This is a genomic window from Cupriavidus basilensis, assembly GCF_008801925.2.
In the GTDB taxonomy this organism is placed as follows: domain Bacteria; phylum Pseudomonadota; class Gammaproteobacteria; order Burkholderiales; family Burkholderiaceae; genus Cupriavidus; species Cupriavidus basilensis.
Genome location: NZ_CP062803.1, coordinates 338,208 through 393,620, shown reverse-complemented (window position 1 = coordinate 393,620; position 55,413 = coordinate 338,208). Strand labels below are relative to the sequence as shown.

Here is a 55,413-nt window from a genome sequence, read left to right as displayed (position 1 = left end):
CCCGGCAAAAGCCTGCGGACTGGTGTATTCGTTCATCAGGTGCAGATCCGCGTAGAGCAGCACGTGGTCAGCATCGAGCGCGGCCACGGTGTGCGAATCCACCAGCTTGCGATAGTAGGTAAGGCCTGACATGGGACAGCCTGCTTGATATGCGTTGAAAAAATGCGCGGCAGAAAGCACCGCGCTTACTCGGGCGTGATGCCGGCCTGCTTGATCTGCGCGGCCCAGCGCTTGATTTCCTTGTGCAGCATGGAGTCGGCCTGGGACGGGCTCATGGTGAGCGGCTCGAAGCCTTCCTTGAGCAGGCGCGCCTTGATCTCCGGCGCGGCCAGTGCCTGGTTCAGCGTCTGGTTGAGCTTGGCGATCACGTCCTTGGGCGTGCCGGCCGGCGCGCTGACGATGAACCAGGTCTCGAAGGTGTAGTTGGGCAGGCCCGCCTCGGCAATGGTGGGCACATCGGGCAGCAGCGCAGAGCGCTTGGGCCCGGTCACCGCCAGCGCGCGCAGCTTGCCGGCCTGCACCTGCGGCAGCGCGGCGGAGAGCACCGGGAAGCTGAGCTGCACCTGGCCGGCAATGGTGTCGACCATGGCCGGGCCGCCGCCCTTGTATGGCACGTGCAGGATGGCCGTGCCGGACTCAGACTTGAACAGCTCCGCCGCCATATGGAAGGTACTGCCGGTGCCCGCCGAGCCAAAGCTCAGCTGCCCGGGGCGGCTCTTGGCCAGCGCAATCAGTTCCTTCACGTTCTTGGCCGGCAGGCCGTTGGTCACCACCAGCACATGCTGCGAGGTGCCCATGGTGCCAACCGACATCAGGTCGCGCTCGGTGTCGAACGGCAGCCTGGCGAAGAGCGAAGGATTCACCGCCAGCGCCACGTTGTTGATCGCCAGCGTATAGCCATCGGGCCTGGCCTTGGCCACCTGGTCCATGCCGATATTGCCCGAGGCGCCCGCGCGGTTGTCCGCCACCACGGGCTGGCCGAGTTGCCGGCCCCACGCTTCGGTGATCAGCCGCGCGGCGATGTCGACGCTGCCGCCCGGTGCGAACGGCACGATCAGGCGAATCGGGCGTGCGGGAAACGTCTCGGCTCGCGCCGCCGCTGGCGCAAGCGCAACGGACAAGGCGGCAGCACTCAAGGCGAGCGGTGTGCGGCAAATCCGGCAAATCCGGTAGATCCGGCGGGCGATGGCGGTAAAGCGGTTCATGTGGGGTCTCCTGGGTGGCAGGCTGGCTGCAAGGGAACGTCCTCGACGCCGCCGCGCTTATTGAGTTTTGAGATGCCAGTTTAACCATTGAACCTGTAGCTATAATTTCATCCAAAGACTTTCATTCAGTCTCCTAATTCACTAATTGGCCCGCGGGCCGCATCGTGGACAACTTCTCCGACCTCGCCTTCTTCGTCACCCTGGTCAAGCGCGGCAGCCTGGCCGGCGCGGCCCAGCAGTTCGGCATCACGCCGTCGGCCGCCAGCAAGCGGCTGACGGCGCTTGAGGCGCGGCTCGGCGTGCGCCTGCTCAACCGCACCACGCGCCGGCTGAGCGTGACGCAGGAGGGCGAGGCCTACCTGGCGCAGGGCGCGCGCATCCTGGCCGAGCTGGAGGAACTGGAGCAAGGGCTTGGCGGCAGCCGGGTGGCGCCGCGCGGGCTGCTGCGGGTCAACGCCACGCTGGGCTTCGGCAGGCGCCACGTGGCGCCGGCGGTGGGCGCCTTCCTGCTGGCCTGCCCGGAAGTGGAGGTGCAACTGGAACTCACCGACCGGCCGCTGAACCTGGCCGAGGCGGGCTTCGACGTGGGCATTCGCGTGGGCGATCTGCCCGATGCACGCCTCACCGCCCGGCCCATTGCCCACAACCGCCGTCTGCTATGCGCCGCGCCGCGCTACCTGGCCAGCCACGGCGAGCCGGCCTCGCCGCGCGAGCTGCAGCAGCACCGCTGCATCGTGATCCGGGAGAGCGACGCCACCTACGGCACCTGGCACCTGCGCTCGGCCAGCCGCCACGAAACCGTCAAGGTGCGCGGGCCGGCCAGCACCAACGATGGCGAAGTGGCCCTCGGCTGGGCCTTGCAGGGTCACGGCATATTGATGCGCTCGGAATGGGAGGTGGCGCCGATGCTCCGCTCGGGGCGGCTGCGCCAGGTGCTGACCGACTGGGAGACGCCGCCAGCCGATGTGTTCGCCGTATTCCTCACGCGCGACCACCTCACGGCCAAGGTGCGCGCGTTCGTGGACTTTCTGGCGGAGCACTTCGCGGCCCACCGGATAGCGGGCGCGCCCTATAGTGGCTGGTAGCCCGGTGAGGCCATGCCGCGCACGAACACCAGCACCAGCCTGTCGATCATCGGCGGCGCGCTGAGCCAGGGGTAGTGCTCCACCGCGCCCTGGTTGACATAGGGCGGCACTGCATAGGCACCGCCATGCAAAAGCAGCCAGCTCACATCTCATCCACCGCCGTGGTCGCCGTCACCACACCCGCCTCTTTCTCCATCGAGAACCGATCCCGCGTGGTGACGTAGAAGCTGGCACCGAATCGCCCCACCGGAAAGTAGTTCTGCAGCCGCACCCGCCAGGCCTGCGTATCGATCAGCTCGTCGCGCGCATGCAGCCGCAGCACGCGGCCTATGAAAATCTGCCGGCTGGTCGTCTCCAGCGTTTCCCACAGGGTGCACTCGAACGCCACCGGCGCCTGGGCAATTCGCGGCGGCGCCACCGCGCTCGATGGCAGCGATGTCAACCCCACGCGCGCGAGCTCGCTCTGCTCCGGCGGCAAGCGCTCGCCGCAGCCATGCATCTGCTCCGCCATCGCTTCATCGCACAGGTGCACGACAAACTCGCCGGTGCGCACGATATTGGCCGCGGTGTCCTTGAGCGCGCCGTCGTGCAGGCGGTTGATGCTGATCATCACGATGGGTGGCTCCTCGCCCAGCATGTTGAACATCGAGAACGGCGCGGCATTGACGGTGCCGTCTTCCGACAGCGTGGTGACCAGTGCGATCGGCCGCGGCACGATCAGGCTGGCCATCAGCTTGTAGCGCTGGTATTCGGTGATGGCCTCGAAATCGATTTCCATGCTTGTTTCCCCTGATTCGGCCTTACTCCCCGGCCAGGCCCAGCATCTGCGCGAGGCTCTTCTCGCCCTGCATGCGGGACGTTTCGATGCGCTGCTCCAGCTCGCGCAGGTGCGACTCCATCCGTTCGACCGCGCCGGCGGCGTCGCGCCGCTCGATGCAGTCCACGATGGCGGTGTGTTCGTCGTGCTCGCAGGGCGCGTGGCCCGGCGGCTCGTACAGGCCGACGATCAGCGAGCAGCGCGAGACCAGTTCAGTAAGGTAGCGCTGCAGCACCGGGTTGCGCGCAAGCGCGGCGATGCGCAGGTGAAAGCCGCTTGCCAGCCGCGCCCATGAGGGCTGGTCGAAGCGGTGCATGGCCTCGTGCTCGGCGGCCAGTTGCTGGCGCAGCTCGCGCAGGTCGGCGGGCGTTGCGCGTGCCACGGCGAGTTCCACCAGCACGCGCTCCATGGCGCGGCGCGCTTCGAATATCTGGCTGGTCTCGGCCGGCGTGGGCTCGGCGATGACCGCGCCCTTGTTGGGGCGCAGGTCGACGATGCCATCGTGCGCCAGTTTCTCCAGCACGCGCCGCACGACCGCGCGGCCTACGCCAAACAACTGGCACAGCTCCGGCTCTGGCAGCTTGGTGCCGGGCGTGAGCCGGTGGTTGAGCACGCCATCGAAGATGGACTGGTAGATGCGCGCATCAGCGTCGCCGCCGGGGTCCGCGCCAGCGTCCTTCGAGGTTGCGGCAACGGGCACGGCGTCGGGCTTCTGTCTGACGGCTTTTGGCTTGACTGCTTTCGGCTGGGCGGTACGGGGCGATGCGGTGCGAGGCATGACGTCGGTCGGGGACATGGAGCGCATGATGTTAGCGCGAAGCAGCGGCCAGCGGCGCCACCTGGTCGAGGTGATCGCAGATTGCGCCGGGCGTGGTGAACCACACCTTGCCCTGGCGGCGGCTGCAGGCGATATGCGCCAGCGCGCGGCGCAGGTGGCGCAGGCGATATGGCTGGCCCACCAGGTAGGGATGCAAGGCAATGCCCATCACCAGCGGTTGCGGATGGTGCGCGTGGCAGGCCTGCGCCAGCATTTCGTCGAACTGGTCGATGATCATGTCGGCGAAAGCGCTGCCGTCCAGATGACGGCCCACGATCATCGGGATGTCGTTGAGCTCCTGCGGATAGGGAATCGACCATAGCGGGCCGCCGCGCGTTGCCATGCGCACCGGGCGGTCGTCGTGGCACCAGTTGAGCGTGTAGCGGTAGCCGGTCTCGGCCAGCAGGTCGGGCGTGAGCGCGGTCTCGGCGATCCAGGGCGACAGCCAGCCCGATGGCGCGGTGCCCGCGTGCGCGGCGATGCGCTCGCGGCAATGCAGCAGCAACGCGCGCTCGCCGGCTTCGTCCAGGTCGCTCTGCCGGCGTGCGTTGGTGTGGCCGTGCCCGATCAGTTCATCCCCGCGTGCCAGGCAAGCGCTGACCACCTCGGGGCAATGATCGTAGAGCGCGGTGTTGATCAGCACGCCGGCCGGCAGCGCCAGCTGATCGAACAATTCCAGGCAGCGCCACACGCCCACGCGGTTGCCGTACTCGCGCCAGCTGTAGTTGAGCACGTCGGGCTGGGGCGCGACCGGACCGAGGTTGGCGCCCAGCCCCTCCCCAAAAGCGAAGTGCTCGATATTGAAGCCAAGGTAGACCGCAAGGTTGGCGCCGCCGGGCCAGCGATAGGTGTCCACATCGGTGATCGGCCGGTAGCCAAAGCGCCCATGCGTGCGCAGCGGCCCGTACTCGGGGCCGGGCGCCGCACCGTGGGGGCCGCCGGGTGCCTGGGCGGCGGAAGGGGTCGGGTTATGCGTCATCTTCTGGATTGCCTCAATGCGTCTTGCCAATGCAGGGGAGCCCCCGGGCGCCGGCCATGCCCCGCTTTGGCGCCATCCGGGGGCATCTGGCGGTATCCGGCACCGACATCGTGCAGGCATGGCACCGGGTTGATCGTATGCAAACTGTTATGCAGATCGTTCGCAAAAAGCAGGCCATATCGCAGACACGTTGATTTATCTATCGCCGAACCATTTCCGGATGGTTTGTCGACGTATGGCATGGCTCTTGCAAGCAGGACACCACGCATCGCCGACCCTTCCCTCTTGCCGCATTCCTTTCCGGAGAACCGCCATGTCCACCGTCTCACGCCGCGCCCTGCTCGCTGCCATCGCCGCCGCCTGCGCCCTGCCGGCCCTGCCCGCGCTGGCCGCCGACACCATCAAGATCGGCCTGGTCACCGCGTTGTCCGGCCAGTCGGCCCGCGCCGGCGAGTCGCTCACGCGGGGCATGACCATCGCCATCGACGAGATCAACGCCAAGGGTGGCCTGCTGGGCGGGCGCAAGCTGGAGTTGGTGCGGCGCGACGATGAAGGCAATCCCGCCAAGGGCGTGCTGGCCGCGCGCGAGCTGATCTACAAGGAGAAGGTGGCGGTACTGTTCGGCGGGCTGGACACGCCGGTGTCGATGGCCATCGTGCCGGTCGCCAACCAGGAGAAAGTGCCGTTCATGGGCCCGTGGGCAGCGGGCACGCCGATCACGCGCAATGGCGCCAACCCCAACTACGCCTTCCGCGTCTCGGCAGTCGATGAGGTCGTGGACAAGGCCATGCTGCAGTACGCGCAGAAGAGCTTCAATGCCAGCAAGCCGGGCCTGATCCTCGTCAACAACCCCTGGGGCGAATCGAACGAGAAGGGCATCGTGGCGGCGCTGTCCGCCAAGGGCATGAAGCCCGCTGGCATCGAGAAGTTCGAGGCCAATGACGTGGACGTGGTGCCGCAGCTCGGACGGCTGAAAGCGGCCGGCGCCGACGTGCTGTTCATGGTCGGCAACGTGGGGCCGTCGGCGCAGGTGGTCAAGTCGCTGGACCGCATGGGCTGGAAGGTGCCGGTGGTATCGCACTGGGGCCCCGCCGGCGGACGCTTCACCGAGCTGGCCGGACCCAATGCCCGGAACGTGCACTTCGTGCAGACGTATAGCTTCTTCGGCGCGCCTTCGCCGGTCAGCACGCGCGTGGTGACGGAACTCAAGGCGAAGTACAGCGACATCAAGGGCCCGGACGACATCACGCCGGCCGTGGGCGTGGCCAATGCCTACGATGCCACGCAGCTTGCTGCGCTGGCCATCGCGCGCGCCGGCTCGACCAAGGGCGACGCGGTACGCGAGGGCTTCTACAAGATCGACCGCTATGAAGGCCTGATCAAGACGTATGTGAAGCCGTTTTCGCCTGAGTCGCACGACGCGCTCAACGAGAACGACTACGTGTGGGCGCAGTTCATCGACAACCGGATCGTGCCGGTGGCGAAGTAAGCGGCCATTCCAACAAGATGCTGGCGTCGCAACAAGGACTCACCATGTTATGGATCTCCGCCCTGATCAGCGGCCTCGGCCTGGGCAGCATGTACGGCCTGATGGCGCTCGGCTTTCACATTACCTACGCGGTCTCGGCCACAGTGAACTTCGCGCAGGGCAGCTCGATGATGCTGGGCGCGGTGCTGACCTACACCTTCGCCCAGACGCTGGGCTGGCCGATGCCGCTGGCGGTGGTACTGGCGCTGGCGCTGTGCGCGCTGTACGGGCTGGCGGTGGAGTTCCTGGCGGTGCGCCCGTTTGCCAGCCGCGGCTCCAACGCCTGGCTGATGGCCACGGTGGCGCTGGGGATCGTGCTCGATAACGTGGTGATGCTGACCTTCGGCACCGAGCCGCGCAGCCTGCCCTCGCCGCTTGCCACCTCCGCGATGCAGCTCGGCGACACGGGCCTCGGGGTGTATCCGCTGCAGTTGCTGATCCCGGTGATCGGGCTTGCGCTGGCCGGCGTGCTGCACCTGGTGCTGCGCCGCTCGCGCTGGGGCGTGGCGATGCTGGCGGTGGTGCAGAACCGCGACGCCGCGCGGCTGATGGGCATTCCGATCCGGCGCCTGGTAGCGGCGGCGTTCGCGCTGTCCACGCTGCTGGCCGGCATCGCCGGCGTGCTGATCGCGCCGCTGTTCAACGTGCAGTCCGACATGGGCACGGTGTTTGGCCTCAAGGCCTTCGCCGTTGCCATCCTGGGCGGGCTCGGCAGCGCCTGGGGCGTGATGGTGGCGGGCCTGATCTTTGGCGTGGCGGAGGCGCTGGTGACGGCCTCGCTCGGCTCCGGCTACACCCAGATCATCACCTTCTCCCTGGTGATCCTGCTGCTGGCCATGCGGCCGGACGGCTTGTTCGGGCGCGCGGAGGTGCGCAAGGTATGAACGATTCCACGCTGACATCCACACGCGGTGGCGCGCCGCGCGCAGCCTCACCGCACGCCGCGCCTGCGAGCGCGCGCTCGCCGCTGCTGGGCCTGGGCACGCCGCTGCAGGTCAGCGCGATGGCGCTGGCCCTCATCGTGGCCGGTGCCGCGGCGCTGCTGGTCAACGGCTACTTCGTCTTCGTCATCGCCGGGGTGGCCATGCTGGCGATCTGCGGCGTGGGCCTGAACCTGCTGCTGGGGCTGACGGGACAGATCTCGTTCGGCCACGTGGCCTTCTATGCCATTGGCGCGTACACCGTGGCCATCCTCACCGGGCAGGCCGGCTGGAGCTTCTGGGCGGCGTGGCCGGTGGGCGCGTTGATCGCATGCGTCACCGGCGCCCTGCTGGCGCTGCCGGCGTTGCGCGTGAAGGGGCCCGGCCTGGCGATGGTGACCATCGCCTTCGGCTTTATCGTGGAGCACGGCGCGGTCGAGTGGCGCGCGCTCACCGGCGGGCAGAACGGCCTGATGGGCATCGCCCAGCCTTCGCTGCCGGGCGTGGATGGCGGCGAGCGCGCGCTCGCGCTGATTGCGCTGGCGGTGCTGGCGATCGCCCTCGCGGCCTATGCGCGGATTTCGCGCGGCGCCTGGGGCGCGGCCATGCGCGCGGTGCGCGACAGCGAGACCGCGGCGGCGTCCATCGGCATCGATCCTCTCGTGGTCAAGACCGTGGGCTTTGCATTCTCGGCCGCGCTCGCCGGCCTGGCCGGCGGCCTGTTCGCGCCGCTGCAGGGCATGGTCACGCCGGGCATGTTCTCCTTCCTGCAATCGATCCTGTTCGTGCTGGTGGTCATGATCGGCGGCGCGGGCACGGTGGCCGGGCCGGTACTGGGCGCGGTGGTGGTGGGGGTCTTGCCGGAGCTGCTGTCGAGCCTGGAGAACCTGCGCTTGCTGTTCTTCGGCGGCCTGCTGTTGCTGGTGCTGTGGGTTGCGCCGGGTGGCATCGCCGGTGTGGCCGGCCAGCTATGGCAACGTGCCCGTGCGCAGGATCGTGCCCCGGGGGAAGAGGCCAATGCCAGCTTGCCCGCCCTGCCCGCCGCCCGGCGGCGCGGGCTTTCCGCGCAGGGCTTGTCCATGGTGTTCGGCGGCGTGCGCGCGGTCGACGACCTCTCCTTCGACCTGCCCGCCGGCGCGGTGACCAGCCTGATCGGCCCCAACGGCGCGGGCAAATCCACCGTGCTCAATCTGTTGTCCGGCTACTACCGCCCGCGCGCCGGCGGCCGCAGCCTGGGCCAGGCCGCGCTGCCCGCGCGCGGCCCCTGCCATAGCGCGCGCAACGGCATCGCCCGCACCTACCAGACCTCGCAGCTGTTCGCCGGCATGAGCGCGGCCGACAACGTGGCCATCGCCTTGCGGCGCGGGCGGCTTGGCGCGCTGCTGGGCATCGCGGGCTTCACCGCGCCGGCGGTGCGCCAGCAAGCGCTGGACCTGCTTGGCGCATGCGGCTATGCCGGCGATCCGCACGCCTGCGCGGCCGACCTGGCGCACGTGGACCGGCGCCTGGTGGAAATTGCGCGCGCGCTGGCCACCCGCCCCGCGGTGCTGCTGCTCGATGAGCCGGCCGCCGGGCTGTCGCGCGAGGACAAGGCGCGCCTGGGTGCGTTGCTGCGCAGGATTGCCGACAGCGGCATTGCGGTGGGGCTGGTCGAGCACGATATGTCGCTGGTGATGGACGTGTCGGACGGCATTGTCGTCATCGATGCCGGCCAGCATCTGGCGGCTGGCACGCCGGCGGCCATCCGCAGCGATCCGCACGTGCGCCGCGCCTACCTGGGCGAGGCCACGGTGCTGTCCGGGCAGGATAACGCCCAGGCGGCCCGCCCGCGCAAGTTGCCGTCCGACGCGCTGCGCGAAGTGCTGGGTGCGAATGCGCTCAGCGCGGGCTACGGCGCGGCGCCGGTGCTGCACGACGTGGCGCTGCAGGTCCGCGAAGGTGAAATGGTGGCGCTGCTGGGCGCCAACGGCGCAGGCAAGTCCACCTTGATGCGCGCGTTGTCTGGCCTGCACCGCCCCGTGCAGGGCGGCATCACCTTCGACGGCGTGGACCTGGCGCGGCTGGATGCCGAGCGCATCGCGGCCATGGGCGTGGTGCTGGTGCCGGAGGGCCGGCAGGTGTTCCCCGAGCTATCCGTGCTCGACAACCTGCGGCTGGGTGCGTTTGCGTCCGGTCCGCTGTCCCATATGGAAATGGTCAAGCGGGTCGAGGCCATGCTGACCCGCTTTCCGCGGCTGCGCGAGCGCCAGCATCAGCGTGCCGGCCTGCTCTCCGGTGGCGAGCAGCAGATGCTGGCAATCGGGCGCGCGCTGATGTCGAACCCGCGCGTGTTGCTGCTCGACGAACCATCGCTGGGCCTGGCGCCCAAGGTGATCGCGGAGCTGTTCGCCTCGCTGGACCAGCTGCGTGAGGCCTCGATCAGCATCTTGCTGGTGGACCAGATGGCCGCGCTGGCACTGGCGCTGGCCGATCGCGGCTATGTGATGGAGGAAGGCCGCGTCGTGGCCAGCGGGCCGGCGGACGAACTGGCGCGGGATCCGGCGCTGGCGCAGGCGTACCTGGGCGGGCACTGAACCCGGCGGCGAACCGCTCAGCCCGCCGGCTGCGCCTCGCCGTCGAACAGATGCAGGAAGCGATCGAGGATCAGCAGGTGATCCTCGAACATCTGCCCTTCCAGCGCCAGCAGCTCCCGCTGCGGCACCCAGCGCACCGCGGCCGCGTCATCGGCGGCGGCCACGGCCGGCAGCGCATCGAGCGGCAGGTCAAAGAAGAAAGCGTGGGTCAGCGTGCGCCCGCGCTGGCTGCGCTCGGGATGATCGAACAGCGCCTGGTCGCGCAAGGATTGCTGCAACGCCGCCTTGGGCAGCCCGAAGCGCGTCTCCTCGTCAAGCTCGCGCAGCACCGCGTCGGCCACGCGCTCATGCTGGTCCAGGAAACCGCCGGGCAACGCCCAGGCGCCGCGCCCGGGCTGTCCGCCGCGGCGGATCAGCAGCACCTGGCCGCAGCAGCGCACCACCGCATCCACGGTCACGAAGACCGGCGGATACGGCGCGGCGGCCCAGCGGCGGCTGTGGTCCTGCAGGAAGCGGTACTCGGCCAGCAAGGCCGCAAACGCTTCGCGCCCGGCGAACGCGCGCAGGAAGGCGGCCACCGGCTCCGGCAGCACGCTCTGCAGCCCCTCCAGCCCGCCTTGCTGCTCGAACCATTGCTGGCGCACGTCGGCGGCATTGAGCTGCCCGAAGCTGGGCTGCTGCACCAGCTCCCAGCCGGGGAAGTCATTGAGGTAGCCCGAAGAGGCATCCTTGAAATGCCCGAACAGGCCAACGCGCGGCGTGCCTTGCGCGCAAGCATCGATGGCCGCGCCCGCCACGGCGCGCACCGCCGCTGTCCAGCGCGCGCTTTCGTAGTAGTCGCGCACCACCACAAAGCGCAGGTCGGCAACGCGCGCGGCGTCCCATGCCGCGACAGCGCCCTCGATCATCTGGCGGCGCTCATCCGCCGAAAACGGATTCTTGACGGTGCGGGCGCCGCCGGCGGAACCCAGCACCACGATCACCGTGGCGGCCTGCGCCAGCGCCTGGCGCAGCATGGCGAAGTGGCCGTTGTGGAAGGGTTCGAAACGGCCGATATAGACGAGGCAATCGAAGGGGACAGCGCTCGCCGGCCGGGCCGGGCCAGTCTGGTTCGTCGGGTAGATCATTTCAGCTCGCAACACATGCATAGCGGCAGCGCGCCTTCTTGCTGCCGGAACTCGCGCGACGCGCGCACTTCCGGCGGCAGGCGATCCGCCGAAATCAGCGAGAAGCCGTAGCGGGCAAAGTAGCTGGGGCAACTGGCGCTCAGCAGCACGGCGCGCGTGCAGCCGTTGGCGCGGGCGCGCATGAGCAGGGCGGAAACCAGATGGGTGGCGATGCCGCGATCGCGATAAGGCGGCAATACCGCGACCGAGCGCACGACCACGGTGTCGCCATAGCCTTCGGCGCCGGCACAACCGACAATGCCGCCGTCGAGCACCGCAATATGGAACAACGCCAGCGAGGGATCGGGATCGTCGCTGGCGAGGCCACAGGCTTCAAGGACTTCCGCGATTGCCGGCCAATCGGCCGGTTGTGCGGCGCGGATACGCAGATCTCTTGTCATTGCAAATATCTCCCCGCCACGCACGATGGCGGAGGTTGTCATGGATGGACTGCGCTGAGTTCACACTACATGATTCGGGCGACTTGTTCCAGCGGGGAAAACGGCATAAGCGACGCCTTATCCACCGAATGAATCAGGCGAGGCCGAGGCAAAATCGCCTGGCGAGAAAGGGGAAGAACGATGGGACAGAACAAAGGGAAAGGAGCGCGAAGCATCGCGGCGCCCGGCCGCATGGCGCGATCGCCCTGGCCATGACCGGAAACCTGGAGGCGGGGGAACGGAATTGAACCGCCGTGTACGGCTTTGCAGGCCGTCGCATAACCACTCTGCCACCCCGCCGCTGCCGGGACGCCGCGCTTTGGCGTCCGCTTACAGTGCGGGGCGCAGTTTAGCCGGAAATGAAAATCTCTGCACGGGGCGCGCAGCGGCGCCCGCACGCTTGCCGAAGGCCGCGGCGATCAGCGCGAAAGAATGGACATGGTGATCCGGGAGACGCAGACCATCTTGCCTTCTTCGTTGCGGATCTCGATGGCCCACACATGGGTGGTGCGGCCGATATGCACCGGCGTGGCGGTGCCGGTAACAAAGCCCGTGCGCGCCGCGCGCACATGGTTGGCATTGATGTCGAGCCCGACACAATACTGGGTCTCGCTATCCAGGCACAGGCTGGCGGCGCAACTGCCCAGCGTCTCCGCCAGCAGCACCGAAGCGCCGCCGTGCAGGATGCCATGCGGCTGCACGGTGCGGCGGTCCACCGGCATGCGTGCACTGAGCGAAGCCTCGCCGATCTCGGTGAACTCGATGCCCAGTTGCTCGACAGCGGTGTCCTTGTGGCGGGCCTGAAGGTCTTTCAGGGAGGGGGATGATTTCCACAGCATGCACGGTCTCCGATTGGTTTGTGCTGCATTCTAAAGGCAGTCGTGCGCAGACGTTCGCGGGCGGCGCGTACCCGGCAAATTCGGGTCGGCCACGCTTGGGCCATCGATGTGCCGGGCCCCTCTGTGCAACGGCGCCACAAACTCTTGCCAGGTAACGCATTCCGGTGATCGCAGGTCGCGGTTAAGCGTTAAACTGACATGCGCAGCATGGGTAACATGCACCTAAAATCACTTTAATGCGCGAGATAGCCAGACACGGCAGCGCTGGCGGCGTTCGATCACCAGATCGCTCAATTCGGTCCGAGTTTCAACCAGAGTTCCATGACGTCGTTTACGTATGACGCAGTTCTAGCGGCGGAGCCCCCTGAATGGCCATCCTCCGACCGGAACCCACTGTTATCCGCCGGGGGATCGGCGCGGGATGCCTGGGCATTGCTCGAGGCTTCGGGCGCGCTCGCCCTGCAGATCGATGTCGCGGGCCATATCATCCTGGCAACCGAAGCCTCGGCGCAGCTACTTGCCTACCCCCGGGAATACCTTCTCAAATCCTCGATCCTGGATGTCGTCTCGTTCGAGCAGCGCGAGCAGCTTGCCGAGCTGCTGCGTGCCTGCGAGCAGGAAGCGCCTTGCAAGACCGGCCGCATCCGCTTCTCGGGCGGCGTCGGCGAAAGCCGCTGGCTGGACCTGCGTGTGTGCCGCCATGCCGACGAGGACGGCAGCCCGAGCTTGCTGCTGTTTGGCTACGACGTGACCGACTGGGTCGACAACGAAGAACGACTCATCGAGGCGTCCTTTCGCGACCCGCTCACCGGCGTAGGCAACCGTGCCATGGTGCGCGAACGCATTGCCGGGTACTTCACCGAAGATGGCAGGGGAAAGGCGCCATTTGCGCTTGCCCTGATGGACCTCGACGGGTTCAAGAAGGTCAACGACTCGCTGGGCCATGAATTTGGCGACGCCTTGCTCAAGCAAGTCAGCGTGCGGCTGCTCGGGGCGGTTCGCCCGACGGACATGGTCGCGCGGCTGGGCGGCGATGAGTTCGTGCTGCTGCTCGACGGTATCGCCTCGGAAGCCGCCGCCATCGGCATCGTGGAGAAGGTGATCCATGTCTGCAGGCAGCCTTTTCACCTGGCCGGTTGCCAGATCCGCGTCACCACCAGCCTGGGGCTCACCTTTGGCGCGCTGGCCCATCAGTCCGAGTCGCAATTGCTCAAGCGTGCGGACCTGGCCATGTATGACGCCAAGGCGCAGGGCAAGAATCGATACTGTGTCTACACGCCGGAGCTGGAGCATCGGCTGGACGAGCAGTTCCGGATCGAACAGAACATGTTCGAGGCCGTCCAGAACGGCGAGTTCCTGCTTCACTACCAGCCGATCGTGTGGCCCGGCTCCGGCAAGGTCTGCGCGGTCGAGGCACTGATGCGGTGGCAACACCCGACGGGGTCCGTCCCGCCGGCCGTGTTTATCCCGGTTGCGGAGCATAACGGCCTCATCAACCATCTCGGGGCGTGGGCGCTGCGCTGCGCCTGTGCGCAGCTGGCAAGCTGGGACGCGCTCGGGCTGGACGTGGGATACATATCGGTCAATGTCTCTCCGGTCCAGTTCAGGCACCCCGGCTTCGCGGACAGCGTCAGGCGGGCCATCAAGGATTCCGGCATCAGCTCGCACCGGCTGGTCCTGGAGATCACGGAAGGCGCGCTGATGACCGACCCGGAGGCGGCGCAGGACTTGCTGACGGAGTTGCGCGCACTGGGCGTGCGGTTCGCGGTCGACGACTTCGGCACGGGGTACTCGAGCTTGTCCTACCTGCGCCGCTTCCCGCTCTCGGCACTGAAGATCGACCAGAGCTTTGTGGCCGACATGATGGACTCCCCGCATGCGCGGACCATCGTGTTTGCCGTGTTGTCGCTCGCGCGGGAACTCGGGCTGGTGGCCATCGCCGAAGGCGTGGAGTCGGACGAGCAAAGCCAGCTGCTGGCCGAGCAAGGCTGTGAGCTGGTGCAGGGCTGGCGCTATGCGAAGGCAATGAGCCCGGCCCGGTTCGTGGACCAGGCGCAAGCCGGCACGCTGCAGCTTGGCAGTGCCCAAGTGTTCTCGAAGTAGACGCCGTCATGTCAAACCCTTCAAGCAACACATTCTTCGAGACACTCTGGAGCCGCATGGCGCAGCAAGGGGATTTCCCCACGCTGCAGTTCTGCATCGACAACGTTTTCAAGACACTGAACAGCGACACCAGCGTCGGCGAAATGGCTGCGGGCGTGCTGTCCGATTTCAGCTTGTCGCAGAAGGTCATACGCCTGGCCAACTCCGCCATGTATCGCTCGTTCGGGGGCGAAGTCACGACGGTGTCGCGCGCCATCCTGGTCCTGGGAGTCGAAGCGATCAGCCACCTCACGCTCGGGGTCCAGTTGCTGGATTATTTCTCCGGGGTGGCCATCAACCGGCCACAAGCGTCCACTGAACTGAAGCAGGCCCTGATCGCCGGCGAGTTCACGCGCGCGCTCAGCAACGCCCAAGGCATCAGGCAGGGGGAAGAAGCCGTGGTGTGCACGTTGATGCACCACATGAGCCGCCTGCTTCTGGTCTTCTACTTCGCCGAGGAGTGGGAACAGATCCAGGCCCTGTGCAAGGGTGACTCCGAGAAGGAAAGCGAAGCGTGCCAGCAAGTGCTGGGCGTCACCCTCGAAGACATCGCGGCAGCGGCGGCGATCAAATGGAGGCTGCCCAGCCTGATCGCGACGTCGATGCGCTGCCAGCGTTTCGACGCGGATTCGGTGCTGGAATCCCACGCCGACTGGTTGGGCGCGATTGCCAACATCTCCTCCCGCGCCGCCACGCTGGTGGCCAGGGACGCGCCGCAGGAAGAGGTCCAGGCCTTGCTGCTGGATCACGCCGAAGCACTGGGCCTGCAAGCCGGTGTGGTGGAAAGCGCAGTCCGGCAGGCTCTGGCGCTGAACGTTTCCATGACCAATGCGGAGTCGCCCGAAGCGGCCGAGGCCACCCCGGCACTGAATGCCGGCAAGCCGAAGGATGCCCTCAAGCGCCTTCAGCAAAGCCTGCAGGAAGTCAAGCGCGAGGGCGGCGAGTTGCCGGTCTCCGAGCTGGCGCCGCTGGTGCTCGAATCGGCCATGCAGGCGCTGAACTTCTCGCATTGCTTCCTCATGCTGCTCAACCCGATGGCGAAGCGTTTTGGCGCACGGGTAGGATTTGGCGAGGGCATGCGCGAGAAGATGGAGGCGCTATCCTTCGAAGAAGGCTTCGTTCCCGATATCTTTCACTTTGCCGCCATCGGCAACAAGCCGCTGCTGCTCGAAGACTCCTTCGGCAAAGAGGTGGCGCACCGCGTGCCCCGCTGGTATCGGGAACAGATGCCCGATGCCCGCTCCATCCTGCTGGCGCCCGTGATGATCAAGAATCGCTGCGTCGCCATGATCTGCGGAGACTGGGGCTCGACGGCCTGCACGGGCGGGCTGTCGGATGGGGAGATGGAAGCCATCGGCCTGCTGACGCGGGAGATCTCGGCGAGTTTCCTCAGGTCTGCCGAGCACAGGTAGGCGCGGTGCTGGCTGCAGGCATTGTTAACCCCGGATTGGATAATGAGGATGAGGATGAGTTTTTCGGAAATTTCGCTGGAGCAGCTGGATAGCCTTTCGGCGCAGGACGCCGACGCCCTGCCCTTCGGCACCATCGGCTTTGCGTCGACGGGCATCGTCGAGCGTTACAACGCCACCGAGTCGCGGCTCGCGGGATTGTCCCCGGAGCGGGTGCTCGGCCGGCATTTCTTTGCCGAAGTGGCCATCTGCATGAACAATTTCATGGTGGCCCAGCGCTTCGAGGACGCCGACTTGCTGGACGAAACCATCGACTATGTACTCACCCTGCGCATGCGCCCCACGCCGGTCAAGCTGCGCCTGCTCAAGGATCCCGGCCGCGATCGGCGCTATGTGCTGATCCAGCGATAGGCGCGCCATGGCAATGGCACATCCTGGGCAGAGCCGGGACGACCTGGCCGCTCTCGCGGCCGAGAACGAGGAGTTGCTGACCTTCCTCTATATGTCTCCGGCAGGCATCCTGCGCATCGACGCATCCGGCAACGTGGCGATGGCAAACCCCAAGGCAGCCCAGGTGTTGATGCCCATCTCGCGCACGGGCAGCCTGGACAATCTCTTCACCGTGTTCGAAGACCTGGCGCCTGAGCTAAGGAGCATGGCGGCCACGTTCGCGCATGAGCGCGGCTATATCTGCGAGAACCACCGCATCTTCCTGCCCACGCGCAAGCAGCACGAGCCCAATGTCCTGTCCTGCTCCATGCTGCGCGTCGCCCAGGACTGCACGATGGTGGTGCTCACTGACATATCGAAGGTAGTGGCACAGGAGCGCAGCCTCAAGCAGACCGAATCCTGGCTCGCCGCGGTCTATTCGGCGGTGAATGATTTCGCCTTCTTCTCCCTGGACGCCACCGGCCGGATCGACAGCTGGAACCAGTCCGGCCAGCGTCAAACCGGCTTCGAACTGCAGGACGTGGAAGGCGCCACGCTGCGCCTGTTCTGCCATCCGGACAGCGACTTCCCCGCGCGGGTCGACGAGCAGCTCCGGCTCACGCGCGAAAGCGGCTGGCATTTGGAAGAGCTATGGTGCGTCACCCGTGACGGCCGGCGTTACTGGGGCCAGTTGCTGGTGGCGGCGCTGGAGGAGATCGACGGCAAGGTTTCCGGCTACTCGGTCGTGCTGCGCGATGTCACGGAACGCAAGCTCAGCGTCGACAAGGTCAAGGAGCTGCTCACCAGGGACCACCTGACGGGGGCCGCCAACCGCGGGCATTTCTTCGACGTCGGCGAGGCGGAAGTGGTGCGTGCCCGGCGCCTGCGGCAGCCCTTGTCGGTCGTCATGCTGGACGCCGACCATTTCAAGGCCATCAACGACAGCCTCGGCCACGCGGCGGGCGACCATGTCCTCAAGGAACTGGTGGCCTGCTGCCAGGGCGTGCTGCGCGCCATCGATATCATTGCCCGGCTGGGCGGGGAGGAGTTTGCCCTGCTGCTGCCGTCGACCGATGCGGATGGCGCCAGGGCGACGGCGCAGCGCATCCGGCAAGCGGTGGAGCAGCACGTGTTCCACTTCAATGGCATGGACATCCGCTGCACGGTAAGTCTGGGTTGCGCCACGATATCTGGCGCCGGGGGCACGCTGGACGATGTGCTGGCAGCGGCCGACAAGGCCCTTTACCAGGCAAAGGCCGCGGGCAGGAACTGCGTGACGAGCCAGGACTGATCTAGTCCGAGCCCTGCGCCGGGCCGGCGGCAGCTGCCCCGGCCGCCGCGGCCCTCGCCTTCGCCCGGTTCCACGCATTGCCAATCGCAAGCCCGGCGGAGGTCGGGACGTACATGCTGGAGTCCTCGGTCGTGCTGCCGTCGTACTGCAGCAAGCCTGAATCCATCATCTTGCGGATCTGCCAGCGGTGAACGATTTCGTCGTTGCCTTGCGCGCCAGGGTCCACCAGTACGACGCTTGGCAAGAGCCTGCCCCAGGGATCGCGAGCGATGCGCAGGATCGCCCCGTTGGCCACTCTTCCCAATAGCTCGCTCTGCCTCATTCTTGCTCCACGCTACTTATGCTTCTGACGCTTTTTTCCGGGTGTGGCGGGCATTGAGGTTTCCCGCGCGGCGCACGGCACCTTTAAGCCGACCGGCCAGCCCCGTGACGGGTGGGTGAGCATACAAAAATCCTTGCCGGCAAAGCTCACAAATACTCACAAATACGCACAAACTCTCGCGAGCACGCAACAAGCTCAAAACCGCTCACCGCCGGCCTCCCGGCGCTATCCCTCAGCCTGGTCCAGCCAGCGCTGCACCAGCAGGTAGCCGACGCCACGCACCGTGCGGATCGCCGGGCCATGCGGCCAAGCCTGCGAGAGCTTGCCGCGCAACCGGCTGATGGCGACATCGAGCCGGTGCTCGTCGAAGTCAAGGTAGTTGCCACCCAGCGCTTCCACCAATTGGCGGCGGCCGGCGGGATCGGGCGCTCTGCGCCGCAAGGCCCTTAGCAGCTGGCCTTCCACGCGCGTGAGCGGGAGCGGGTTGCCATCTGGCGTGATGGCCATGAGACGGCGCGCATCGAGGCACCAGGCCGGCGCGGGCGCGCCGGCAGCCGGCGGCAATGGAGCGTCGGGCGTCACGGGGTCAAGGCGGCGCAGCAGGTTGGCGATCACCAGCAGCAGCTCTTCCGTGCGCGCCGGCTTGACGAGATAGGCATCGGCGCCGCCGCGCAGCCCGGCGAGCCGGTGGTGGGCCATGCCGCGCGCGGTCAGCATGACGATGCCCAGGTCTGGCCGGGTCCGGCGCAGGCGCTCGCAGATGGACAGCCCATCCTCATCCGGAAGGCCCAGGTCCAGTATCAGCAGCCGGCACGGCTGGCTGGCCAGGTGCGCGTCCAGCGCGGCTGCATCGGCCAGGCTTGCGACGGCATAGCCGGCGTGGGTCAAGTGAAAGGCCAGCTCCATGCGCAGCCGCTCGTTGTCCTCGACCAGCGCAATGGGAATCCTCCTGGCCCTCCCTTCGGGCATCGCGGTAGGGGCGCCATCGGAAGCAGTGAGGGCGGCAAGCGCGGCGGTGACAGTCATGCGGCCTCCGGCAGCCACGCCACGAAGCAGGCCCCTTCGCGCCAACCCGGATCGCAGCGCAGGGTCCCGCCATGCAGCTCCATGATCTTGCGCGCCAGCGGCAGGCCCAACCCGAGGCCGGGCTGGTCGGCAATTTCGCCGAGCCGGCGGAATTTCTCGAAGATCACGTCTTCCTTGCCCAAGGGTATGCCGGGCCCCTGGTCGCGAATGCGCCAGGCCACGCCGCGCACGCCCTCGCGCATGCCAGCGGCGATGTCGATCAGGATGCGGCTCGCCGGGTAGGCGTACTTGAGCGCGTTGTCGAGCAGGTTGAGCAAGGCGAAATGCAGCAGGCGGACATCCCCATCGAGCTGCGGCAACCCGGCCCCGGCCTCCAGGGATACCCGGGCCGCCGCTTGCGGCTCCAGCGACGCGAGCACGTCCCGGCTGAGTTCGGCGAAGCCAAACGGCCCAGTGTCGAGCTGCTGTTCGCCCGGCACCAGCCGCTCGCGCGCCTCGGCCAGCTCCATCAGGAGTTTCAGTCGCCGCACGGCCAGCTGGATGCTCTGGTAGCGGCTCTCGCGCTGCGCGCGGTCGCCGCCGATGTCATCGAGCAGGCGCAGGCTATAGGCCGCGGCATCGATCACCGCCACCGGCGTGCGAACCTCATGCGTCATCATCGCGAGCAAACGGCTCTGCTCCTCGAACGCACGCCGCTCGCGCAGGGAGGATGCCATCGCCTCGCAGGCCTGCTCCCGCTCCCGCTTGCGCCCGCTTTCCGCTTCGCGCACGCGCAGCACAATGGTCAGGTGCAGCGTCAGCATCAACGGCAGGTCGAGCAGGTGTGCGCTCTGCATCGTGACGAGGCTCAGCGGCAACAGGCCGAACGCGCCAAGGCAGCCAGGCAGGATGATGAGGCAATACAACGAGAGCGAAGCCGCGACCAGCCGTCCGGAAGCGCCTCCGGTGCGCCACAGGCGAAGATAGAGGGGTATCGAGAGTAATTGCCCCAGCAATACCCCGATATAGAGCGCGCAGACCGCAGTACCGTAGTGATCGCTCGATGACGACAAGGCGACCGCCAGGCCCATCAGCATGAGGCCCCGGTAATAGGCCAGCAGATACGGCGCGCGCTCGCGCAACTGCAGCAGGCAGATCACGAACAGGCTGGCGCACGCCCATTGCAGCCCCACCAGGGCCTTGGTGGCCAAGAGCGGCACGGTGGCATCGTGCGGAAAGAGAAACTGGCTGGCCAGTCCGTCAGCGGCAAACCAGCGCAGGGTCGCCACTGCCACGAGCAGGGAAAAAGCACCGTAGAGCGCGCGGCGGGTCAGCAGCCAGCCGCCCAGGTAGAACAGCACCGCCGTGGCCACGAAACCCAGGTGCATGCCATAGCCGATGTTGGCAGCCGCGCTTGCCGCGCGCAGCTCGGACCCATGCCACAGCCGCAACGCCACCACCATCGTGCCGGTGGTCCGGATGCGCAGGTAGAGCACATCGCCCGGCTGCGGCTGCGCAAGCCGGAAGGCCAGGTTGCGATTACGCCCATCGGGGCCGTCGCGGGCCTCGAAGGGCAGCGCGTTGCCGCTGCGGCGCTCCACCCAGGCGCCGTTTGCTGCCGCCTGGTACAGGCGCACATCGTCAAGCGCCCCCGGCCAGAGCTCCAGCCAGCGCTCGCCACCCTGGGCCGTCGCGGGCAGCACCACCTTGAGCCAGACCACGTCACGGGTAAAACCCTCGCTCAGGCCGCCGCGCAATGGCTCGAATCCGTTGGCACGCGCGGCAACCTGCGCGATCGTGAGCCGCCCGCCCGGATCGCGCAACCAGGACACGTCGGGGCTTTGCAGGGGTAGCGGGCCGGCATCGGCGGCCCAGGCCCGCGCCACCAGCAGCCAGGCCAGCATGCCGATGAGACCGGCCGCATGGAGGCGGCGGGCCAGCATGAGGCCAGCGCCATGGTGCCAGCGCGGGTCGGCGGCGCTCATGCGGCGAAACCAGGTGGCCGGATCACAAGACCGATCCTGCTGCACTGCGTGACGCATGACCGCGACCGCTCGCTGCCAGGATGCAGGGACGACAAGAATTGCGAGGCTGCAGGCGCGTGACTCCGCCAGCTGGGCACGCCAGCAATCCTGGGCGGCAGAGGAGCCGCCGCGCAAGCCAATCTTCAGTCATTCCCGAGGCAAGGTGTGCGGCGGGACTCCTAGAGCACCTGGTCCGCATTATCGTATTTGGTGTTTTATCTTCTTATCTTTTTGTCTTCTTCCCGCTGATCTGGCGACCTGATGACCTGGTGACCTGGATCTGCAGGAGGCCCATTGCCGGGCACGTCTTCGGCGAGAACACAGCCGTGCGCGATTCTTGGCTATCGGCCGGGATTATTCAAGTCCGCCAAACGAACGAAGTGAACCTGCGGCGGGAGCCGATACCAAAGTAGGCAACTCACCGATAGCGGATGGCGAGCCGAGGGGCCATCCTGAGACCAGCATCGGCGCGAAGCCAGCCACCCCCGGGCCGCGCGCCCTCCACCGGCAACTGGCATGAATGGACGCTTACCCATGCCGGCCATGCCGTCCGGCCGGCCAGGCGTTCCTGGCCATGCCGTGCGGCGCGGCTTGCAGCTATCGCTTGCGTTACTCCACCGTGACCGACTTGGCCAGGTTACGCGGCTTGTCCACGTCGGTGCCGCGCGCGCAGGCAGTATGGTAGGCCAGCAACTGCAGCGGCACCACGTGCAGGATCGGCGACAGGTCGCCGTAGTGCTCGGGCAGGCGGATGACCTGGATGCCTTCGGTGGAATGGATATGGGTGTCGCTGTCGGCGAACACATACAGCCGGCCGCCGCGGGCACGCACTTCCTGGATGTTGGACTTCAGCTTTTCCAGCAACGCGTCGTTGGGCGCCACCGTGACCACGGGCATGGCCTCGGTCACCAGTGCCAGCGGGCCGTGCTTGAGCTCGCCGGCCGGATAGGCTTCGGCGTGGATATACGAGATTTCCTTGAGCTTGAGCGCGCCTTCCAGGGCGATCGGGTAATGCAGGCCACGGCCCAGGAACAGCGCATTCTCGCGGCGGGCAAAGTCCTCGGACCAGGAGATGATCTGCGGCTCGAGCGCCAGCACGCCGTGCAGGGCCACGGGCAGGTGGCGCAGGTTGGTCAGCGCCGCGGCTTCCGCCTCGGCCGTGAGCCTGCCGCGTACCTTGGCCAGCGCCAGGGTCAGCATGTACAGCGCGGCGAGCTGGGTGGTGAAGGCCTTGGTCGACGCGACGCCGATCTCGGTGCCGGCACGCGTCAGGAAGCGCAGCGCGGTCTCGCGCACCATGGCGCTGGTGGCCACATTGCACACAGCCAGCGTATGCGTGTGGCCCAGCGACTTGGCGTGGCGCAGGGCGGCCATGGTATCGGCGGTCTCGCCAGACTGCGAGATCACCACCACCAGCGCGCGCGGGTTGGGCACGGTTTCGCGGTAGCGGTACTCGCTTGCCACCTCGACCTGGGTCGGGATCTTGGCCACGGATTCGAGCCAGTACTTGGCGGTACAGCCCGAGTAATAGCTGGTGCCGCAAGCCAGGATCAGCACGCTGTCGATCTCGCTGAACACGCTCTGGGCGGTCTCGCCGAACAGTTCGGGCGTAATGGCGTCGATGCCTTCCAGCGTATCGCCGAGCGCGCGCGGCTGCTCGAAGATTTCCTTCTGCATGAAGTGGCGGTACGGGCCCAGTTCCACCGCCGCGGCGTGCGTCTCGACCACGCGCACTTCGCGCTCGACCAGGTGGTCGTGCACGTCGCGGATGGTGGCGCCTTCGCGGGTGAGTTCCACCACGTCGCCTTCTTCCAGGTAGATGATGCGGTTGGCGGTACCCGCCACGGCCAGCGCGTCGGAAGCCAGGAAGGATTCGTTGTCGCCCAGCGCCACCACCAGCGGCGAGCCGGCGCGGGCGCCGACCACGCGTTCCGGATGGTCCTTGGAGAACACGGCGATGGCGTAGGCGCCGTGCAGGCGCTTGGTCACGGCCCGCACCGAGGCGAACAGGTCGCCGCGCGTGGCGCTGCTCGGGTAGGTGTAGACCTGGTGGATCAGGTGGGCCACCACTTCGGTGTCAGTCTGCGACTCGAAGCCATAGCCGGCGGCGCGCAGCTCTTCGCGCAGCGGCTCGTAGTTCTCGATGATGCCGTTGTGCACCAGCGCGATGGACTCGCCCGAGAAATGCGGGTGGGCGTTAGTGGTGTCGGGCTTGCCGTGCGTGGCCCAGCGCGTATGCGCCACGCCGGTCATGCCGGCCAGGCCGGACGCACGGGTCTGCTCGTCCAGGTCGGCCACGCGCGAAACCGTGCGGGCGCGCTCGAGCGCATTGTCGCGTACTACCGCTACGCCACAGGAATCATAGCCACGGTACTCGAGGCGACGCAGTCCTTCGATCAGGACCGGAACAATATTGCGCGAGGAAACCGCGCCGACGATGCCGCACATATTCTTCTCCCACGGGGCGCGGACACAGCCGCACCGGATGATTGGCGCGAGGACGGCGCTGCCGTCTCCCGCGAATTGCCATTGCCGCCCGGCCGCATCCCGGCCCGGCGGTGGCGGGGCTTATTTCTTGGCTTGCTTGACCGGACGCTGCCACGCGTCGAGCGTCATCTGCTTGGAACGCGACAGCGTCAGCTTGTCGGCCGCCGCCTCCTTGGTCAGTGTGGTGCCGGCGCCAATGGTGGCGCCGCGGCGCACGGTCACCGGCGCGACCAGCTGCGTGTCGGAACCGATAAAGACATCGTCCTCGATGACGGTGCGGTACTTGTTCGCGCCATCGTAGTTGCAGGTGATGGTGCCCGCGCCGATGTTGACGCGCGAGCCGACCGTGGCGTCGCCCACGTAGGCAAGGTGGTTAGCCTTGCTGTGCGCGGCGATCTGGCTGTTCTTGACCTCGACGAAGTTGCCGATGTGCACATCCTCGCCCAGCACCGTGCCGGGACGCAGGCGCGCGTACGGGCCGATGCGGCCGGCCGCGCCAACGCTGGCATCCTCGAAATGGCAAAACGGCTGCACCCGCGCGCCAGCGCCCACGGTGCTGTTGCGCAGCACGCAGTTGGCGCCGATATGCGCACCGTCTTCCAGGTGCACGCGGCCTTCGAACACGCAGTTCACGTCGATGGTGACATCGCGCCCGCAGGTAAGCTCGCCGCGGATATCGATGCGCGCCGGATCCAGCAGCGTCACGCCGGCTTCAAGCAGGCGCTGCGCCAGGTTGCGCTGATGGATGCGCTCGAGCTCGGCGAGTTGCACCTTGCTGTTCACGCCCAACGTTTCCCACAGCGCATCGGGCTGCGCGGAAACCACTTCCATGCCGTCCGCCACCGCGCGCTCAACGGCGTCGGTCAGGTAATACTCGCCCTGGGCGTTGTCATTGCGCAGCGTGGACAGCCAGCGACGCAGGGGGCCGGTGGGCGCCAGGATGATGCCGGTGTTGATTTCACGGATGGCGCGCTGCGGCTCGCTGGCATCCTTTTGCTCGACGATGCGCACGATCTTGCCCGCCTCGCGCACGATGCGGCCATAGCCGGTGGGGTCATCCATTTCAACCGTGAGGATGCCGAAGCGCTCGCTGCGGGCCGCAGCCACCAGCCGCTGCAGCGTGGCGGCCTCGGTCAGCGGCACATCGCCGTACAGCACCAGCGTCGGCTGGCTGTCGTCGAGCAGCGGGAGCGCCTGCGCCACGGCATGGCCGGTGCCAAGCTGCTCGGCCTGCAGGGCGAAGGCAACGTCTGGCGCGCCAACCGCCTCGCGCACGCGGTCGGCACCATGCCCAACCACCACCACGAGGCGGGTCGGCAACAATTTACGTGCCGTTTCAATCACATGAGCAAGCAGCGGCCGGCCAGCGAGAGGATGCAGGACCTTGGGCAGCGCGGAGTTCATCCGCTTGCCCATTCCTGCAGCGAGAATGACGATATTCACAAGGAGGGTCCTAAGTGAGTGTGTCCAGCAAACAGTATGAATCACCCCCTCGGCGAGCCCGGGGGCCAGCAGCGTTGGCCAGGGTCCTGGCCCGAACCCCGAAACCGGCGGCAAAGCCGGCAGCGGCTGGGAATCGCGGGCACGATCAGCTGCCAAAACGCGCGGAAAAGGATTCTATCATGGGGGTTTTGCGCCGTTTGACCGCCAATCCCTTCCTGCGCGGGGACCGTCTCCGGCGTCTCTTTCTGGTCACAGCCGTGACCGCCCTGACCGCCTGCAATGCCCTGAAGCTAGGCTACCAGCAGGGCGACCGGCTCGCCTACTGGTGGATCGACAACTACGTGGACGTCTCCGCCAGCCAGGAACCCCTCACCCGCGACGCCATCGCCCGCTTCTTTGCCTGGCATCGCAAGGACCAGTTGCCCGAGATCGCCGGCCTGCTGCGCCAGGCCAAGAGCGAGGTACAGCAGCCGCTCTCCGCCGCCGCGGTGGGCAAGATCCAGGACGATGCCCAGCGCCTGGCACGCGTTGCCTTCGATCGCTCCACACCCGACGTGGCCGACCTGCTGCTGACGCTGACCCCTGAGCAGATCGCCCGCATGGAGAAGAAATTTGCCGATGCCAACGCCAAATACCGCAAGGAATACCTGCGCCCCGACCCGGCGGCCCGCGAGGAAGCCCGCTTCGACAAGGTGATGGACTACGCGCGGCTGGTCTATGGTCGCTTTTCGAGTGACCAGGAGGCCACTATCCGCCGCGCCATGGCGCCCGTGGTGCAAGGTGCCGAGGCGCGCTATGCGGAACGCGTCAAGCGCCAGCAGGAATGGCTGGCGCTGGCGCGCCAGGTGCAGGCCGAGCATCCGCCCAAGGCCCAGGTCGTGGAGATGCTAAGGCGCTATGGCGACCACTGGCAAAACCCGCCTACGCGGGAGCGCAATGCCCGTTACGACGCCAACAACGAGGCCGGGCTGGCGCTGACCGTCACCATTGCCAACCTGACCACACCGGAGCAGAAGGCCCACGCGGCGGATCGCTTCCAGAAATGGATCGATGACGCGAACGCGTTGATGCGCGATGGCACCGCCAACGCGGCGGCGCCCCGGCCAACACGCGCTGAGAACTGACGAGGGACAAGGCGGCCCGTGGCCTATTCGGCGGCAGGCTGCGCCGGGCTGGCGGGCGCGGACTTCTCGAAGCGCACGAATTCCAGCTTGTTCTCTTCCATGCCGCCCGCAAACACCAGCGGCTGCTGGGAGAAAGTGGTCTCGCCGAACAGCGAGGCCTCGTCCACCTTGGCCAGGCCGGTTGCCAGCCCGTTGAAATCGAACAGATCGGTATCGGCCAGATGCGACGGCACCACGCTGCGCAGCGCGGCAAAGATATTGTCGGTGCGCCCCGGATTGGTCCGCTCCCACTCCAGCACCATCTCCTTGACCTTCTTGCGCTGAAGGTTTTCCTGCGAGCCGCACAGGTTGCACGGGATGATCGGGTATTCCATCGCGCGCGCGTAGCTGGCGATGTCCTTTTCAGGGCAATAGGCCAGCGGGCGGATCACGATGTGCTGGCCGTCGTCGGTGGCCAGCTTGGGCGGCATCGCCTTCATCTTGCCGCCGAAGAACAGGTTCAGGAAGAAGGTCTGGATGATGTCGTCGCGATGGTGGCCCAGCGCAATCTTGTTGGCCCCGAGTTCCTTGGCGGTACGGTAGATCACGCCGCGGCGCAGGCGCGAGCACAGCGAGCAGGTGGTCTTGCCCTCAGGCACCTTCTCCTTGACGATGGAATAGGTATCCGCGTCGACGATCACATACTCCACCCCCACCGATTTCAGGTAAGCCGGCAGGATGTGCGCGGGAAAGCCCGGCTGCTTCTGGTCCAGGTTCATCGCGATCAGCTTGAACTTGACCGGCGCGCGCTTTTGCAGCGCCATCAGCACCGACAGCATGGTGTACGAGTCCTTGCCGCCGGAGAGGCACACCAGCACCGTGTCGCCGTCCTCGATCATCTTGAAATCGCCGATGGCGCGGCCCGTCTGCGACTGGAGATAGGTCTCCAGACGGAAGAAGTTCTTGGAATGCGTGGTGGCGGTCATGGCGATGGGGCGATCGGGTACGGCAAAGCAAGGGCAAAACGGCGCGCAATGCGGCAGTTGCATCACATGCAAGCTGCCGGGGCCGGAGAACCCGGCATTTTACCGTGAGCTGCCACCCTGCGCCGGCAGCCCGCCAGAACGGCTCGCTTACTGGCCAACCGGCTCGCTCTTGATGTGGAACACCTCGACGCCGACCGAATCGCAATCCGGGTACACATCCGGCTTTTCGGTCGATACGCGCACGGCGCGCACCTTGGGGTGCTTGAGCATGGCGCGCGCCACGTCGTCGCACAGGGTTTCCTGCAGGTGGACGTGGCCCTGCGCCATGCGCTCGGCGACCGTATTGCGCATGAAGTCGTAGTCCACCACTTCCTGCAGCTTGTCGTCCTGGGGCGTGCTCTGGGCCAGCGGCACGAACAGGTCGATATTGATCAGCACGCGCTGTTCACCCTTTTTCTCGAATTCGTGCACGCCGATATTGATCTGCACTTCGTAGTTGCGCAAGAACATGCGGCGGCAGTCTTGCAGGCTGGGATGTGTGAGGGCGGCGAGCATGGTCATGATGGGGAGAGGAAAAAGAGGGAGAAGGCGCGCGCGGACTTGGCGCGCGCGCCGGGTACGTTATTGGATCATTCGGTCAGGAACATCACGTCGCGCGCCAGCGGCATCAGGTGCTGGCCACCGTCGACGTAAAGCGTGGTGCCGGTCACGGCACGCGCTTCGGCCAGGTAGGCCACCGCTTGCGCGATGTCTTCCGGCGTGGACGACTGCCCCAGCGGCGTCATGCGGTGGGCGCGCCGGAAGCCCGGGCTGGACTGGTCGCCCGAGACCATGGTGATGCCGGGCGCCACGCCCACCACGCGCAGCTTGGGTCCCAGCGCCTGGGCCAGCTGCACGGTAGCCGTCTGCAGCGCCGCCTTGGACAGCGTGTACGACAGGAAGTCCGGATTCAGGTTATCCAGTTTCTGGTCGAGCAGGTTGATGACCACGCCGCGCTGCGTGTCCGACATGGCACGGTGCATTTCGCGCGCGAGCAGCAGCGGTGCGGCCACATTGGTGCGCATATGCGTATCGAGCGAGGCATAGGAAAAGCTGGTGGCCACGTCGTACTGGAACAGCGAGGCATTGTTGACCAGGCACGTCGGCACGCCCAGCGCATCGGTGCAGGCCTTGATCAGCGTGGCGGTGGACGCCTCGTCGGCCAGGTCGGCCTGCAGCACGGCGGCACGCTGGCCACCGGCGCGGATCTGTTCGGCCAGCGCCTCGGCCTCGGCCACGGAGCGGTGGCAATGCACCGCCACGTCCCAGCCACGCTGGGCCAGTTCCAGCGCGATCACACGCCCGAGCCGGCGCGCGGCGCCGGTGACGAGCGCGATGCCGCGCGCGGGGGTAGCGGAGGCTGCGGCGGCGGTAGCGCCGGCAGGCGATGCGGAGTCAGGGGTGTCGGAGGCTGGCATTGCTACAATCGCGGTATGCACAAAGGCGCTAGTTTACCCCTTCCCCCCGCCGACGCACTGTCGGCGTCCGCCGCGCTTACCGCGCACATCGGCCAGGCTATCGACGACGCGGGCGGCTGGCTCGGTTTCGACCGCTATATGGCGCTTGCGCTATATGCGCCCGGGCTGGGCTACTACAGCGGCGGCGCCGCCAAGTTCGGCCGCGACGCGCGCGATGGCAGCGACTTCATCACCGCCCCCGAACTCAGCCCGTATTTCGCCCGTACGCTCGCACGCCAGTTCGCGCCACTGCTGGCGCAGGGCCTGTCGCAGGTCCTGGAATTCGGCGCCGGCACCGGCCGGCTCGCCGCCGACCTGCTGCTGGCCCTGGAGCAGGAAGGCCAGTTGCCCGAGCGCTACGCCATCGTCGAGCTGTCCGGCGAGCTGCGCGCGCGCCAGCAGGCCACGCTGGCCACGCGCGCGCCGCATCTGGCCCCGCGCGTCACCTGGCTGGATACGCTGCCCGAGCATTTCGAAGGGATCGTGGTCGGCAACGAAGTACTGGACGCCATGCCGGTGCGGCTGTTCGCCCGCAGCCACGGCCGCTGGCTGGAGCGCGGCGTAGCCCGCCGGGACAGCAATGCTGACGCATCTGACGCATCCGAAGCAGCCTTCGGCTTCTCGGACCGCCCCGTGGCGGCCGACGCCCTGCCCGCATCCCTGCATGCCATGGCCGGCGACCACGACATCGTCACCGAAACCCACGCCGAGGCTGAAGGCTTCATGCGCGCGGTGGGCACGATGCTCACGCGGGGTGCGGTGTTCCTGATCGATTACGGTTTCCCCGCGGCCGAGTACTACCATCCGCAGCGCGTCGGCGGCACGCTGATGTGCCACTACCGCCATCACGCCCACCCGGACCCCTTCCTCTACCCTGGCCTGCAGGACATCACCGCCCACGTCAACTTCAGCGGCATCGCCCACGCCGCGGCCGATGCCGGGCTGACGGTGGCCGGCTTCGCCTCGCAGGCGCGCTTCCTGATGAACGCCGGCATCACCGAGCTGCTGATGGCGCTGGACCCCAACGACACGCGCAACTTCCTGCCCGCCGCCAACGCGGTGCAAAAGCTGCTGTCCGAGGCCGAGATGGGCGAACTGTTCAAGGTAATCGCGCTGACCCGCGACTTTGATGCGGCGCTGCCGCTGGCAGGCTTCGCACGCGGCGACCGCAGCCACGCGCTATAGCTATAGTCCGCGCATTTCACCCTCTCCCCTTAGGCACCCCAACATGCTGCGCTGGACCCTCACCATCTTCCTGGCCGTCATCGTGCTGTCAGCGGCACTACCCTGGCTGCAGAAGCTGGGGTTGGGGCGGTTGCCGGGGGACTTGCGGTTTCGGTTGTTTGGGAGGGAGTTTGTGTTGCCGTTTGCTTCGACGGTTTTGTTGTCGATGGTGGCGTTGGTGATTGGGAAGTTGTTTTAGGGTGTGGGGCGGATACTGCTAACACTGCGGACACTGCTGGCCTGCAACTGCAGCTACAACTGCAACGGCTTAACGTCAACATCAACTGCAGTTTCACCACCCCTGCGGGGCGGCGACCTACTTTCTTGTCTTGCCCTCCATGTCAGGATACTTGTCGTCTCCGTCTCCTTGGTGAAGCAAAATGGAGGGCGGTGTGCGAATAGGTGATGACACGATATGCAATCGAGCATCGGGAATGGGTGGTGGAGCAGATGATGCCGCCGCTGAACCGGTCGATAGTGGAGTTGGCCAAGGCCACAGGGATCACGACAGTGACCTTGCGGACTTGGCGCAGGATGGCGAGAGAAGCAGGAAGAATTGTGCCGGGTGACGGAAAGCAGAGTGATCAATGGTCCAGCGCGGACAAGTTTCGCGTTGTGTTGGAGACAGCGCCGCTAAGCGAAGCGGAGCTGTCGGAGTACTGCCGCGCAAAGGGCATCCGGGCGGAGCAGATTCAGCAATGGCGTGAGGCGTGCGAGCAGGCCAATGCGGCTACCCCCGTCAAGCGAACGTTGGCGCAGCGGCGGGAAGACGAAGCGGCGCGTGGGCGAGTGCGTGAGCTGGAACGCGAGCTCAAGCGCAAGAATGCGGCGCTGGCGGAGACGGCGGCACTGCTGGTCTTGCAAAAAAAAGCCGCAGCGATCTGGGGACGGGACGAGGAAGACTGATCAGCACCCCGGATCGCTTGGAAGCCATAGAGTTGATCGATGAAGCCGTAGGCGCCGGGGCCCGTCAGGCGAAGGCGTGCGAGGCGCTTGGTTTGACCGAGCGGACCATGCAGCGCTGGCGGCATGCCCCCGCCGACGGGCGGCTTGAAGCGCGTCGTGATGCACCGGCCAACAAGTTCAGCGAATCAGAACGGCAGGCGGTGCTGAGGGCGGCGAACCAGCCAGGTTATGCGAGCCTGACGCCGCACCAGATCGTGCCAAAGCTGGCGGATGAGGGCATCTACGTGGGATCGGTATCGACGATCTACCGGGTGCTGCATGAAGCGGGACAAAGCCGTCGGCGTGGCCGCAGCAAGGCCCCGTGCACGCGCCCGCTGACGACGCACCGGGCCACGGGTCCGAATCAGGTGTGGTGTTGGGACATCACCTGGCTGCCGACTACGGTCAAGGGCAAGTTCTTCTACTGGTACATGATGAAGGACATCTACAGCCGCAAGCTGGTAGCCAACGAGGTGCATGAGAGCCAGACGGCTGAGCACGCCAGCCGCCTGCTGATGCACGGCTGTTTGCGGGAGCAGACAGCGGGTCGTCCGCTGGTGCTGCACTCGGACAACGGCAAGGCCATGAAAGGGGCCACCATGCTGGCAGCAATGTATGACCTAGGGGTGGTGCCATCCTACAGCCGGCCCAGGGTGAGTAACGACAATGCCTATGCCGAAGCGCTGTTCCGCACGGCGAAGTACTGCCCGATGTGGCCGGAACGCCCGTTCGATAGCCTGGAACAAGCGCGTGACTGGGTGCTGCGCTTCGTGCGCTGGTACAACGACGAGCACCGACACAGCAGCCTGAAATACGTCACGCCCAACCAGCGGCATCAGGGCACAGCCACCGCTCTGTTGGCGCAGAGAACGGCACTGTATGAAGTTGTGCGCGCCCGGAATCCGCAGCGTTGGACCACGGGCATCCGCAACTGGGAACTACCAGATGCTGTGTACCTGAACCCGGAGCGAGCGCAGCAAAACGGACAGAATTACAAGCAAGCAGCGTAACGGCTGAGGCGACAACTACCTTGACACACGCCGCTTGCCAAGAAAGTAGGCAAAGAAGGCGCGCCGGACGGGGCGACACCCCCTCGGGATTTCACGAAAAGAGCGGCCGGGACCCAAACTCGCATCGCCTTAAGGCGATACTCAGACATGGGTCCCTCTTCTCCGCTCTTTTCGTGAAATCCCGAGGCGCCCCATACGGCCTTGGTACACCTCCACGGCTCGCTCCGCATCGCCATGGGTGTTTCCCGCCCCCAGGCGGGAAACACGGCCGAACCAGTGGTCGTGGGGATCAAATCACCATTCGGTGTAGCCGTGATTGCCGCCCCCAGGCGGCAATCACCCACCCGCGATGCGAAGCGAGCCGTCTGGGTTTTCATCTCCCGTCATGGGGCGCCTCGTCGGCAGGCAAAAAGAGCGGAAACGAGGGGGCCATGTCTGAGCATCGCCTTAAGGATTCTCTGCAAAACGTGTCAGCGAGTGGCGCTTCCCCTACGTTGCACTAGTCAGGAGGAAGCTGCCATGAAGCAAGGAGAATTGGGATTGAACCTGTCGACAAAGCGCACGCGTAAGCGCGAGTTCTTGGATGAGATGAGTCAGGTGGTCCCCTGGGCAGACCTGGTTGCCCTGATCGAACCCCATTGCCCCAAGAAGAAGACCGGACGCCCACCATTTCCGGTCGGGACGATGTTGCGCGTTCACTTCCTGCAGCAGTGGTTCGGCCTGTCAGATCCGGCCATGGAAGAAGCGCTTCATGATGTGCCGCTCTATCGCGAGTTCGCTGGCCTGGACGGCGCCATGGCGCGGTTGCCAGACGAAAGCACGATCTTGAGATTTCGTCACTTGCTGGAGCGGCACGACTTGGCTGCCCAGATATTGACGGTCGTGAACGGGATGCTGGCAGGCAAAGGCCTGATGTTGAAAGCGGGAACGGTGGTCGATGCCACATTGATCAGTGCACCGACCTCGACGAAGAACAGCAGTGGAGAGCGTGATCCTGAGATGCACTCCACGCGTAAGGGCAAGCAGTATTACTTCGGCATGAAGGCGCATATTGGCGTGGATGCGGATTCCGGACTGGTGCACACCGTGATCGGCACGGCTGCCCATGTGAGTGAGATCAGCCAAGCACACAGCTTGCTGCATGGCAATGAAACAGATGTCTTTGGCGATGCCGGCTTCGTTGGCGTGCACAAGCGGCCCGAGGCTGCACCGGGGGTGAGGTGGCACGTGAGCATGCTGCCCGGCAAGCGCCGCAGACTCGATCTCAGCGATCGTGCTCAAGCGATGCTCAATGAGATCGAATCGATCAAAGCGAAGATCCGGGGGAAGGTGGAACATCCATTCCGGGTGCTGAAGCAGCAGTTCGGCATGGCCAAGGTCCGTTACCGAGGTCTCGCGAAGAACACGGCACAACTGAAGACGCTGTTTGCACTAAGCAATCTCTGGATGGCTCGCAGAGCGCTGCTTGCGTACGGCGTGTGACGCCGATTGAGGGGCCGAATGGCCTCCCAACCGGGTAGAGAACGGGATTGCGCTGACGCAACCAGCCGGAGAGCCGCGGAGATCCAAACCGCGACGGTGTCGATAAGACGCCCGGGTCACGAAACTGAGTTTTTCAGGCGATCCTTAAGGCGATGTGAGTTTGGCCCCCGGCCGCTCTTTTTGCCTGCCGACGAGGGGGCTTTCGCCCCATCCGGGTCGCTTCTTTGCCTACTTTCTTGGCGAGACAAGAAAGTAGGTCGCCTCCCCGCAGGGGAGGTGAAACTGCAGTTGAAGTTGAAGCTGCTCTTGACGTTAAGCAGTTGCAGCTGAAGTTGCAGTTGTAGTTACCCCCTACCCCCCCACCTTAGCCTCCACTGCCGCCACCCGCGCAGCATGCACCCGATCCTTAATCAACCCAGGATCCCCAGCACACTCCCGCGCCACGGCCCCGGCGTCCACCGAAGCCGCCGCCTCCAGCGCCATCATCAACCGCGCCGTCTGCGGATACTCGCGGTCCTCAAACCCAAGCCGTCCCCGCGCATCCGCCTCGCATGCCTGCAGCGCTTCAGCAAACCGCGCCGGCTTGCGCAATGCATCGCACCGCTCCAGCAAACGCGTCAGCGCGGCAGCACCAAACGCCTCGGAGCGATGGATATTGCCATGCTCGCGCGCCACCACCACAGCCAGGTCACGGCAGTCAGTCGGCACGCGCAACCGCTTGCAAACCGCCTCCAGCAATGCCACCCTGCGCTGCTCGTGCCCGATATGACGGGGCAGCACATCCTCGGGCGTGGTGCCCTTGCCCAGGTCGTGCATCAGTGCGGCAAAGCGCACCGGCAACGAGGTGCCCATCGCGGCGGCAGTATCCACGACCATCATCACGTGCACGCCGGTATCCACCTCCGGGTGGTAGTCGGCCCGCTGCGGCACGCCCCATAACCGGTCCAGCTCTGGCAGCAGCCGCGCCAGCGCCCCGCATTCGCGCAGCACCTCGAACATGCGTGAGGGCCGTGCCTCCATCAGGCCGCGCGCGAGTTCCTGCCAGACGCGTTCGGCCACCAGCGCGTCGACCTCGCCGGCTGCCACCATCCGGCGCATCAGCACCAGCGTCTCCGGGGCTACCGTGAAATCATTGAAACGCGCGGCGAAGCGCGCCACGCGCAGGATCCGCACCGGGTCTTCGGCGAAGGCGTCCGACACATGGCGAAACAGCCGTGCGGCAAGGTCGCGCTGCCCGCCGTAGGGATCGATCACAGGGCCCGTGAGCGCGCCGTCATCGCCCACAGCCTGCGCCATGGCGTTGATGGTGAGATCACGCCGCACCAGGTCGTCTTCCAGCGTCACGTCCGGCGCGCAATAGAACGAAAAGCCCTTGTAGCCTGCCGCGGTCTTGCGCTCGGTGCGGGCCAGCGCGTATTCCTCCCGGGTCCTGGGATGGAGGAACACGGGGAAATCCTTGCCTACCGGCTTATAGCCCTGGGCTTCCATCTCGGCCGGGGTTGCGCCCACCACCACATAGTCGCGGTCCTGGCTCGACAAGCCCAGCAGGGCGTCGCGAATGGCGCCGCCTACGGCATACACCTGCATGGACGAGCTCAATGGTTGATCACAATCGCGTCGGGGCGATCGGGGGTGAGGCGGTAGGGCTCGTCGGAGGCAAGGAAATCGCGCTCTTCGCGGGCATCGGCAATCCACGCCTGCATGGCCGGCAGCGCCAGGATAAAGTCCGCATATTGCTTGGCGGCCTCTGGCAGGTGGATGCCATAAGTGGCAAAGCGGCTGACCACCGGCGCGAAAAATGCGTCGGCAATGGTGAATGCACCGAACAGGAACGGGCCTGCGGCCGCATGGCGCGCGCGCAGGTCCGACCAGATCGCGGCGACGCGGTCCACATCGCGCTGCACCGCGACGTTCCAGCCCATGCCGGGCAGCACCGCGGTGACGTTCATCGGCAGCTGGCTGCGCAGGTTGCCGAAGCCCGAGTGCATCTCCGCGCAGATCGAGCGCGCATGCGCACGCTCGGCACGGTCGGCCGGCCAGAGCTGCTTCTCGGGAAAGGACTCGGCCAGGTATTCGGCAATCGACAGTGAGTCCCACACCGAGACATCGCCATCGACCAGCACCGGCACCTTGCCGGTCGGCGAGTGCTTCGCAATCGCTTGCTCGAACCCGGCCACGAACAAGCGCACCTTGACCTCCTCGAACGCAATGCCAGCCTGCCGCATCAGCAGCCAGGGGCGCAGCGACCAGGAAGAGTAATTCTTGTTGCCGATGACGAGCTTCATCGCAAAATCCTTGCAGGAAAACGTGGGGGAGCGCGCGGCCGGGGCAAGCCCGCAGCGCGAAGCGTGCGCACGCAAGCGCACGGCGGCGAACGAACCATTGTAGCCAGCCGCGCCAAGCGCCTCCAAGCGAATTACGCTCGCAGCGATGTGAATCCTGGTCACATGCGAGGGGCAAAGCCGGACCAGGCCGCCTGCCGCTCAACGATACCCGCTGCGCCGCAGTCCCAGCATCTGGCTCTCGTGCCCGCGGCCCGCCAGCGCATCGGTCATCACCACCTCCAGTCCCACCGGCTGGCCCAGCCCAAGCTCGGGCGCGATCGGCCCCTGCATGACATTGTCGAGCCGCATGGAGTCGAGGTTGTCGCGCGACATTACCGGTGCGCCCGGCATATGTTCGAGGATGGCTGCCTGCACGCGGGCCAGGGCGTCGGGCAGGTGCAGGACGGGGCGCGGGTGGCCGCTGGCGCGGCCGGCAAAACGCACCAGCTCCTCCAGCGTATAGACCTGCGGCCCCGCCAGGTCGTAGGCGCGGCCGATGGTAGCCGGCGTCGCCATGGCGTTGACCATGGCCTGCGCCACGTCCTGCACGTACACCGGCTGGAACCTGGCATGCGCGCAGGCGAGCGGCACCACGGGCGCCAGCTGCTGCAGTTGGGCGAACAGATTGAGGAAATGGTCGTCGGGGCCAAAGATCACGGACGGACGGAAGATGGTCCAGTCCAGGGCGCTCTCGCGCACCACGCGCTCGCCGTCGCCCTTGCTGCGCAGGTACATCGACGGGCCGGCGCTGTCGGCGCCCAGCGCGCTCATGTGCAACAGCCTGCGCACGCCGGTACTGCGGCAAGACTCGACAATGCGCCGCGCGAGGTCCACATGGGCAGCGGCAAAGGCCGCGCCATAGGGCTCGGCGCGTTCGCCATGGAGAATGCCGACCAGGTTCACCACGATGCCGTCGGTGCCCAGCGAGCCAATGGCGGCGTTCAGCTCAGCCTCGTTCCTCACGTCCAGCTCGATCACCTCGACGCGCGGCAGCAGCAGCAGGTGCTGTGCATGCTCGGCGTCGCGGGTAGCGACCACGATGCGTTCGGGGTCCAGAGGCGGCTCCACGACGGTGCCCGGCTCCAGCGGCGTGGCCGACGCGGTGGCGACACCTGCCAGGCGGGCTACCAGGTGGCTGCCGACAAAGCCGGCCCCTCCGATCACTAGAACGTTGCTGGTCTGCATGGATCTCTCCGCGGCAAGGGACGACTGGCGCACGCTCCAGGGCTGGAGCATGCGCCGGTTACCGCATGGCCTGCAGACCGCGCTGCCTCGAAGGCGTTAAAACCTCAGGGCAGGCTGGTGGTGGTGATCTGCGACGGCGACACCACGCCCAGGCGATCCTTGAGCGACTGCGGCCGGCCGCTCATCAATGCAGCATAGTACGTGGCGTTCGACAGCACATTCTTCACGTAGGTCCGGGTCTCCGAGAACGGAATGGTCTCGGCGAAGATCGCGCCCTCGACCTGGCGCGGCAAGCTGGAGCGCCAGTTCTTGGGACGGCCCGGGCCGGCGTTGTAGGCGGCCGAAGCCAGCGTCCAGGAGCTATCCAGGTCAGTCAGCACCATGCTCATATAGTTGGTGCCGAGCTGGATGTTGACATTGGGATCGCTCATCATCGAGGGCGAGAAGTCCGTCATGCCGATCTTGCGCGCAACCCACTTGGCCGTCGCCGGCATCACCTGCATCAGGCCATGAGCGCCGGCGGAGGAGCGCGCGTTCATGATGAAGCGCGACTCCTGGCGCACCAGGCCATAGGCCCATGCCATATCCAGGCCCACGTCATCGGTGGCGCGCTGCATGATGTCGCGGTACGGCATCAGGAAGCGCAGCGAGAAGTCATGCTCGGCCTGGGTGCGGTCCGCGGTGTTGACGGCGCGGTCCAGCAGCTCGATGCGGCGGGCGTAGTCGGCGGCGGCCAGCAGCTGGCGGTCGGTCATGCCGCGCAGTTCCCAGTTCCATTCGCGATTACCTTCGAAGCGCAGGTTCAGGTCATAGAACTTCTGCGCGCGCAGGAAGCCCGGGCGGGTGCGCATGGCATTGACCTCGGCATCGCTGACCTGCGTGCGTGCCGGCAGCACGATGCGGTTGCCCAGTTCCTCGCTGGCCAGCTGGCCGTAGAAGTTGAACTGGCCGGCGATCGACTGGAACTGCTTCTCGGCCTCGGCGCCGCGGTTGTCCGCCTTGAGCGCGCGCCCGTACCAGTACGTCCAGGCCGGGTCCTTGGCGCGCAGCTCGGGGCGCATCAGCTCCACCGCCTGGCGCACCTGCTTCCAGTCGCCCTGGCGCAGCGCGGAGCGCACGCGCCACTCCTGCGTTTCGTCGGACAGCCACTGGTTGCCGCCCAGGTCCATCTGGCGGCGGTAGTAGCCGGCTGCCTCGGGTGCGAGCTTCTTGGCGGCGTACTGGCCAACCACGCCCCAGCCGGCGCCCTGCTCGTCGCGCGACAGGCTGCCGGCATTGGCGCTCAGGTAGGCCGCGGCCTGGGAGGGATCGTTGCGCGCCATCTTGACCACGGTGGCGAGCGTGTTGCTGTCGCCGCGCGCGTCCGGCGCGGTGGCGGCGATGCGCCCGGCCAGCGTCACATAGTTCTGCTCCAGCGCCTGGCGCGCCTGGAAGGCCACGTCGCTCGGCTCGATCTGCCTGCTTTGGGCCAGGTAGCCGATCAGGTCGACACAGCCTTCGCCGTAGTAGCGCGGATCGCTCAGCGCCGCGCGTGCATCCGCCGCCACGTTCTGGCCCTTGAGCGCGCGCGACAGCAACGCGTAGCACTCGACCTGCGTATCGTCCTTGAGCACGAACTGCGGGTATTCGGCGTCGAAATTGGCCCAGTCGCGCTTCTTGCCCAGCACCAGCAGCCAGTCATTGCGCATGCGGTCGGCAATGGCCTCGCCCTTGTAGCGCTGCAGGAACGCGCGCACCTGGTCGTCAGGGGCGTCGATGCGGGCCAGGCCACTGGCGTCGAACATCTGCGGCTTGATGCGGAAGTACTCGACGTAAGACGAGATCGGGTAATCCACCAGCGTGGCCGAGATGGCGTCGGTGCGCGCCACGTCGTTTTTGCGCGCGGCTTCGCGCAGCGCCACGAAAGCGTCGTCGGGGTTGCTCGGGATGGCGAGCGACTGCGATTGGGGTTGCGGCTGGGGCCGTTTCTGCGCAAATACCGGCGTGGCAAGCACTGCGCACGCGATCGCCGCCAGGGCGGCCTTGGCCACACGCTGCGGATATACTCCCTTCGGCATTCTTCTTCCTTGTTGTGACGGCCGGACAAGACCTTTCGAGGGCGCGCATCCGACCGTGCAATGTTGGGTCAACAACAGACATTATCCCACGCAGCCATGCCTAGCGACGACGTTCGCAGCCCCTCCGGCGAGCCCGGAAAGCCCGACTCCGGCGTGCCGCGAGCGGCACTGCGCCGACAGTTGCTGGCGCTGCGCGGCGCGTTGCCGCAGCGCCCCGCCGCCGACGCCGGCATCGAAGCCGCGCTGGCCGCCCTGCTGGAGCGCCTGCCCGTGCATCGCCTGGGCTTCTACTGGCCGATCCAGCAGGAATTCGACGCCCGTGGCGTGGTCTCGCGCTGGCTGGCCGGCGCTCCAGGACGGCAAGCGGCCCTGCCGGTGGTAAGCCGGCCAGGCGCGCCGCTGGATTTCCACCAGTGGGAACCGGCCACGCCAATGGTTGCCGGGCATTACGGCATTCCCGTGCCCGACGGCACGCCGCCCTTGCTGCCAGACGTCCTGCTCATTCCATGTGTCGGTTTCAGCGGGGATAAGTTCCGCCTGGGCTATGGCGGCGGGTTCTACGACCGCACGCTGGCGGCGCTGGCTGCCAGCGGGAACACGCCGGTGGCGATCGGCATCGGGCATGAGGCCTGCCGGATTGCGTTGGTGCCGCAGGAGCATGATTTGCCGATGGATTGGGTGGTTAGTGAGGGGGGGGTGTTTTGAGGGATATGGGCTTTATCCTGTTGGGGGGTGGTCGCTGTTTCTTTGTGCGGCGTTGGTTTTTGCACCCAAAGGCCATACGACATCCCCCTGCGGGGGCTGCCGGTCACTTTTCTTTGACCGGCAAAGAAAACTAACGAAAAGAAAGCCGCCCTGCCGGGAGCAGAGCAATCAGGCTTATGTGGGGCGGTGGTTGCGTCGTACGGCCCGGAGTGTTGGCTGGCCTTTGCCTTACCGGCTCACAGGTCATCGCAATTTCATTACCCAATGGTCACGTGGTGGTGCCCCTGATCGCTTTGCGCGGTGAGCATTCCCACATCTGCCGTTCGCGGTGCGTAGCGCCACGATCCTGCCTGCCCTGGTGGTTTCGTGGTTTTGTCTCTGACGGCGGGCGCCCGGCCATTTGATGCCCTGCCGTACCGGCGCGAGCGGCACCTTGCTTCACCCCCCTCTGGTTTCGTGGTGGGCACCGTGGCCCGTGCGCGAGGGCCGCGCTCACACCCGCGGCGCTCGTCCTCCGAGACAAAACCACGAAACCAGCCACGTCCGAAACGGCGCAGCACTTCGCACCGCGAACGGCAGATGTGGGAACTGGCACCGCACACGAGGTCAGGGGCGGCACCACGTAACCCATGGGTCATGCAATTGCGATACCCTTTGGGCCGGTAGGATCGGCTAGCCAACACTCCGGGCCGTACGACGAAATCATCGACACTCGAAAGCCTGATTGCTCTGCCCCCGGCAGGGCGGCTTTCTTTTCGTTAGTTTTCTTTGCCGGTCAAAGAAAAGTGACCGGCAGCCCCCGCAGGGGGATGTCGTATGGCCTTTGGGTGCAAAAACCAACGCCGCACAAAGAAACAGCGACCAACGCCAAAAACCCAAACTACAAACAACGCCCCACAGGCACCAACTCATCCACCAAACCCCGCATATGCCGCCAATGCGACCCCTCCCAAAACACTCGCTGGCAGCAATCGCAAGTCACGAACCGCTCCTGGCGCGCAAGCACGCCCGGCGGCACGCGGCCGTCGACCTCGGTTTTGTCGATCGCCCGCAGCGGCGCATTGCAATCCAGGCACAGCGAGAACGGCCGCGCGCTGCGGGCCAGGTCGAGCCGCGCGAAGATCTCCCGCAATTGCGGCGTGGCCTTGATGGCGCGCACGTAGCAGCCATGGGTGACCCCGCGCCGTTTGAGCAGCTCGCGGTCCCGCGTGAGCACGATGCGGCCCTCGCGCATGGCGATGGCTTCGATCTCGCTATCGGCGTAATGATTGTCGTAAAGCGTGTCGAAGCCGGTCAGGCGCAACAGGTGAGCCAGACCACCCAGGTGGGCGTCGGCGACAAAGCGGGTCGCGCGCAGCGGCTCGGCGCGCACGCGCAGCAGCGGTGTGACGTCGAAGGCTTCGAACTGGGGATAGACCGAGACGCGGTCGCCATCCTGCAGCAGGCGCTCGAAGCCGCATGACTCGCCGTTTACCAGGATCAGCTCCACCTCGGTGTGCGGCACGCCCAGCGCTTCGATCATGTGCTTGACGGTGGCGGCGCGCGCGCAGGCGCACACGCAATCCCGGCCGCGCTGCGCGCGCGGCAGGAAATCGTTCAGTTCCTCGTAGAAACGAAACGTGGCGGTGACGGTGGCAGGGTCGGTGGCCATGGGCCAAAGTATGCCACCGCCCGGCGGCGGCTCAGCCCGCCTGGTTGGCCAGCCGCAGCGTGGATTCCACGGAAAGACGCGCCCAGGCCGTCATGGCCTCGGCCGACTCCAGGCAGGCTGGCGGAGCGCTCAGGTAATGCTGCATCGAGATCTCGCGGCCGTTGCGGCTGTAGCGGAACGGCTCGCCGCCCTCGGCCTCGAAGCCAGCGCGCGTCTGGTCGTCCACTTTCAGGTAGCAGCGCCCGCCCAGCACCAGCGCGAACACGAGTCCGTCGTAGTACAGGGCGTGCCCGCCAAACATGCGGCGTGTGGTGATCGGGCCGATGCGCGCCGCCAGCGGCCCCAGCAGCTCGAGCAGATGGTCGATGAAGGGGTCGGGGCGGCGGGCTGGCATGTCGCTGGCGCGGGCGGAAGCCTTAGAGCTTCAGGCGCTGCCAGATGGCCTTGGTCGCGCTGGCCGTGTTGAGCGTATAGAAATGCAGCCCCGGCACGCCGGCCGCGAGCAGGCGCTCGCACAGCGCGGTGACCACATCCAGGCCAAAGGCGCGGATCGACTCGCGGTCATCGCCGAAGCCTTCCAGCCGCTTGGCCACCCAGCGCGGCACTTCGGCACCGCACATCTCGGAGAAGCGCATCAGCTGCGAGGAATTGGTGATCGGCATGATGCCCGGCACGATCGGCACGTCCACACCCATGGCGCGCACGTCGTCGACGAAACGGAAGTACGCATCGGCGTTGAAGAAATACTGGGTGATGGCCGAGTCGGCGCCGGCCTTGACCTTGCGCACGAAATTCTCGAGATCGTGGCGGGGCGACTTGGCCTGCGGGTGGTACTCGGGATAAGCCGCCACCTCGATGTTGAACCAGTCGCCGGTCTCGGCGCGGATGAACGCCACCAGTTCGTTGGCATAGCGGAACTCGCCGATCTCGCCCATGCCCGACGGCATGTCGCCGCGCAGCGCGACGATATGGCGGATGCCGCCGTCACGGTAGGTCTTGAGGATATTGCGGATGCTCTCGCGCGAGGAACCCACGCACGACAAGTGCGGCGCGGCCTCGATGCCTTCGCGCTGGATCTCCAGCACGGCGTCCAGCGTGCCCTGCTGGGTGGTGCCGCCGGCGCCGAAGGTCACCGAGATGAACTTGGGCTGCAGCGGAGCGAGCTGCGCACGCGTGTTGCGCAGCTTCTCGGCGCCCTCCGCCGTCTTGGGCGGGAAGAATTCAAAGCTGAAGTAGCGGTCTTGCATGATGGTGGCGCGCCGCCTATGGCGCGGCGCGCTGAAGAATTGGCATGGGACGCCGGACGGCGTCAGGCGCTGCGGCGTTCGCCGAGCAGCACGCTCGACAGGGCCCAGGAGATCACGCTGTAGAGGATCGAGCCGAGCAGGGCCGCGCCAAAGCCGGTGACCACGAAACCGGCCAGCAGCTTGCCCACGAACAGGAACAGCAGCGCGTTGATCACGAAGATGAACAGGCCAAGCGTGAGCAGCGTCACCGGCAAGGTCAGGATCACCAGGATCGGGCGGATCAAGGTATTCACCAGGCCAAGCACCAGCGCGGCGATCATGGCCGAGCCGAAGCCGCCAAGATGAATCCCATCGATCAGGCTGCCCACCAGGAACAGCGCGGCGGCGTTGATGATCCAGACGGCCAACAATCTCATGACGGCTCCTTCGCTTGGGTAAAACGGATTCGGGGCAGATTCGGGGCACGGCACCCGCGGCACGCGGGCGCCGCGGGTTGACGCACAGGCGGTCGATCAAACGCAGATCAGCCGCCGTTCACCGGCAGATCAATAACGGTAGTGATCGGCCTTGTACGGGCCTTGCTTGTTCACACCGATATAGGCGGCTTGCTGCTCGGTCAGCTCGGACAGCTGCGCGTTGAGCTTCTTGAGCTGCAGGCGCGCGACCTTTTCGTCCAGGTGCTTGGGCAGCGTGTAGACGCCGACCGGGTACTTGCCGCTTTCGCGTTCCTGCCACAGTTCGATCTGGGCGATGGTCTGGTTGGCAAACGAGCTGCTCATCACGTACGACGGGTGGCCCGTGCCGCAGCCCAGGTTCACCAGGCGGCCCTTGGCCAGGATGATGATCTTCTTGCTGGGTTGATCGCCAACGGCGGGGAACACAACGTGGTCGACCTGCGGCTTGATCTCGTCCCACTCGTACTTTTCCAGCGAGGCAATGTCGATCTCGTTGTCAAAGTGGCCGATGTTGCAGACGATGGCCTGGTCCTTCATCTTGACCATGTGGTCATGGGTGATGACGTGGTAGTTGCCGGTGCAGGTGACGAAGATGTCGGCCTTGTCGGCAGCGTATTCCATGGTCACCACGCGGTAGCCTTCCATCGCGGCCTGCAGTGCGCAGATCGGGTCGACTTCGGTCACCCACACCTGGGCCGACAGGGCACGCAGTGCCTGCGCGCTGCCCTTGCCCACGTCGCCGTAGCCGGCCACCAGCGCAACCTTGCCGGCGATCATCACGTCGGTGGCGCGCTTGATGCCGTCCACCAGCGATTCACGGCAGCCATACAGGTTGTCGAACTTGCTCTTGGTCACCGAGTCGTTGACGTTGATGGCGGGGAACTTGAGCTCGCCCTTTTGCGCCATCTGGTACAGGCGGTGCACGCCCGTGGTGGTTTCCTCGGTCACGCCCTTGATGGCGTCCAGGTTACGGCTGTACCAGGACGGGTCCTTGGCCAGCTTTTCCTTGATCGCGGCGAACAGGAAGGTCTCTTCCTCGCTGCCGGGGTTGGCGATCAGCGATGCGTCCTTCTCGGCGCGGGCGCCCAGGTGCAGCAGCAGCGTAGCATCGCCGCCGTCGTCCAGGATCATGTTGGGGGTGCCGCCATCCTTCCAGTCGAAGATGCGGTGGGTGAAGTCCCAGTATTCCTTCAGCGATTCGCCCTTGAAGGCGAACACCGGCGTGCCCGCAGCGGCGATGGCCGCGGCAGCGTGGTCCTGGGTCGAGAAGATGTTGCACGATGCCCAGCGCACGTCGGCGCCAAGCGCCACCAGCGTCTCGATCAGCACGGCGGTCTGGATGGTCATGTGCAGCGAGCCGGCGATGCGCGCGCCCTTCAGGGGCTGGGCGGCGGCGTACTCGTCGCGGATGGCCATCAGGCCGGGCATTTCGGTTTCGGCGATGGCGATTTCCTTGCGGCCCCAGCCGGCGAGGCCCAGGTCGGCCACGAGGTAATCGTTCTTCAGGTCAGTCACTGCGTTCATGTTTCACTCCGATGAAGAGTGGCGACGAAGGACGAGTGCGGGGAATACGGCCGCGCCATGCAAGGATGGTGAAAACCAGGGCCTTTGCATAACGGGCGGATAGGTCGACTCGCCTCCGTGTGGATGCCACGGATCAGCGAGCGCCGTTGAAGACAGTCCGAGCCTGGCGAATGGCACAATAAGGCCCATTCGTTGCAACGCTCCTCGGAGTGGCGGTATTGTAGCCTGCCCCGGCACGCTTGGCACCGCCACCGCCATGAATTTTTCTTGACCGCCGGCCCAGCACATGACCCTGACGACACACCGCCCCCCGCGCACCCTGACCATCGCCGGCTCCGACTCGGGCGGCGGCGCCGGCATCCAGGCCGATCTCAAGACCTTTGCCGCGCTGGGCTGCTTCGGCATGAGCGCCATCACCGCCATCACGGCGCAGAACACGCTCGGCGTGACCGGCGTGCATGCCATCCCGGCCGACATGGTAGCGGCCCAGATCGATGCGGTTGCCAGCGATATCGGCGTGGATGCGGCCAAGACGGGCATGCTGGGCACCGCCGCCATCGTCGAGGCGGTAGCCGCCGCGGTGGACCGGCATGGCATTCGCCAATTGGTGGTGGACCCGGTCATGATCTCCACCTCCGGCGCGACCCTGGCGGACGACGCCACTACCCAGGCGATGGTGCGCCTGCTGTTCCCGCGCGCCGTGCTGGTCACGCCCAACCTGCCCGAGGCATCCTACCTGCTGGGCCGCAAGATCACCCGGCGTGATGAAATGGAGCAGGCGGCACGCGACCTGGTCGCGCTGGGCTGCCCGGCAGTGCTGCTCAAGGGCGGGCACCTGGATCCGGCCGATGCCGGCCTGGACGACCTGCTGCTAAGTGCCGACGGCACCGTGCGCGTGTTCACGCATCAGCGGGTCGACACCCGCAACCTGCATGGCACCGGCTGCACACTGGCGGCGGCCATCGCGGCACAACTCGCGCGCGGCGATAGGCTGGTGGATGCAGTGGAAGTGGCGCTGGATTTCGTGGCCGATGCGATCGTGGCGGGCGCTGACTTTGCGCTTGGGACGGGCAACGGGCCGCTGAACCACGGCTTTGCGCCGCGGGTGCTGGGGTGAAGCAAGCCAGCGGCCCTGGACGAAGCCGTCGAACGGGCCAAAGCCGCGCGCCATGACGACGGCTGTTTCTCCCTCTCCCACAAGTGGGAGAGGGGAGCGAACCGGCGGTATGATTTGCGCCCCAGCCCGACATCCGCCACACCATGCCCACCCTCACCCACATCGACCTGCGCACCGACCCTGCCGCCGCCCCTTACCAAAAACACGAAGTCGTCCAGGTAGCCTTCGCCAAGGAACCCGGCGAACTCATCAGCCTAGAAGGGCCAAACCGCTACCGGCCCGGCGACGCCATCATCACCGGCTCCACCGGCGACCGCTGGGTTGTGTCCCGCGAACGCTTCGACCCCAAGTACGAACCGCTGCAAGCCGGCACCCACGGCCAGGATGGCGCCTACCGGAACATCCCGGGCGTGGTGCTGGCCAAACGCATGGACCAGGATTTCAGCATCGCCCGCTCAGCCGGCGGCGACGTGCTGCATGGCGCGGCCGGCGACTGGCTGATGCAATACGCGCCGAACGACTACGGCATCGTCCAGCAGGCGCGCTTCGCCCAGGTCTACCATGCGGCCAGCGGCAACGCCTGAAGCGTCAATCCCCGCCGCTGCTTAGCGGCACCAGCTTGAACGCCGCGCGTGCCACGCACACCACTTCGCCAGCGGCGTTCTTCACTTCGCCCTCGCAAAACGCGATGCGCGCGCCGCGCCGCATGCAGCGCGCTTCCAGGTGCAGTTCACCGCGCGCAGCAGCCAGGAAATGCGTGGACATATCGATGGTGATCACGCCGGTTTCCAGCGGCGCATGCGAGCGCGCGGCGCCGCTAAGCGTGAAATCCAGCGTGGCCATCAAGGTGCCGCCGTGCACGTCGCCCCGGCTGTTGACCAGGAACGGGCTGACCGGCAGGCGCGTGTGGCACAGGCCCTCTTCCATCCGCACGGGCTGCAGGCCAAGATGGCGCATCAGCGGCACGTCGATGCCGAAGTAGGGTTTCTCGGGCGTGCCCGGTGCTACCGGGACAATCTGAGCGGGACTTTCCAAAACAATGCTTCCTTATTCGCGTTATGCGAGTTCCACCACAGCCTGGCCCTCGGCGACGGCGTCGCCGGGCTGCACCAGGATGGCCTTGACCACGCCAGCATATTCGGATTCGAGCGGGATCTCCATTTTCATGGACTCGATCATCATCACGGCGTCGCCGGGCGCAATGGTAGCGCCAACTTCGATATGGATGGCGCAGACATGACCGCTTACCGCGGCTTCGATCTTGTTCATCAGGCAGAGCGTGGCGCGCGCGGCTGAGCGCAAGCGCTTGCCAGCGCCTACAGGATCTCCCGGACAAACCAGGCATTGAAGCGATAGAGCGCAATGGTCGGCATCACGGAAAACAAGAACAGGCTGACGACAGCGCGCCGGTTCCTGTACAGGTAGAGCGCCAGCAGATCCCGCAGCGTGTAGCTGGCAACCAGCACCACGAGCGGAATGTAGGCCAGGAAGCAAAACAGGAAGATCCAGACAAAGGCGCCGCCCTGCAACGCTCGGTCAAGCATGCCAACACCAGAGATCCAGTGCGCATCCCCGCCACTGAATGTGAGAAGCAGCATCATCAGCGAAACGATCAGCGTGGGATAGCGGAGCATCTAGACCGGCTCTGTCTCGCCGCCCGGCTCGTCGCCAAACAGCACGCGCAGCATGCGCTCGGGATTGGCCAGGAAATCGCGCGTCACGCGAAAGTGCTCGGTGTCCTGATAGTCGATCCGCGCCACGCCGTCCGGCGAGCAGGTGTAGATCCACGCATTGGGATAGGCCATCAGGATCGGCGAGTGCGTGGCGATGATGAACTGCGAGCCGTCTTCCGCCAGATCATGGATGCGCGACAGCACCGCCAGTTGCCGCTGCGGCGACAGCGCCGCCTCGGGCTCGTCGAGCAGGTAGAGCCCATTGCCGCCAAAGCGATGCATCATCAGCGCGAGAAACGATTCGCCATGCGATTGCTCGTGCAACGAACGCCCGCCGTAGGCGTTGATGACGGGGGGGCTGAAGGCCGGCTCCTGGTCCAGGCGCTCGATTTCCGTGGCCACGTTGAAGAAGCTCTCCGCGCGCAGGAAGAAGCCATCGCGCGGGCGCTTGAAGCCGCGCGCAACGCGCAGGTATTCGTGCAGCACCGAATGCGACCGGCGTGTGCCGAAGCTGAAATTGCGCGAGCCGCCCTCGGCGTTGTAACCCATGGCCACGGCGATGGCTTCCATCAGCGTGGACTTGCCCGAGCCGTTCTCGCCAACCAGGAAGGTCACCTTGGGGTGCATCTCCATCGCGTCCAGCGTGCGCACCGCGGGCAGGTTGAAGGGGTAGCGCTCGAAGCTGTCGACGATGTCGCGCCGCAGGGTGACACGGCTGACGAACTGGGACGAGATCATGGGGTTCGCCGGAGTGGATGGCACGGCGCTATCGTAACGCAGTGCGGCGCCGGCATGGCTCACAACGCCAGGCGCATGGCGATGCGTTGGCGCAAGCCGAGCGCCGCCTCGCGCGCCAGTGCGGCGCAAAGCGCCGGGCCGAGATCGGCTTCATCGAGGCGGCGAAAGCCGAGGCTTGCGTAGAACGGCGCGTTCCACGGCAGGTGGCTGAAGGTGGTGAGGTGGAGCGACTGCAGGCCTTGCCGGCGCAAACCATCGGCTACGGCGCGCACGAGTGCGCGGCCGAAGCCGCGGCGGGCATGGGCAGGGTGGACGTCCATCTCGTCAAGACAGGCATGCTGGCCAAGCACGCTGGCGAGCGCGAAGCCGGCTGGTGTGCCGTCGGGGGCGATGGCGACCCACAGGCGGCGCTCACGCTGCGCGTGTTGCAGGTCTTCGAGCGGCGTGACTTGCTGGCGCAGCGCGGGGGGCAGGTCGGATTCGGGGAATAGTTCAGCCGCTGCGCGTTCGATGGCAGGCAGGCCGGGTACGTCTTCGGGAGTTGCTAGGCGAATGACTGGCATCGGTATGCGGCGGAATGTGCAAGCTCGGCCTCCCGGAGTGAGAGCGATCAGACGCACGCATGCGTACCCTCGCTCCGGGCCAGGCGGCACATCACGCCGCCGGAAACATCCCGAGCAGATTCGTCACCGCCGCTGGCACGTCAGCCGCCTCGGTAATCGCGCGCACCACGGCCGCGCTGCCAACGCCAGCCGCCAGCACCTCCGGCAAGCGCGCCGCATCGACGCCGCCGATGCCCACCAGCGAGGGCACCACAGGCTGCATCAGCTTGACGTAGGCGTGGAAGCGGCCCAGGCCTTGCGGCGCGGTCGGCATGATCTTGGTGGTGGTCGGGAAGATCGCACCCAGCGCAAGGTAGCTCGGGCCGATGGTGGCCACGCGCAGCATCTCGGCGTAGCCGTGCGTGGACACGCCAAGGCGCAGCCCGGAGGCGCGCAGCGCATCGAGGTCGGCTTCGTCGAGGTCTTCCTGGCCGAGGTGGATGCCATAGATGCCGCTGTCGCCGCCCTGGCTGGCGTGGTAGTCGATGGCAGCCCGCCAGTGATCGTTGATGAACAGGCGCGAAGCGCTGCCGCGCGCGGCCTTGGCGGCGCGCTCGATCTCGCCGCGCACGGCCTGCGCGTCATCGGACTTGAAGCGCAGCTGCACGGTGGGCACCGCCAGCGGCACCAGCCGCTCGATCCATTCGGCGCTGGGCACCACCGCGTACAAACCCAGCCGCGGGCACGGTGCGAAGGGCTCGGCGCGCAGCTCCGGCGCGACCAGCGCGGCGTGACGCACGTGCGGGAAGCGCACGAAATCCACCGGCCAGTCCAACGAGCCTGGCTGCCAGGCGCGCGCCAGGCAGAGCGCATCGTGCGCGGGGAAATGCAGGGCCAGGCAAGCCAGCAGCACGGCGACGAAGGCCGGCGAATGCGCGGTGTCGTCGTCGGCATGGGCACTGAAGACCCAGGTGCCCATCGGCGAGCGCACGGTGTCGCTCCATTGCCCGCCCTCGCGGTCGCTCTCGATGGCGATGGCGCCGGCGCCGGCAATGCGCGCCAGCGTGGCCTCGTCGGCCTCGCCATCGAACAGCACCACGTCGGCATCGCCGAGCGCGGCGGGGGCGTTGCCCTGCACCCACGCGCGCCAGGCCTTGTCGCTGGTGCCGAAGGTGGCGCCATAGCGCGCCAGCAGCGTGTCGCGCAGCGCTGTGTCGATGCCGGCAGGGAGAAGATTGCGGGTCATGCGCGGTCCTCCGCGCCTTCGGCGTGCCAGAACGGCATGCCCACCACCGGCGTGCTGGCCTGCGCGATATCGCGCTCCGGCATGGGGCCGGCCAGGTAGGCCGTGCGGCCCGCGTCCACAGCCAGCGCGAAGGCGCGTGCCATGTTGACCGGATAGGCAGCCTGCGCCACGGCGGTGTTCAGCAGCACGCCATCGTAGCCCCACTCCAGCACCTGGGCCGCGTGCGACGGCAGCCCGAGGCCCGCGTCCACGATCAGCGGGGTATCCGGCAAGCGTTCGCGCAACAGGCGCATGGCGTGCGGATTGACGGCGCCCTTGCCGGTGCCGATGGGCGCGGCCCATGGCATCAGCGCCTGGCAGCCCACGTCCAGCAGGCGGCGGCACAGCACGAGGTCCTCCGTGCAATACGGCAGCACCTTGAAGCCTTCCTTGATCAGCGTCTCGGCCACGGCGGGCAGGTTGAGCGTATCGGGCTGCAGCGTGTAGTCGTCGCCCACCAGCTCAAGCTTGATCCAGTCGGTCTCGAACACTTCGCGCGCCATCATGGCGGTGGTGATGGCTTCCTGCGGCGCCATGCAGCCAGCGGTATTGGGCAGCACCGGCACGTTCAGCGAGCGCAGCATCTGCCAGAAAGCCTGGCCGCCCTCGCCATCGCCGACCGAGCCCTGGCGGCGCAGCGCCACCGTCAGCATGGCGGGCCGGGCCACCTCCACCGCGGCCTGCAGCGTGGCGGGAGACGGATAGCGCGCTGTACCCAGCAACAGGCGCGAGGCAAACGACTCGCCATAGAGCACGAAGGGGTCGGCGAACAGGTCGCGCCGGGGTTCTGCGGAATTGAAGGTCATTTGGGGTCAGCCTCCCGTCACGGGTTGCACGAGGTCGATACGATCGCCGGCGGCGAGCACGGTGGCCGCATGCGCGGCGCGTGGCACGAACTGGCCGTTGAGCGCGGCGGCAAATGGCGGCGCGATGCCCGCGCCCGCCACCGCATCGGCCAGCGTGGCGTTATCGGCAAGGGCGAGCGGACGGCCGTTGAGCAGGATATCCATGGTCATTGTCGTTCAGTGCAGCACCGGCGAGCCGGTGACGGTATCGAGCGCGGCCGCGATCATGCCCGGCCAGCGCGCCGAGGCCGGCACGGCATGCGCGGCAGGATCGTCGTCGAGCAAAGCCCGCACGACCTGGCAGGCGGCCTCGGTAACCGCCGGGGCGATCAGGAAGCCGTGCCGGTACAAGCCGTTGAGGCGCACGATGCGGGCGTGCTGGTCGACCCGGATGGCCGGCAGGTGGTCCGGGCGCGTCGGGCGGCGCTGCACGTTGAGTTCCAGCACGCGCGCCTCGCCAAAGGCGGGGTGCAGCGAATACGCCGCGGAAAGCAGCTCCAGCGCGGAGCGCACGCTCATCGGCGAATCATCTTCGCTTTCGAGCTCGGTGGCGCCGATCACGTAGAGGTCGTTGGGCTTGGGCGCGATATAGATCGGGTAACGCGGGTGCAGCAGGCGCACCGGGCGATGCAGCTTGACCTCGGGTGCGTGCACACGCACGACTTCACCGCGCAGGCCGCGCAATCCCGGCATGCTGCCGTGCGCGGCGGGCTGCCCCGGCCAGGCGGCGCGGGCGCCCAGGCCACGGCAATCCAGCACGGTGCGTGCGCAGATCCCCAGCGCGGGCAGGTCGCCCGCTTCGATTTCACCGGCCTCCCAGACGCAATGCAGCCCGCTTGCCACCGCGCAAGCCAGCAACGCGCGCAGCGTGCCGCGATTGTCCAGCTGGCCTTCGCCGGCCAGCAGCAGCCCCTGGGAGAAACGGCCCGCGAGCGCGGGCTCGAGCGCGGCCACGCCATTGCCGTCCAGCGCGCGCATGCGCTCGGCCACCAATTCCGGCGGCGCCACCGCGCGCACCCGGCTGGTAAACAGCGACATCTCGCTGCGGTCGCGGGTATGCCATACCACCAGCGTGCCGTCCTCCTGGAAGAACACCGGCTCCGGCAATTCGGCCACCCAGGTGCGCCACAAGTCGACGCTGGCGGTGCCAAGCTCGACGATGCGGCGCTCGGCAATGGCGGATTCCGCCAGGGGCGCGAGCATTGCCGCGGCGACGTGCGCGGCCGAGCCAACGCCGTCGGGGCCACCGCGCTCGACCAGCGCCACGCGCAGGCCGGCACGCACCAGTTGCCAGGCGGAAAGGCGCCCGGCCAGGCCGGCGCCGAGCACGGCCACATCAAACGACTGCGTTGTCATGGGGATGGTTGTGCCGGTGCGCGCCGCGATGGCGCGCACCGGCCTCCTTTAAGTCATGGCGTGCCCCTTCGCGAAAGGGGCACGGTACTTCGCGTGCGGCGCTGCACGGGCAGGCGCCGCACCATGGCCCTACGCCTTACGAGTAGATCTTGCTGCCGCTCTTGACGAACTCGATCGACTTTTCCTGCATGCCCTTCTCGGCTTCCGGCTTGAGCGAAGCGGCGTAGTCGCGCACTTCCTGCGTGATCTTCATCGAGCAGAACTTGGGACCGCACATCGAGCAGAAATGCGCGATCTTGGCGCCTTCGGCCGGCAGCGTGGCGTCGTGGTACGAACGCGCGCGTTCCGGGTCCAGGCCGAGGTTGAACTGGTCTTCCCAGCGGAACTCGAAACGTGCCTTGGACAATGCGTTGTCGCGCAGCTGCGCGCCCGGCCAGCCCTTGGCAAGGTCGGCCGCGTGAGCGGCGATCTTGTAGGTGATGATGCCTTCGCGCACGTCTTCCTTGTCCGGCAGGCCCAGGTGCTCCTTCGGCGTGACGTAGCACAGCATGGCGGTGCCCATCCAGCCGATGTTGGCCGCACCGATGCCGCTGGTGATGTGGTCATAGCCGGGGGCGATGTCCGTCACCAGCGGTCCGAGCGTGTAGAACGGGGCCTCATAGCAGTGCTTGAGCTCTTCATCCATATTGGCCTGGATGCGTTGCAGCGGCACGTGGCCCGGGCCTTCGATCATGACCTGCACATCGTGCTTCCAGGCCTTGTCGGTCAGCTCGCCGAGCGTGCGCAGCTCACCGAACTGTGCATCGTCGTTGGAGTCGGCGATGCAACCCGGACGCAGGCCATCACCGAGGCTGAACGACACGTCGTACGCCTTCATGATTTCGCAGATCTCGTCGAAGTGCGTGTACAGGAAGTTTTCCTTGTGATGCGCCAGGCACCACTTGGCCATGATCGAACCACCGCGCGAGACGATGCCCGTGACACGGTCCGCGGTCATCGGCACATAGCGCAGCAGCACGCCGGCGTGGATGGTGAAGTAGTCCACGCCCTGCTCGGCCTGCTCGATCAGCGTGTCGCGGAACATTTCCCAGGTCAGGTCCTCGGCGATGCCGCCGGTCTTGTCCAGCGCCTGGTAGATGGGCACCGTGCCAATGGGCACCGGCGAGTTGCGCAGGATCCACTCACGCGTTTCGTGGATGTGCTTGCCGGTGGACAGATCCATGATGGTGTCGGCACCCCAGCGGATCGACCACACCATCTTTTCCACTTCCTCGGCCAGCGACGACGTCACGGCGGAGTTGCCCAGGTTGCCGTTGATCTTGACGCGGAAATTGCGCCCGATCGCCATCGGCTCCAATTCGGTGTGGTTGATGTTGGCGGGAATGATGGCGCGGCCCGCGGCGATTTCGCGGCGCACGAATTCCGGCGTCATGTCTTCCGGGCGCAGCGGCAGCGCGGCACCCAGCGCATTGCCGGGGTGCTGGCGCAGCAGCGCCTTGTATTCGGGCTTGTCGTACAGCGCTTGCAGGTTCAGCGACTCGCGCAACGCCACGTATTCCATCTCGGGCGTGATGATGCCGCGGCGCGCATAGTGCATCTGCGACACGTTGGCGCCGGCCTTGGCGCGGCGCGGGTTGGTCAGCTGGGCAAAGCGCAGGTGGGCGGTGGCCGGATCGGCGGCGCGCGCCAGGCCGTATTCCGACGACAGGCCGGACAGCACTTCGGTGTCGCCGCGCTCCTCGATCCACTTGCCGCGTACCGAGGGCAGGCCGGCCTTCAGGTCGATATGGATGTCCGGATCGCTGTACGGGCCCGACGTGTCATACACGGGAATCGGCGGATTGGACATCTCGCCCTTGTCCGTGCGCGTGGACGTCTGCAGGATCGTGCGCAGCGGCACGCGGATATCGGGGCGGCTGCCGGTCAGGTAGGTCTTGCTGGATGCCGGATAAGCAAACTTTTTGTCGAGATCGGTTTCAAGCGACTCGAAAGATGCGGCGGGGGCGGTATTTGTGCGGGCCATGGGTGTCGTCCTCTCTCTTGCGGGGATGGACGAAACCAGGAGCCCTGTGAGCATGGCCGCGGCGGTGTGGCCGGGTCATGTGCCTTGGAGAAGGCAGGAGCTGTTCGGTAACCATGAAACTTCCCACGCCGGTACTAGCCGGATCGGGTTCGAAGGGACTCTCTCAGCCGCACGGCCCATCCGTACGGCACCCCTGTTTCATCCAACGGGGTGAATTTAAGCACAAGGCTCGGGGCTTGACCACCCCTGTTTCAATCTGGAGTGTCGTGCGTCGTGGTATCGCTGGCGAACACACAGCCTCCGAGTCGTGGCGCACACACCTTACGCTGCGGCGCACCATGACTTATCGTACGCGTGCGCCACCGATCAATCCCACCGCTCCAGCACGATGCGCCGCATGAGCATATCCAGTGAGGCGGGCTCCCCCTGCGGACGCTTGTGATCGGGTTCGAATGCGGCATTGGCGAGCCGCGCCTCGATCAACGCGTGAATGCCGGCGCGGCGCGGGCCATACTCGCTCTCGCAAGTCTGCATCTTCAGCGCAAGCAGCGCGTTGATCTCATCCAGCAACGCCGGCTCATGAACGGTCCCGGCCACCAGGTCGGCAAAGCGCATCGGCGGCGCGCTGCCGCGCTCGTCGATCCATTGCACCGCCAGCAGCGGGCGCAGAACATAGAGATACTTCTTGTACCTGACCTCATCCCCCTGCAGGTAGCCACGGAAGTTCTTCTTCGCCATCGACAGGTAGTGATGCCGCCCGCGCACCGGGGAAAAAAAGTCGCGCGCGGCCGGCCGCAGCAGCGTCATGGCTTGCGTCGCCTCCCGGTAGACGATGGGCGAGTCCAGCCACTCAAGCAGCGTCGGATTGGACCGATGCAGCAATTGCAGCGCCTTGCGCAACTCCCAGCCGCTGACATCAAGCTCATCGTTGATCGGCAGCTCGATCACATCTCGCCCAGCTTCCACCTGCAGATACCAGTCGAGCCGGTGCACATAGAGAAAACGTACATCGTAATCGCTGTCCGGTGAGGCGAAGCCCCAGCCCCGGCTGCCGGATTCGCAGGCGTAGATGACTTGCACATCGTGACGACGCTCGATCGCCGCCAGTTCGTCGAGCACGCGTGCGCGAATATCGTCGGCAACAGGGTGTGCGCTCAGCACGCTCACGGGTTGTCTGACGTTCATCGTTTTTTCTCCCTTGGTTCGATTCGTCTTTTCACTTCAAGCCTTGAAGGTCACCCAAGGCTTCAACCGCGCCACCGCTACGATCAGCCCGGCCTCTTCCTGTGCCTGCAGCACCGGACCGATCGGCTTGTAGGCCTCGGGGGCTTCTTCCACCCTGCGCTCCTCGCGCAGCGTGACGCAGCGCCACCCGGCGTTGGCATGATCGCTTTTCAAGCGGCGCAGGGCCTGGCGCCGGACACTGCGGCCGGCACCGTGGCTGCATGACGAAAGCCAGCCGGTGTGACCCAAACCGCTCACTATATAGGAAGCATCCCCCATAGAGCCGGGGATCAGG

The 55,413-nt window shown here is 66.5% G+C and carries 54 protein-coding genes, 1 tRNA gene and 2 riboswitches (2 of these 57 running past the window's edge); of the genes, 16 read left to right on the top strand and 39 right to left on the bottom strand.

The window, feature by feature from the left end; all coding sequences use genetic code 11:
* Positions 1–132 carry the start of a 3-isopropylmalate dehydratase large subunit gene (gene leuC, locus F7R26_RS01745; RefSeq protein ID WP_150992054.1) on the bottom strand. 1,287 nt of this gene lie to the left of the window's left edge, so the window shows 132 of its 1,419 coding nt (coding positions 1–132); its start codon is at positions 130–132; its stop codon lies beyond the left edge, outside the window.
* 53 nt (positions 133–185) lie between these two features.
* Positions 186–1,205: a tripartite tricarboxylate transporter substrate binding protein gene (locus F7R26_RS01740; RefSeq protein WP_150992052.1), complete on the bottom strand. Its 1,020-nt coding sequence runs from the start codon at positions 1,203–1,205 to the stop codon at positions 186–188.
* 164 nt (positions 1,206–1,369) lie between these two features.
* Here F7R26_RS01740 and F7R26_RS01735 point away from each other — a divergent pair, with 164 nt between their 5' ends.
* The gene (locus tag F7R26_RS01735; RefSeq protein WP_150992049.1) at positions 1,370–2,290 is read left to right on the top strand and encodes a LysR family transcriptional regulator; all 921 of its coding nucleotides are present in this window, start codon (positions 1,370–1,372) and stop codon (positions 2,288–2,290) included.
* On the opposite strand, the gene F7R26_RS01730 is transcribed toward F7R26_RS01735, so the two are convergent.
* From F7R26_RS01730 to F7R26_RS01715, 4 genes are read right to left on the bottom strand one after another with little or no spacing between them, the layout of a single operon-like run.
* The gene (locus F7R26_RS01730) at positions 2,275–2,436 is read right to left on the bottom strand and encodes a hypothetical protein (RefSeq protein ID WP_170302000.1); all 162 of its coding nucleotides are present in this window, start codon (positions 2,434–2,436) and stop codon (positions 2,275–2,277) included. The genes F7R26_RS01735 and F7R26_RS01730 overlap by 16 nt on opposite strands.
* A complete protein-coding gene (locus F7R26_RS01725) occupies positions 2,433–3,068 on the bottom strand; it encodes a flavin reductase family protein (protein ID WP_150992047.1) in 636 nt (211 codons plus the stop codon). Before F7R26_RS01725 ends, F7R26_RS01730 begins: the two co-directional genes overlap by 4 nt.
* Before the next feature lie 22 nt (positions 3,069–3,090).
* Positions 3,091–3,885 (bottom strand): GntR family transcriptional regulator, encoded by a 795-nt coding sequence (locus F7R26_RS01720; protein ID WP_241754400.1) that lies wholly within the window; start codon positions 3,883–3,885, stop codon positions 3,091–3,093.
* 31 nt (positions 3,886–3,916) lie between these two features.
* Positions 3,917–4,903, bottom strand: coding sequence for a polysaccharide deacetylase family protein (locus tag F7R26_RS01715; protein ID WP_150992043.1), 987 nt, complete (start codon positions 4,901–4,903; stop codon positions 3,917–3,919).
* Between the two features lie 313 nt (positions 4,904–5,216).
* Between F7R26_RS01715 and F7R26_RS01710 the strand changes: the two genes are divergently transcribed.
* The 3 genes from F7R26_RS01710 to F7R26_RS01700 are packed head-to-tail and all read left to right on the top strand — an operon-like array spanning position 5,217 to position 9,924.
* Entirely contained in the window at positions 5,217–6,392 is a 1,176-nt protein-coding gene (locus F7R26_RS01710) for an ABC transporter substrate-binding protein (RefSeq protein ID WP_150992041.1), read from the top strand.
* 44 nt (positions 6,393–6,436) lie between these two features.
* Positions 6,437–7,315, top strand: coding sequence for a branched-chain amino acid ABC transporter permease (locus F7R26_RS01705; RefSeq protein ID WP_150992039.1), 879 nt, complete (start codon positions 6,437–6,439; stop codon positions 7,313–7,315).
* Positions 7,312–9,924 (top strand): branched-chain amino acid ABC transporter ATP-binding protein/permease, encoded by a 2,613-nt coding sequence (locus tag F7R26_RS01700; RefSeq protein WP_150992037.1) that lies wholly within the window; start codon positions 7,312–7,314, stop codon positions 9,922–9,924. The genes F7R26_RS01705 and F7R26_RS01700 overlap by 4 nt, the downstream gene beginning before the upstream one ends.
* A gap of 17 nt (positions 9,925–9,941) precedes the next feature.
* On the opposite strand, the gene F7R26_RS01695 is transcribed toward F7R26_RS01700, so the two are convergent.
* From F7R26_RS01695 to F7R26_RS01680, 4 genes are all read right to left on the bottom strand, one after another.
* Positions 9,942–11,051 (bottom strand): bifunctional nicotinamide-nucleotide adenylyltransferase/Nudix hydroxylase, encoded by a 1,110-nt coding sequence (locus F7R26_RS01695; protein ID WP_150992035.1) that lies wholly within the window; start codon positions 11,049–11,051, stop codon positions 9,942–9,944.
* On the bottom strand, positions 11,048–11,491 hold the full coding sequence (locus F7R26_RS01690) for a GNAT family N-acetyltransferase (RefSeq protein ID WP_150992033.1): 444 nt from the start codon (positions 11,489–11,491) through the stop codon (positions 11,048–11,050). Before F7R26_RS01690 ends, F7R26_RS01695 begins: the two co-directional genes overlap by 4 nt.
* A 264-nt stretch (positions 11,492–11,755) precedes the next feature.
* A tRNA-Cys gene (locus F7R26_RS01685) sits at positions 11,756–11,830 on the bottom strand.
* Positions 11,831–11,949: 119 nt separating this feature from the next.
* Complete coding sequence (locus F7R26_RS01680) at positions 11,950–12,369, bottom strand: hotdog fold thioesterase (protein WP_193692112.1); 420 nt, start codon at positions 12,367–12,369, stop codon at positions 11,950–11,952.
* A 321-nt stretch (positions 12,370–12,690) separates the two neighbouring features.
* Here F7R26_RS01680 and F7R26_RS01675 point away from each other — a divergent pair, with 321 nt between their 5' ends.
* Genes F7R26_RS01675 through F7R26_RS01660 form a run of 4 tightly spaced genes read left to right on the top strand, consistent with a single transcriptional unit; the run spans position 12,691 to position 17,640 of the window.
* A complete protein-coding gene (locus tag F7R26_RS01675; protein ID WP_241754399.1) occupies positions 12,691–14,472 on the top strand; it encodes a putative bifunctional diguanylate cyclase/phosphodiesterase in 1,782 nt (593 codons plus the stop codon).
* Between the two features lie 8 nt (positions 14,473–14,480).
* On the top strand, positions 14,481–15,923 hold the full coding sequence (locus F7R26_RS01670; RefSeq protein ID WP_150992031.1) for an HDOD domain-containing protein: 1,443 nt from the start codon (positions 14,481–14,483) through the stop codon (positions 15,921–15,923).
* A 54-nt stretch (positions 15,924–15,977) separates the two neighbouring features.
* Entirely contained in the window at positions 15,978–16,331 is a 354-nt protein-coding gene (locus F7R26_RS01665; protein WP_206702502.1) for a phosphonate transporter, read from the top strand.
* 7 nt (positions 16,332–16,338) lie between these two features.
* Positions 16,339–17,640: a sensor domain-containing diguanylate cyclase gene (locus F7R26_RS01660; RefSeq protein WP_150992027.1), complete on the top strand. Its 1,302-nt coding sequence runs from the start codon at positions 16,339–16,341 to the stop codon at positions 17,638–17,640.
* 1 nt (position 17,641) lies between these two features.
* On the opposite strand, the gene F7R26_RS01655 is transcribed toward F7R26_RS01660, so the two are convergent.
* The 5 genes from F7R26_RS01655 to glmU all read right to left on the bottom strand — a co-directional run bounded on the left by F7R26_RS01655 (position 17,642) and on the right by glmU (position 24,921).
* Entirely contained in the window at positions 17,642–17,962 is a 321-nt protein-coding gene (locus F7R26_RS01655) for a hypothetical protein (protein WP_150992025.1), read from the bottom strand.
* 225 nt (positions 17,963–18,187) lie between these two features.
* The gene (locus tag F7R26_RS01650; RefSeq protein ID WP_150992023.1) at positions 18,188–18,988 is read right to left on the bottom strand and encodes a response regulator transcription factor; all 801 of its coding nucleotides are present in this window, start codon (positions 18,986–18,988) and stop codon (positions 18,188–18,190) included.
* On the bottom strand, positions 18,985–20,952 hold the full coding sequence (locus F7R26_RS01645; RefSeq protein WP_150992021.1) for a sensor histidine kinase: 1,968 nt from the start codon (positions 20,950–20,952) through the stop codon (positions 18,985–18,987). Before F7R26_RS01645 ends, F7R26_RS01650 begins: the two co-directional genes overlap by 4 nt.
* Positions 20,953–21,600: 648 nt before the next feature.
* On the bottom strand, positions 21,601–23,439 hold the full coding sequence (gene glmS / locus F7R26_RS01640; protein WP_150992019.1) for a glutamine--fructose-6-phosphate transaminase (isomerizing): 1,839 nt from the start codon (positions 23,437–23,439) through the stop codon (positions 21,601–21,603).
* 120 nt (positions 23,440–23,559) lie between these two features.
* Positions 23,560–24,921 carry a bifunctional UDP-N-acetylglucosamine diphosphorylase/glucosamine-1-phosphate N-acetyltransferase GlmU gene (gene glmU, locus F7R26_RS01635; protein WP_150992017.1) on the bottom strand — a complete coding sequence of 454 codons (1,362 nt, stop codon included), beginning with the start codon at positions 24,919–24,921 and terminating at the stop codon, positions 23,560–23,562.
* 257 nt (positions 24,922–25,178) lie between these two features.
* On the opposite strand from glmU, the gene F7R26_RS01630 reads away from it, so the two are divergent.
* Positions 25,179–26,045 carry a DUF6279 family lipoprotein gene (locus F7R26_RS01630; RefSeq protein ID WP_150992015.1) on the top strand — a complete coding sequence of 289 codons (867 nt, stop codon included), beginning with the start codon at positions 25,179–25,181 and terminating at the stop codon, positions 26,043–26,045.
* A 23-nt stretch (positions 26,046–26,068) separates the two neighbouring features.
* Here F7R26_RS01630 and ttcA read toward each other — a convergent pair whose 3' ends face one another.
* The 3 genes from ttcA to F7R26_RS01615 form a co-directional block, all read right to left on the bottom strand.
* Positions 26,069–27,010 (bottom strand): tRNA 2-thiocytidine(32) synthetase TtcA, encoded by a 942-nt coding sequence (gene ttcA / locus F7R26_RS01625; RefSeq protein ID WP_150992013.1) that lies wholly within the window; start codon positions 27,008–27,010, stop codon positions 26,069–26,071.
* A gap of 147 nt (positions 27,011–27,157) precedes the next feature.
* Positions 27,158–27,571, bottom strand: a complete 414-nt coding sequence (locus F7R26_RS01620) for a dihydroneopterin aldolase (protein WP_150992011.1) — start codon at positions 27,569–27,571, stop codon at positions 27,158–27,160.
* Positions 27,572–27,639: 68 nt separating this feature from the next.
* Complete coding sequence (locus F7R26_RS01615) at positions 27,640–28,467, bottom strand: SDR family oxidoreductase (RefSeq protein ID WP_150992009.1); 828 nt, start codon at positions 28,465–28,467, stop codon at positions 27,640–27,642.
* A 15-nt stretch (positions 28,468–28,482) separates the two neighbouring features.
* Between F7R26_RS01615 and F7R26_RS01610 the strand changes: the two genes are divergently transcribed.
* From F7R26_RS01610 to F7R26_RS01595, 4 genes are all read left to right on the top strand, one after another.
* Positions 28,483–29,691 (top strand): class I SAM-dependent methyltransferase, encoded by a 1,209-nt coding sequence (locus F7R26_RS01610; RefSeq protein WP_150992007.1) that lies wholly within the window; start codon positions 28,483–28,485, stop codon positions 29,689–29,691.
* Between the two features lie 43 nt (positions 29,692–29,734).
* The gene (locus F7R26_RS01605; RefSeq protein ID WP_150992005.1) at positions 29,735–29,929 is read left to right on the top strand and encodes a DUF2905 domain-containing protein; all 195 of its coding nucleotides are present in this window, start codon (positions 29,735–29,737) and stop codon (positions 29,927–29,929) included.
* Positions 29,930–30,135: 206 nt separating this feature from the next.
* Positions 30,136–31,685, top strand: a protein-coding gene (locus F7R26_RS01600; RefSeq protein ID WP_241754329.1) for an IS3 family transposase whose coding sequence is annotated in 2 segments (ribosomal slippage) — positions 30,136–30,622 and positions 30,622–31,685 — 1,551 coding nt in all. Because the reading frame shifts where the segments join, the coding sequence is not laid out codon by codon here.
* Between the two features lie 519 nt (positions 31,686–32,204).
* A complete protein-coding gene (locus F7R26_RS01595) occupies positions 32,205–33,167 on the top strand; it encodes an IS5 family transposase (RefSeq protein ID WP_150993652.1) in 963 nt (320 codons plus the stop codon).
* Between the two features lie 351 nt (positions 33,168–33,518).
* On the opposite strand, the gene F7R26_RS01590 is transcribed toward F7R26_RS01595, so the two are convergent.
* The 4 genes from F7R26_RS01590 to F7R26_RS01575 all read right to left on the bottom strand — a co-directional run bounded on the left by F7R26_RS01590 (position 33,519) and on the right by F7R26_RS01575 (position 38,733).
* Entirely contained in the window at positions 33,519–34,754 is a 1,236-nt protein-coding gene (locus tag F7R26_RS01590) for a multifunctional CCA addition/repair protein (protein WP_150989969.1), read from the bottom strand.
* A gap of 8 nt (positions 34,755–34,762) precedes the next feature.
* Positions 34,763–35,452 (bottom strand): glutathione S-transferase family protein, encoded by a 690-nt coding sequence (locus F7R26_RS01585; RefSeq protein ID WP_150989966.1) that lies wholly within the window; start codon positions 35,450–35,452, stop codon positions 34,763–34,765.
* A 198-nt stretch (positions 35,453–35,650) separates the two neighbouring features.
* A complete protein-coding gene (locus tag F7R26_RS01580; RefSeq protein ID WP_150989962.1) occupies positions 35,651–36,676 on the bottom strand; it encodes a complex I NDUFA9 subunit family protein in 1,026 nt (341 codons plus the stop codon).
* 104 nt (positions 36,677–36,780) lie between these two features.
* Positions 36,781–38,733 (bottom strand): lytic transglycosylase domain-containing protein, encoded by a 1,953-nt coding sequence (locus F7R26_RS01575; protein ID WP_150989959.1) that lies wholly within the window; start codon positions 38,731–38,733, stop codon positions 36,781–36,783.
* 96 nt (positions 38,734–38,829) lie between these two features.
* Between F7R26_RS01575 and F7R26_RS01570 the strand changes: the two genes are divergently transcribed.
* On the top strand, positions 38,830–39,438 hold the full coding sequence (locus F7R26_RS01570; RefSeq protein WP_241754398.1) for a 5-formyltetrahydrofolate cyclo-ligase: 609 nt from the start codon (positions 38,830–38,832) through the stop codon (positions 39,436–39,438).
* An 880-nt stretch (positions 39,439–40,318) separates the two neighbouring features.
* Here F7R26_RS01570 and F7R26_RS01565 read toward each other — a convergent pair.
* From F7R26_RS01565 to ahcY, 5 genes are all read right to left on the bottom strand, one after another.
* Positions 40,319–41,089, bottom strand: a complete 771-nt coding sequence (locus F7R26_RS01565; protein ID WP_150989956.1) for a Mut7-C RNAse domain-containing protein — start codon at positions 41,087–41,089, stop codon at positions 40,319–40,321.
* Between the two features lie 31 nt (positions 41,090–41,120).
* Positions 41,121–41,483, bottom strand: a complete 363-nt coding sequence (locus F7R26_RS01560) for a TfoX/Sxy family protein (RefSeq protein WP_006156496.1) — start codon at positions 41,481–41,483, stop codon at positions 41,121–41,123.
* Between the two features lie 22 nt (positions 41,484–41,505).
* Entirely contained in the window at positions 41,506–42,336 is an 831-nt protein-coding gene (gene metF, locus F7R26_RS01555) for a methylenetetrahydrofolate reductase [NAD(P)H] (RefSeq protein WP_150989953.1), read from the bottom strand.
* A gap of 62 nt (positions 42,337–42,398) precedes the next feature.
* Positions 42,399–42,752: a phage holin family protein gene (locus F7R26_RS01550; protein ID WP_150989950.1), complete on the bottom strand. Its 354-nt coding sequence runs from the start codon at positions 42,750–42,752 to the stop codon at positions 42,399–42,401.
* A 129-nt stretch (positions 42,753–42,881) separates the two neighbouring features.
* Entirely contained in the window at positions 42,882–44,315 is a 1,434-nt protein-coding gene (gene ahcY, locus F7R26_RS01545) for an adenosylhomocysteinase (protein WP_150989947.1), read from the bottom strand.
* 131 nt (positions 44,316–44,446) lie between these two features.
* Positions 44,447–44,527, bottom strand: a riboswitch (S-adenosyl-L-homocysteine riboswitch).
* Between the two features lie 74 nt (positions 44,528–44,601).
* Here ahcY and thiD point away from each other — a divergent pair.
* Together thiD and F7R26_RS01535 are read left to right on the top strand one after the other, a co-directional pair.
* Positions 44,602–45,432, top strand: a complete 831-nt coding sequence (gene thiD, locus F7R26_RS01540) for a bifunctional hydroxymethylpyrimidine kinase/phosphomethylpyrimidine kinase (protein ID WP_150989943.1) — start codon at positions 44,602–44,604, stop codon at positions 45,430–45,432.
* 143 nt (positions 45,433–45,575) lie between these two features.
* The gene (locus F7R26_RS01535; protein ID WP_150989940.1) at positions 45,576–46,016 is read left to right on the top strand and encodes a PGDYG domain-containing protein; all 441 of its coding nucleotides are present in this window, start codon (positions 45,576–45,578) and stop codon (positions 46,014–46,016) included.
* Between the two features lie 4 nt (positions 46,017–46,020).
* Here the strand turns inward: F7R26_RS01535 and F7R26_RS01530 are convergent, their stop codons facing one another.
* The 12 genes from F7R26_RS01530 to F7R26_RS01475 all read right to left on the bottom strand — a co-directional run.
* Positions 46,021–46,467: a PaaI family thioesterase gene (locus F7R26_RS01530; RefSeq protein ID WP_150989937.1), complete on the bottom strand. Its 447-nt coding sequence runs from the start codon at positions 46,465–46,467 to the stop codon at positions 46,021–46,023.
* Positions 46,468–46,488: 21 nt separating this feature from the next.
* Positions 46,489–46,701 (bottom strand): acyl-CoA carboxylase biotin carboxyl carrier protein subunit, encoded by a 213-nt coding sequence (locus tag F7R26_RS01525; protein ID WP_150989934.1) that lies wholly within the window; start codon positions 46,699–46,701, stop codon positions 46,489–46,491.
* A gap of 47 nt (positions 46,702–46,748) precedes the next feature.
* Positions 46,749–47,066, bottom strand: coding sequence for a hypothetical protein (locus tag F7R26_RS01520; RefSeq protein ID WP_150989931.1), 318 nt, complete (start codon positions 47,064–47,066; stop codon positions 46,749–46,751).
* Positions 47,067–47,843: an AAA family ATPase gene (locus F7R26_RS01515; RefSeq protein WP_150989928.1), complete on the bottom strand. Its 777-nt coding sequence runs from the start codon at positions 47,841–47,843 to the stop codon at positions 47,067–47,069.
* A 59-nt stretch (positions 47,844–47,902) separates the two neighbouring features.
* A complete protein-coding gene (locus tag F7R26_RS01510) occupies positions 47,903–48,406 on the bottom strand; it encodes a GNAT family N-acetyltransferase (RefSeq protein ID WP_241754397.1) in 504 nt (167 codons plus the stop codon).
* 91 nt (positions 48,407–48,497) lie between these two features.
* Positions 48,498–49,631, bottom strand: coding sequence for a thiamine phosphate synthase (locus F7R26_RS01505; RefSeq protein ID WP_150989925.1), 1,134 nt, complete (start codon positions 49,629–49,631; stop codon positions 48,498–48,500).
* On the bottom strand, positions 49,628–50,476 hold the full coding sequence (locus tag F7R26_RS01500; RefSeq protein WP_043343126.1) for a thiazole synthase: 849 nt from the start codon (positions 50,474–50,476) through the stop codon (positions 49,628–49,630). The genes F7R26_RS01505 and F7R26_RS01500 overlap by 4 nt, the downstream gene beginning before the upstream one ends.
* A gap of 6 nt (positions 50,477–50,482) precedes the next feature.
* Positions 50,483–50,680 (bottom strand): sulfur carrier protein ThiS, encoded by a 198-nt coding sequence (thiS, locus tag F7R26_RS01495; protein WP_150989923.1) that lies wholly within the window; start codon positions 50,678–50,680, stop codon positions 50,483–50,485.
* A 12-nt stretch (positions 50,681–50,692) separates the two neighbouring features.
* Positions 50,693–51,871 (bottom strand): FAD-dependent oxidoreductase, encoded by a 1,179-nt coding sequence (locus tag F7R26_RS01490; protein WP_150989920.1) that lies wholly within the window; start codon positions 51,869–51,871, stop codon positions 50,693–50,695.
* A gap of 136 nt (positions 51,872–52,007) precedes the next feature.
* Positions 52,008–53,894, bottom strand: coding sequence for a phosphomethylpyrimidine synthase ThiC (gene thiC, locus F7R26_RS01485; protein ID WP_035868410.1), 1,887 nt, complete (start codon positions 53,892–53,894; stop codon positions 52,008–52,010).
* Positions 53,895–53,997: 103 nt separating this feature from the next.
* A riboswitch (TPP riboswitch) is annotated at positions 53,998–54,099 on the bottom strand.
* A gap of 161 nt (positions 54,100–54,260) precedes the next feature.
* Entirely contained in the window at positions 54,261–55,079 is an 819-nt protein-coding gene (locus F7R26_RS01480; RefSeq protein WP_150989917.1) for a nucleotidyltransferase domain-containing protein, read from the bottom strand.
* Between the two features lie 36 nt (positions 55,080–55,115).
* Positions 55,116–55,413: the 3' portion of an RtcB family protein gene (locus F7R26_RS01475; RefSeq protein ID WP_150989913.1), read on the bottom strand. The gene runs 1,094 nt beyond the window's last position; 298 of the gene's 1,392 nt are visible here — the last part of the coding sequence; the start codon falls outside the window, past its right edge — the gene reads right to left on this strand; its stop codon occupies positions 55,116–55,118.

What these genes read in the sequence shown, in the direction of transcription:
- F7R26_RS01740 (WP_150992052.1), bottom strand. Translation starts at nt 1,205, where the DNA reads ATGAACCGCTTTACCGCCATCGCCCGCCGGATCTACCGGATTTGCCGG.
- F7R26_RS01725 (WP_150992047.1), bottom strand. Translation starts at nt 3,068, where the DNA reads ATGGAAATCGATTTCGAGGCCATCACCGAATACCAGCGCTACAAGCTG.
- F7R26_RS01720 (WP_241754400.1), bottom strand. Translation starts at nt 3,885, where the DNA reads ATGCCTCGCACCGCATCGCCCCGTACCGCCCAGCCGAAAGCAGTCAAG.
- F7R26_RS01715 (WP_150992043.1), bottom strand. Translation starts at nt 4,903, where the DNA reads ATGACGCATAACCCGACCCCTTCCGCCGCCCAGGCACCCGGCGGCCCC.
- F7R26_RS01710 (WP_150992041.1), top strand. Translation starts at nt 5,217, where the DNA reads ATGTCCACCGTCTCACGCCGCGCCCTGCTCGCTGCCATCGCCGCCGCC.
- F7R26_RS01705 (WP_150992039.1), top strand. Translation starts at nt 6,437, where the DNA reads ATGTTATGGATCTCCGCCCTGATCAGCGGCCTCGGCCTGGGCAGCATG.
- F7R26_RS01700 (WP_150992037.1), top strand. Translation starts at nt 7,312, where the DNA reads ATGAACGATTCCACGCTGACATCCACACGCGGTGGCGCGCCGCGCGCA.
- F7R26_RS01695 (WP_150992035.1), bottom strand. Translation starts at nt 11,051, where the DNA reads ATGATCTACCCGACGAACCAGACTGGCCCGGCCCGGCCGGCGAGCGCT.
- F7R26_RS01690 (WP_150992033.1), bottom strand. Translation starts at nt 11,491, where the DNA reads ATGACAAGAGATCTGCGTATCCGCGCCGCACAACCGGCCGATTGGCCG.
- F7R26_RS01680 (WP_193692112.1), bottom strand. Translation starts at nt 12,369, where the DNA reads ATGCTGTGGAAATCATCCCCCTCCCTGAAAGACCTTCAGGCCCGCCAC.
- F7R26_RS01675 (WP_241754399.1), top strand. Translation starts at nt 12,691, where the DNA reads ATGACGTCGTTTACGTATGACGCAGTTCTAGCGGCGGAGCCCCCTGAA.
- F7R26_RS01670 (WP_150992031.1), top strand. Translation starts at nt 14,481, where the DNA reads ATGTCAAACCCTTCAAGCAACACATTCTTCGAGACACTCTGGAGCCGC.
- F7R26_RS01665 (WP_206702502.1), top strand. Translation starts at nt 15,978, where the DNA reads ATGAGTTTTTCGGAAATTTCGCTGGAGCAGCTGGATAGCCTTTCGGCG.
- F7R26_RS01660 (WP_150992027.1), top strand. Translation starts at nt 16,339, where the DNA reads ATGGCAATGGCACATCCTGGGCAGAGCCGGGACGACCTGGCCGCTCTC.
- F7R26_RS01655 (WP_150992025.1), bottom strand. Translation starts at nt 17,962, where the DNA reads ATGAGGCAGAGCGAGCTATTGGGAAGAGTGGCCAACGGGGCGATCCTG.
- F7R26_RS01650 (WP_150992023.1), bottom strand. Translation starts at nt 18,988, where the DNA reads ATGACTGTCACCGCCGCGCTTGCCGCCCTCACTGCTTCCGATGGCGCC.
- F7R26_RS01645 (WP_150992021.1), bottom strand. Translation starts at nt 20,952, where the DNA reads ATGAGCGCCGCCGACCCGCGCTGGCACCATGGCGCTGGCCTCATGCTG.
- glmS (WP_150992019.1), bottom strand. Translation starts at nt 23,439, where the DNA reads ATGTGCGGCATCGTCGGCGCGGTTTCCTCGCGCAATATTGTTCCGGTC.
- ttcA (WP_150992013.1), bottom strand. Translation starts at nt 27,010, where the DNA reads ATGACCGCCACCACGCATTCCAAGAACTTCTTCCGTCTGGAGACCTAT.
- F7R26_RS01620 (WP_150992011.1), bottom strand. Translation starts at nt 27,571, where the DNA reads ATGACCATGCTCGCCGCCCTCACACATCCCAGCCTGCAAGACTGCCGC.
- F7R26_RS01615 (WP_150992009.1), bottom strand. Translation starts at nt 28,467, where the DNA reads ATGCCAGCCTCCGACACCCCTGACTCCGCATCGCCTGCCGGCGCTACC.
- F7R26_RS01610 (WP_150992007.1), top strand. Translation starts at nt 28,483, where the DNA reads ATGCACAAAGGCGCTAGTTTACCCCTTCCCCCCGCCGACGCACTGTCG.
- F7R26_RS01605 (WP_150992005.1), top strand. Translation starts at nt 29,735, where the DNA reads ATGCTGCGCTGGACCCTCACCATCTTCCTGGCCGTCATCGTGCTGTCA.
- F7R26_RS01595 (WP_150993652.1), top strand. Translation starts at nt 32,205, where the DNA reads ATGAAGCAAGGAGAATTGGGATTGAACCTGTCGACAAAGCGCACGCGT.
- F7R26_RS01590 (WP_150989969.1), bottom strand. Translation starts at nt 34,754, where the DNA reads ATGCAGGTGTATGCCGTAGGCGGCGCCATTCGCGACGCCCTGCTGGGC.
- F7R26_RS01585 (WP_150989966.1), bottom strand. Translation starts at nt 35,452, where the DNA reads ATGAAGCTCGTCATCGGCAACAAGAATTACTCTTCCTGGTCGCTGCGC.
- F7R26_RS01580 (WP_150989962.1), bottom strand. Translation starts at nt 36,676, where the DNA reads ATGCAGACCAGCAACGTTCTAGTGATCGGAGGGGCCGGCTTTGTCGGC.
- F7R26_RS01575 (WP_150989959.1), bottom strand. Translation starts at nt 38,733, where the DNA reads ATGCCGAAGGGAGTATATCCGCAGCGTGTGGCCAAGGCCGCCCTGGCG.
- F7R26_RS01570 (WP_241754398.1), top strand. Translation starts at nt 38,830, where the DNA reads ATGCCTAGCGACGACGTTCGCAGCCCCTCCGGCGAGCCCGGAAAGCCC.
- F7R26_RS01565 (WP_150989956.1), bottom strand. Translation starts at nt 41,089, where the DNA reads ATGGCCACCGACCCTGCCACCGTCACCGCCACGTTTCGTTTCTACGAG.
- F7R26_RS01560 (WP_006156496.1), bottom strand. Translation starts at nt 41,483, where the DNA reads ATGCCAGCCCGCCGCCCCGACCCCTTCATCGACCATCTGCTCGAGCTG.
- metF (WP_150989953.1), bottom strand. Translation starts at nt 42,336, where the DNA reads ATGCAAGACCGCTACTTCAGCTTTGAATTCTTCCCGCCCAAGACGGCG.
- F7R26_RS01550 (WP_150989950.1), bottom strand. Translation starts at nt 42,752, where the DNA reads ATGAGATTGTTGGCCGTCTGGATCATCAACGCCGCCGCGCTGTTCCTG.
- ahcY (WP_150989947.1), bottom strand. Translation starts at nt 44,315, where the DNA reads ATGAACGCAGTGACTGACCTGAAGAACGATTACCTCGTGGCCGACCTG.
- thiD (WP_150989943.1), top strand. Translation starts at nt 44,602, where the DNA reads ATGACCCTGACGACACACCGCCCCCCGCGCACCCTGACCATCGCCGGC.
- F7R26_RS01535 (WP_150989940.1), top strand. Translation starts at nt 45,576, where the DNA reads ATGCCCACCCTCACCCACATCGACCTGCGCACCGACCCTGCCGCCGCC.
- F7R26_RS01525 (WP_150989934.1), bottom strand. Translation starts at nt 46,701, where the DNA reads ATGAACAAGATCGAAGCCGCGGTAAGCGGTCATGTCTGCGCCATCCAT.
- F7R26_RS01520 (WP_150989931.1), bottom strand. Translation starts at nt 47,066, where the DNA reads ATGCTCCGCTATCCCACGCTGATCGTTTCGCTGATGATGCTGCTTCTC.
- F7R26_RS01515 (WP_150989928.1), bottom strand. Translation starts at nt 47,843, where the DNA reads ATGATCTCGTCCCAGTTCGTCAGCCGTGTCACCCTGCGGCGCGACATC.
- F7R26_RS01510 (WP_241754397.1), bottom strand. Translation starts at nt 48,406, where the DNA reads ATGCCAGTCATTCGCCTAGCAACTCCCGAAGACGTACCCGGCCTGCCT.
- F7R26_RS01505 (WP_150989925.1), bottom strand. Translation starts at nt 49,631, where the DNA reads ATGACCCGCAATCTTCTCCCTGCCGGCATCGACACAGCGCTGCGCGAC.
- F7R26_RS01500 (WP_043343126.1), bottom strand. Translation starts at nt 50,476, where the DNA reads ATGACCTTCAATTCCGCAGAACCCCGGCGCGACCTGTTCGCCGACCCC.
- thiS (WP_150989923.1), bottom strand. Translation starts at nt 50,680, where the DNA reads ATGGATATCCTGCTCAACGGCCGTCCGCTCGCCCTTGCCGATAACGCC.
- F7R26_RS01490 (WP_150989920.1), bottom strand. Translation starts at nt 51,871, where the DNA reads ATGACAACGCAGTCGTTTGATGTGGCCGTGCTCGGCGCCGGCCTGGCC.
- thiC (WP_035868410.1), bottom strand. Translation starts at nt 53,894, where the DNA reads ATGGCCCGCACAAATACCGCCCCCGCCGCATCTTTCGAGTCGCTTGAA.
- F7R26_RS01480 (WP_150989917.1), bottom strand. Translation starts at nt 55,079, where the DNA reads ATGAACGTCAGACAACCCGTGAGCGTGCTGAGCGCACACCCTGTTGCC.